This window comes from Chryseobacterium barbadense (assembly GCF_042849955.1).
Taxonomy (GTDB): Bacteria; Bacteroidota; Bacteroidia; order Flavobacteriales; family Weeksellaceae; genus Chryseobacterium.
Window position 1 is genome coordinate 1 of record NZ_BAAFHL010000005.1, and the last position, 57,671, is coordinate 57,671.

53 protein-coding genes and 1 riboswitch (1 of these 54 running past the window's edge) are annotated in these 57,671 nt (G+C 37.3%); of the genes, 23 read left to right on the forward strand and 30 right to left on the reverse strand.

The window, feature by feature from the left end; all coding sequences use genetic code 11:
- Nucleotides 1-124: 124 nt before the first annotated feature.
- Both ACGHIN_RS04185 and flxY read right to left on the reverse strand, forming a co-directional pair.
- Nucleotides 125-736: a hypothetical protein gene (locus tag ACGHIN_RS04185; RefSeq protein ID WP_390451077.1), complete on the reverse strand. Its 612-nt coding sequence runs from the start codon at nt 734-736 to the stop codon at nt 125-127.
- A 93-nt stretch (nt 737-829) separates the two neighbouring features.
- On the reverse strand, nt 830-2,122 hold the full coding sequence (flxY, locus tag ACGHIN_RS04190; RefSeq protein WP_390451079.1) for a flexirubin biosynthesis putative acyl-CoA ligase FlxY: 1,293 nt from the start codon (nt 2,120-2,122) through the stop codon (nt 830-832).
- A 285-nt stretch (nt 2,123-2,407) separates the two neighbouring features.
- Here flxY and ileS point away from each other — a divergent pair, with 285 nt between their 5' ends.
- The 6 genes from ileS (at nt 2,408) to trpS (ending at nt 8,925) form a co-directional block, all read left to right on the forward strand.
- Complete coding sequence (ileS, locus tag ACGHIN_RS04195; RefSeq protein WP_390451081.1) at nt 2,408-5,797, forward strand: isoleucine--tRNA ligase; 3,390 nt, start codon at nt 2,408-2,410, stop codon at nt 5,795-5,797.
- Between the two features lie 59 nt (nt 5,798-5,856).
- Nucleotides 5,857-6,237, forward strand: coding sequence for a TraR/DksA family transcriptional regulator (locus ACGHIN_RS04200; protein WP_123264311.1), 381 nt, complete (start codon nt 5,857-5,859; stop codon nt 6,235-6,237).
- 79 nt (nt 6,238-6,316) lie between these two features.
- A complete protein-coding gene (locus ACGHIN_RS04205; protein ID WP_390451083.1) occupies nt 6,317-6,562 on the forward strand; it encodes a DUF6576 domain-containing protein in 246 nt (81 codons plus the stop codon).
- A gap of 27 nt (nt 6,563-6,589) precedes the next feature.
- Nucleotides 6,590-7,228 carry a lipoprotein signal peptidase gene (locus tag ACGHIN_RS04210; protein ID WP_390451085.1) on the forward strand — a complete coding sequence of 213 codons (639 nt, stop codon included), beginning with the start codon at nt 6,590-6,592 and terminating at the stop codon, nt 7,226-7,228.
- A 2-nt stretch (nt 7,229-7,230) separates the two neighbouring features.
- Nucleotides 7,231-7,875 (forward strand): SanA/YdcF family protein, encoded by a 645-nt coding sequence (locus ACGHIN_RS04215; RefSeq protein ID WP_390451087.1) that lies wholly within the window; start codon nt 7,231-7,233, stop codon nt 7,873-7,875.
- Between the two features lie 81 nt (nt 7,876-7,956).
- On the forward strand, nt 7,957-8,925 hold the full coding sequence (gene trpS / locus ACGHIN_RS04220) for a tryptophan--tRNA ligase (RefSeq protein WP_390451089.1): 969 nt from the start codon (nt 7,957-7,959) through the stop codon (nt 8,923-8,925).
- Between the two features lie 55 nt (nt 8,926-8,980).
- On the opposite strand, the gene ACGHIN_RS04225 is transcribed toward trpS, so the two are convergent.
- The 6 genes from ACGHIN_RS04225 to ACGHIN_RS04250 form a co-directional block, all read right to left on the reverse strand.
- On the reverse strand, nt 8,981-9,454 hold the full coding sequence (locus ACGHIN_RS04225) for a hypothetical protein (RefSeq protein WP_390451091.1): 474 nt from the start codon (nt 9,452-9,454) through the stop codon (nt 8,981-8,983).
- Nucleotide 9,455: 1 nt separating this feature from the next.
- Nucleotides 9,456-10,151 carry a YjjG family noncanonical pyrimidine nucleotidase gene (locus ACGHIN_RS04230; RefSeq protein ID WP_390451093.1) on the reverse strand — a complete coding sequence of 232 codons (696 nt, stop codon included), beginning with the start codon at nt 10,149-10,151 and terminating at the stop codon, nt 9,456-9,458.
- Nucleotides 10,152-10,351: 200 nt separating this feature from the next.
- Complete coding sequence (locus ACGHIN_RS04235) at nt 10,352-10,942, reverse strand: RNA polymerase sigma factor (RefSeq protein WP_390451094.1); 591 nt, start codon at nt 10,940-10,942, stop codon at nt 10,352-10,354.
- A gap of 196 nt (nt 10,943-11,138) precedes the next feature.
- Nucleotides 11,139-11,630: a hypothetical protein gene (locus ACGHIN_RS04240; protein ID WP_390451243.1), complete on the reverse strand. Its 492-nt coding sequence runs from the start codon at nt 11,628-11,630 to the stop codon at nt 11,139-11,141.
- A gap of 84 nt (nt 11,631-11,714) precedes the next feature.
- Nucleotides 11,715-12,995: a methionine adenosyltransferase gene (gene metK, locus ACGHIN_RS04245; protein ID WP_390451096.1), complete on the reverse strand. Its 1,281-nt coding sequence runs from the start codon at nt 12,993-12,995 to the stop codon at nt 11,715-11,717.
- A gap of 238 nt (nt 12,996-13,233) precedes the next feature.
- Nucleotides 13,234-14,184, reverse strand: coding sequence for a LysR substrate-binding domain-containing protein (locus ACGHIN_RS04250; protein ID WP_390451098.1), 951 nt, complete (start codon nt 14,182-14,184; stop codon nt 13,234-13,236).
- 131 nt (nt 14,185-14,315) lie between these two features.
- On the opposite strand from ACGHIN_RS04250, the gene ACGHIN_RS04255 reads away from it, so the two are divergent.
- From ACGHIN_RS04255 to ACGHIN_RS04275, 5 genes are all read left to right on the forward strand, one after another.
- Nucleotides 14,316-15,803 carry a catalase gene (locus ACGHIN_RS04255; RefSeq protein WP_390451100.1) on the forward strand — a complete coding sequence of 496 codons (1,488 nt, stop codon included), beginning with the start codon at nt 14,316-14,318 and terminating at the stop codon, nt 15,801-15,803.
- A 106-nt stretch (nt 15,804-15,909) separates the two neighbouring features.
- Complete coding sequence (locus ACGHIN_RS04260) at nt 15,910-16,677, forward strand: enoyl-CoA hydratase/isomerase family protein (protein ID WP_390451102.1); 768 nt, start codon at nt 15,910-15,912, stop codon at nt 16,675-16,677.
- Between the two features lie 44 nt (nt 16,678-16,721).
- The gene (locus tag ACGHIN_RS04265; RefSeq protein ID WP_123264300.1) at nt 16,722-17,144 is read left to right on the forward strand and encodes a deoxycytidylate deaminase; all 423 of its coding nucleotides are present in this window, start codon (nt 16,722-16,724) and stop codon (nt 17,142-17,144) included.
- 7 nt (nt 17,145-17,151) lie between these two features.
- Nucleotides 17,152-18,066, forward strand: coding sequence for a site-specific tyrosine recombinase XerD (gene xerD, locus ACGHIN_RS04270; RefSeq protein ID WP_390451103.1), 915 nt, complete (start codon nt 17,152-17,154; stop codon nt 18,064-18,066).
- A gap of 42 nt (nt 18,067-18,108) precedes the next feature.
- Nucleotides 18,109-18,624, forward strand: coding sequence for an NUDIX hydrolase (locus tag ACGHIN_RS04275; protein WP_390451105.1), 516 nt, complete (start codon nt 18,109-18,111; stop codon nt 18,622-18,624).
- Nucleotides 18,625-18,798: 174 nt separating this feature from the next.
- On the opposite strand, the gene ACGHIN_RS04280 is transcribed toward ACGHIN_RS04275, so the two are convergent.
- The 8 genes from ACGHIN_RS04280 to ACGHIN_RS04315 form a co-directional block, all read right to left on the reverse strand.
- Nucleotides 18,799-19,257, reverse strand: coding sequence for a heme-binding domain-containing protein (locus tag ACGHIN_RS04280; protein ID WP_390451106.1), 459 nt, complete (start codon nt 19,255-19,257; stop codon nt 18,799-18,801).
- 1 nt (nt 19,258) lies between these two features.
- Nucleotides 19,259-21,043: an Ig-like domain-containing domain gene (locus tag ACGHIN_RS04285; protein ID WP_390451107.1), complete on the reverse strand. Its 1,785-nt coding sequence runs from the start codon at nt 21,041-21,043 to the stop codon at nt 19,259-19,261.
- A 25-nt stretch (nt 21,044-21,068) separates the two neighbouring features.
- Complete coding sequence (locus ACGHIN_RS04290) at nt 21,069-22,328, reverse strand: serine hydrolase domain-containing protein (RefSeq protein WP_390451109.1); 1,260 nt, start codon at nt 22,326-22,328, stop codon at nt 21,069-21,071.
- 196 nt (nt 22,329-22,524) lie between these two features.
- Nucleotides 22,525-23,454: a 2-hydroxyacid dehydrogenase gene (locus ACGHIN_RS04295; RefSeq protein WP_390451111.1), complete on the reverse strand. Its 930-nt coding sequence runs from the start codon at nt 23,452-23,454 to the stop codon at nt 22,525-22,527.
- Nucleotides 23,455-23,571: 117 nt separating this feature from the next.
- Nucleotides 23,572-24,093 carry an acyl-CoA thioesterase gene (locus ACGHIN_RS04300; RefSeq protein ID WP_390451113.1) on the reverse strand — a complete coding sequence of 174 codons (522 nt, stop codon included), beginning with the start codon at nt 24,091-24,093 and terminating at the stop codon, nt 23,572-23,574.
- The gene (locus ACGHIN_RS04305) at nt 24,081-24,830 is read right to left on the reverse strand and encodes an HU domain-containing protein (protein WP_390451115.1); all 750 of its coding nucleotides are present in this window, start codon (nt 24,828-24,830) and stop codon (nt 24,081-24,083) included. Before ACGHIN_RS04305 ends, ACGHIN_RS04300 begins: the two co-directional genes overlap by 13 nt.
- A 138-nt stretch (nt 24,831-24,968) precedes the next feature.
- Nucleotides 24,969-27,086: a TonB-dependent receptor gene (locus ACGHIN_RS04310; protein ID WP_390451117.1), complete on the reverse strand. Its 2,118-nt coding sequence runs from the start codon at nt 27,084-27,086 to the stop codon at nt 24,969-24,971.
- A 250-nt stretch (nt 27,087-27,336) separates the two neighbouring features.
- The gene (locus ACGHIN_RS04315; RefSeq protein ID WP_390451119.1) at nt 27,337-28,101 is read right to left on the reverse strand and encodes a WG repeat-containing protein; all 765 of its coding nucleotides are present in this window, start codon (nt 28,099-28,101) and stop codon (nt 27,337-27,339) included.
- 266 nt (nt 28,102-28,367) lie between these two features.
- Between ACGHIN_RS04315 and ACGHIN_RS04320 the strand changes: the two genes are divergently transcribed.
- From ACGHIN_RS04320 to ACGHIN_RS04330, 3 genes are all read left to right on the forward strand, one after another.
- Nucleotides 28,368-31,148 (forward strand): bifunctional aconitate hydratase 2/2-methylisocitrate dehydratase, encoded by a 2,781-nt coding sequence (locus ACGHIN_RS04320; protein ID WP_390451120.1) that lies wholly within the window; start codon nt 28,368-28,370, stop codon nt 31,146-31,148.
- Nucleotides 31,149-31,197: 49 nt separating this feature from the next.
- Complete coding sequence (locus ACGHIN_RS04325; protein ID WP_390451122.1) at nt 31,198-33,465, forward strand: aconitate hydratase; 2,268 nt, start codon at nt 31,198-31,200, stop codon at nt 33,463-33,465.
- 223 nt (nt 33,466-33,688) lie between these two features.
- The gene (locus tag ACGHIN_RS04330) at nt 33,689-35,890 is read left to right on the forward strand and encodes an outer membrane beta-barrel protein (protein WP_390451124.1); all 2,202 of its coding nucleotides are present in this window, start codon (nt 33,689-33,691) and stop codon (nt 35,888-35,890) included.
- 137 nt (nt 35,891-36,027) lie between these two features.
- On the opposite strand, the gene ACGHIN_RS04335 is transcribed toward ACGHIN_RS04330, so the two are convergent.
- The 13 genes from ACGHIN_RS04335 to ACGHIN_RS04395 form a co-directional block, all read right to left on the reverse strand.
- Nucleotides 36,028-36,738, reverse strand: coding sequence for a HesA/MoeB/ThiF family protein (locus tag ACGHIN_RS04335; RefSeq protein WP_390451126.1), 711 nt, complete (start codon nt 36,736-36,738; stop codon nt 36,028-36,030).
- 21 nt (nt 36,739-36,759) lie between these two features.
- Nucleotides 36,760-37,878 (reverse strand): 2-iminoacetate synthase ThiH, encoded by a 1,119-nt coding sequence (thiH, locus tag ACGHIN_RS04340; protein WP_390451128.1) that lies wholly within the window; start codon nt 37,876-37,878, stop codon nt 36,760-36,762.
- 9 nt (nt 37,879-37,887) lie between these two features.
- Nucleotides 37,888-38,664, reverse strand: coding sequence for a thiazole synthase (locus ACGHIN_RS04345; RefSeq protein ID WP_390451130.1), 777 nt, complete (start codon nt 38,662-38,664; stop codon nt 37,888-37,890).
- Nucleotides 38,661-39,275: a thiamine phosphate synthase gene (thiE, locus tag ACGHIN_RS04350; RefSeq protein WP_390451132.1), complete on the reverse strand. Its 615-nt coding sequence runs from the start codon at nt 39,273-39,275 to the stop codon at nt 38,661-38,663. The genes ACGHIN_RS04345 and thiE overlap by 4 nt, the downstream gene beginning before the upstream one ends.
- Nucleotides 39,276-39,277: 2 nt before the next feature.
- A complete protein-coding gene (locus ACGHIN_RS04355; RefSeq protein WP_390451133.1) occupies nt 39,278-40,018 on the reverse strand; it encodes a hydroxymethylpyrimidine/phosphomethylpyrimidine kinase in 741 nt (246 codons plus the stop codon).
- Nucleotides 39,991-40,578: a thiamine phosphate synthase gene (locus ACGHIN_RS04360; RefSeq protein ID WP_390451135.1), complete on the reverse strand. Its 588-nt coding sequence runs from the start codon at nt 40,576-40,578 to the stop codon at nt 39,991-39,993. The genes ACGHIN_RS04355 and ACGHIN_RS04360 overlap by 28 nt, the downstream gene beginning before the upstream one ends.
- Nucleotides 40,575-42,386, reverse strand: a complete 1,812-nt coding sequence (gene thiC / locus ACGHIN_RS04365; RefSeq protein WP_390451136.1) for a phosphomethylpyrimidine synthase ThiC — start codon at nt 42,384-42,386, stop codon at nt 40,575-40,577. Before thiC ends, ACGHIN_RS04360 begins: the two co-directional genes overlap by 4 nt.
- A 24-nt stretch (nt 42,387-42,410) precedes the next feature.
- Nucleotides 42,411-42,617 carry a sulfur carrier protein ThiS gene (thiS, locus tag ACGHIN_RS04370; RefSeq protein WP_390451138.1) on the reverse strand — a complete coding sequence of 69 codons (207 nt, stop codon included), beginning with the start codon at nt 42,615-42,617 and terminating at the stop codon, nt 42,411-42,413.
- 59 nt (nt 42,618-42,676) lie between these two features.
- Nucleotides 42,677-42,774: riboswitch (TPP riboswitch) on the reverse strand.
- A 103-nt stretch (nt 42,775-42,877) separates the two neighbouring features.
- Nucleotides 42,878-44,923 carry an Ig-like domain-containing protein gene (locus ACGHIN_RS04375; RefSeq protein WP_390451140.1) on the reverse strand — a complete coding sequence of 682 codons (2,046 nt, stop codon included), beginning with the start codon at nt 44,921-44,923 and terminating at the stop codon, nt 42,878-42,880.
- 275 nt (nt 44,924-45,198) lie between these two features.
- A complete protein-coding gene (locus tag ACGHIN_RS04380) occupies nt 45,199-45,876 on the reverse strand; it encodes an RluA family pseudouridine synthase (RefSeq protein WP_390451141.1) in 678 nt (225 codons plus the stop codon).
- On the reverse strand, nt 45,877-46,200 hold the full coding sequence (locus ACGHIN_RS04385) for a hypothetical protein (RefSeq protein ID WP_390451143.1): 324 nt from the start codon (nt 46,198-46,200) through the stop codon (nt 45,877-45,879).
- Nucleotides 46,201-46,204: 4 nt separating this feature from the next.
- Nucleotides 46,205-47,020 carry a 3-methyl-2-oxobutanoate hydroxymethyltransferase gene (panB, locus tag ACGHIN_RS04390; protein ID WP_390451145.1) on the reverse strand — a complete coding sequence of 272 codons (816 nt, stop codon included), beginning with the start codon at nt 47,018-47,020 and terminating at the stop codon, nt 46,205-46,207.
- Between the two features lie 60 nt (nt 47,021-47,080).
- Nucleotides 47,081-47,794 carry a Crp/Fnr family transcriptional regulator gene (locus ACGHIN_RS04395; protein ID WP_390451147.1) on the reverse strand — a complete coding sequence of 238 codons (714 nt, stop codon included), beginning with the start codon at nt 47,792-47,794 and terminating at the stop codon, nt 47,081-47,083.
- Nucleotides 47,795-47,883: 89 nt separating this feature from the next.
- On the opposite strand from ACGHIN_RS04395, the gene ACGHIN_RS04400 reads away from it, so the two are divergent.
- The 9 genes from ACGHIN_RS04400 to ACGHIN_RS04440 all read left to right on the forward strand — a co-directional run bounded on the left by ACGHIN_RS04400 (nt 47,884) and on the right by ACGHIN_RS04440 (nt 57,533).
- The gene (locus ACGHIN_RS04400) at nt 47,884-50,262 is read left to right on the forward strand and encodes a heavy metal translocating P-type ATPase (protein WP_390451149.1); all 2,379 of its coding nucleotides are present in this window, start codon (nt 47,884-47,886) and stop codon (nt 50,260-50,262) included.
- Between the two features lie 110 nt (nt 50,263-50,372).
- Nucleotides 50,373-50,606: a cbb3-type cytochrome oxidase assembly protein CcoS gene (gene ccoS / locus ACGHIN_RS04405; protein ID WP_123264270.1), complete on the forward strand. Its 234-nt coding sequence runs from the start codon at nt 50,373-50,375 to the stop codon at nt 50,604-50,606.
- A 5-nt stretch (nt 50,607-50,611) separates the two neighbouring features.
- Complete coding sequence (ccoN, locus tag ACGHIN_RS04410; protein WP_390451151.1) at nt 50,612-52,873, forward strand: cytochrome-c oxidase, cbb3-type subunit I; 2,262 nt, start codon at nt 50,612-50,614, stop codon at nt 52,871-52,873.
- A 20-nt stretch (nt 52,874-52,893) separates the two neighbouring features.
- On the forward strand, nt 52,894-53,091 hold the full coding sequence (locus ACGHIN_RS04415) for a cbb3-type cytochrome oxidase subunit 3 (protein ID WP_123264268.1): 198 nt from the start codon (nt 52,894-52,896) through the stop codon (nt 53,089-53,091).
- Nucleotides 53,092-53,099: 8 nt separating this feature from the next.
- Nucleotides 53,100-53,981, forward strand: a complete 882-nt coding sequence (locus tag ACGHIN_RS04420; RefSeq protein WP_390451153.1) for a cbb3-type cytochrome c oxidase N-terminal domain-containing protein — start codon at nt 53,100-53,102, stop codon at nt 53,979-53,981.
- A 97-nt stretch (nt 53,982-54,078) separates the two neighbouring features.
- Nucleotides 54,079-55,533, forward strand: a complete 1,455-nt coding sequence (gene ccoG / locus ACGHIN_RS04425) for a cytochrome c oxidase accessory protein CcoG (protein ID WP_390451155.1) — start codon at nt 54,079-54,081, stop codon at nt 55,531-55,533.
- Nucleotides 55,534-55,542: 9 nt separating this feature from the next.
- A complete protein-coding gene (locus ACGHIN_RS04430) occupies nt 55,543-55,995 on the forward strand; it encodes a FixH family protein (protein WP_390451157.1) in 453 nt (150 codons plus the stop codon).
- Nucleotides 55,986-56,750: a sulfite exporter TauE/SafE family protein gene (locus ACGHIN_RS04435; RefSeq protein ID WP_390451159.1), complete on the forward strand. Its 765-nt coding sequence runs from the start codon at nt 55,986-55,988 to the stop codon at nt 56,748-56,750. The genes ACGHIN_RS04430 and ACGHIN_RS04435 overlap by 10 nt, the downstream gene beginning before the upstream one ends.
- Nucleotides 56,751-56,768: 18 nt before the next feature.
- Nucleotides 56,769-57,533, forward strand: coding sequence for a hypothetical protein (locus ACGHIN_RS04440; protein ID WP_390451160.1), 765 nt, complete (start codon nt 56,769-56,771; stop codon nt 57,531-57,533).
- 56 nt (nt 57,534-57,589) lie between these two features.
- On the opposite strand, the gene serS is transcribed toward ACGHIN_RS04440, so the two are convergent.
- Nucleotides 57,590-57,671, reverse strand: partial view of a serine--tRNA ligase gene (serS, locus tag ACGHIN_RS04445; RefSeq protein WP_390451162.1) — the final stretch only. It continues 1,187 nt past the right edge of the window; only the last 82 of its 1,269 coding nucleotides appear in the window; the start codon falls outside the window, past its right edge — the gene reads right to left on this strand; its stop codon occupies nt 57,590-57,592.

A 57,671-nucleotide genomic window follows, 5' to 3' on the forward strand; every position in this document is an offset into this window, starting at 1 on the left:
ATATATATAATAAGTTTTTTAATAAATAAATTTAACAATTAATTATAAATTTGTATATATATTTTTAAATGAAGAAATACAAAGTTCATTTATGGGGGGGCGGCGGGCCGCCCCCCGAAACTGTTTATTTTCTCAAAGCTCTTTTATACTCTTTTCCCATCAATCTGCTACCTGTAGCTTCAAATGCTCCGGCAATTCTGCCGTATTCCATTACAAAATCTTTGTTTTGCGGCTTTCCTAAAATCTGATCAGCCCGTATTTCCAGGACTACATTTGAAGGATTGTCTGTTTCTACAAATTTCATATTTGAGGTCAGCTTGGCTTCCTGCCCTACAAATCCGCCATGCCATCCCGCATAAATCCATTGGGCATCAATGATTAAAGTATATTTTGCCTTTGTATCGTTTCCGTAGGCAATTTTCGACTTTTTATTGGCTCCTTTTATAAAATATTTTAAATACTCAGTATCTTTAAACCTCATCCATTCATTGCTCCATTTCTTCCATGCTTCTTCACCTCTCTTCGGATTGGCTAAAACATCTTTTTTCCTTTCTTCAAGATACTGTTCTTCGGTAAAATTTTCTACCTGATAACGGGTATTGTCAAATTTCAGCTGCACATTCACTTCGGTCTGGTCTTTTAAAAAGTCAAAACTTCCTTTCACAATACTAAGTTGATTTTGTGCAAAAAGTGTAGTTGTAATTGCTATAAATAGCAGCAAAAATGTTTTTTTCATAGTTTATATTTAAAATAAGTTCACAAATATATTGTAAAAAGCAGTCCTTCTGAACTGCTGTAATTATATTTTGGTTAATTTTTGAATTTAGTTTTATCTCAAATCAATAAAAGTAATTGGTTTTCTGCTATTCGGATGATGAACCACTTTAGATAAAACATCAAACTCCATGATTTCAATTTTCGGACTTACCCTTAATTTTGCCCGGAAATGATCCCTCACTTCATTCACAAAATTTTCGTCCTCCCTTTCTGTACTTACCTTAATGATAATCTCATCTAATCCTATTTCATTGGACTGAATCACGATCTGATAACAGGAAATAGAAGTAAAATCATTAAGAATATCATTCATTGCAGGCGGATATAAAGTAGTCCCTTTGTATTTGATCATTTGCTGTTTTCTCCCGATCACAGGTCCTAAACGCATTGTATTTCTTCCGCATTTGCAGGGTTCGTAATGAGCCTTTACAATATCTCCTGTTTTAAATCTCAATAAAGGAATTGCTTCCACGCCTAAAGTAGTAATCGTTAATTCACCACTTTCGTTCTCTTTCACAGGATTTCCATCGTCATCAAGAATTTCTGTAATGATCAGTTCAGGATGATGATGTCCACCGATCTGGAATTCACATTCCGTAAAAGCCGTACTCATTTCTGTAGAAGCATAGGTGGAAAAAAGCTTAATATCCCATTTTTCTTTGATCTTCTGCGAGAGAATATTATCCGTAAAATCTTGATTTTTGATGCTTTCTCCAATACAAACAGCTCCATACACACTGGAATTTTTATAATCCAATTCGTTTTTCTCCGCATAATCAATCATCTTTAACAGAAAAGAAGGAACCGTGATCAGATATTTCGGTTTATATCTGAAAATGGAGTCCCATTGTAATTCCGGAATTCCGGGCCCCATTCTAACGACACTTGCCCCCATTTTTCTCAATCCTAAAAAATAGGCAAGGCCGGCCATGAATCTCTTATCAATGGTCGTGATCATCTGTACAACATCTCCTTTTTGAATTCCTGCACAGGCAAAAGAAATAGCCTCATTGTAAGCTAATCTTTCAAGATCATTGTCTGACAACCCAAAAGTCACAGGATCTCCCAATGTTCCGGAAGTGGTACTGTAATCTACAATTTTATCGTAGGAGATGCAGAAAAAATCGTGATTGTACTGTTGAAGATCATTTTTTGTAGTGGTTGGAATTTTCTGTAGGTGTTCCAACGATTGAATATCACTAATACTGATATTGTTTTCTTTAAATAGTCGTTGATAGAAAGGGGAATTTCTTTCAAGATAGATCAGCAGTTCTTGAAGCTTTTCTTCCTGAAAATTTTTAATTTCCTGAACATTCGATTTTTCAATAGCCGGATAGAATTCCAATGGTTGTAATTTTAAAGTAACAAATGTATTAAAACTTAAATATATTTCTTTTATTCTTTTCCTCCCACAGATTTCACAAATTTCCAAACATGATCTATTAAAATCTGCGCCATCAGCTCAATCTGCGAGATAGCAAAAAGATCTCATCATTAATCTCAGCCTTTATATTTACCATTCTGGAAGTGAAGTTTTTAATAGACAGACCTAAATAAAACATATATTATAAACCGACAAAATTCACTAAATTTGCAAACTTAATTAATCATCGAATTGAGATAATTTACAATGAGCCAATTTAAAGAATATAAAAACCTCAACCTTATCGACATAGCCGAGAATGTATCGGAATTCTGGAAACACAATAAAACATTCAGCAAAAGTGTTGAAATTCGTGAAGGCAATCCTGAGTTTGTATTTTATGAAGGTCCACCTTCTGCAAACGGTATGCCCGGAATCCACCACGTTATGGCGAGAGCGTTAAAGGATATTTTCTGTCGTTTCCAGACGCAGAACGGGAAGCAGGTTTTCCGTAAGGCGGGTTGGGATACACATGGACTTCCTGTGGAACTTGGTGTAGAAAAAGAATTAGGAATAACGAAGGAAGATATTGGCAAAAAAATCTCTATTGAAGACTATAACAAAGCCTGCCGTGAAGCGGTAATGCGTTATACCGATGTTTGGAATGATCTTACAGAGAAAATCGGATACTGGGTAGATCTTGATGATCCGTATATCACCTACAAGTCAAAATATATGGAGACCGTTTGGTGGCTGCTGAAACAATTGTATGATAAAAACTTATTGTATAAAGGCTACACGATCCAGCCGTATTCTCCAAAAGCAGGAACAGGGCTTTCTTCTCACGAATTGAATCAGCCTGGAACATATCGTGATGTTTCAGATACTACGATCGTGGCTCAATTTAAAGTAAAGAAAGAATCTTCCGAACTATTCAATGATGTGGATGGTGATGTAAACATCCTGGCTTGGACAACAACTCCATGGACGTTGCCTTCTAATACTGCTCTTGCAGTAGGAAGAGACATTGAATATTATTTAGTTAAGACTTTCAACCAATATACATTTGAGCCTGTAACAGTAGTATTATCCAGAATGCTTTTACCTAAAGTATTCGGTAAAAAATATGTGGAAGGAACTGATGAGGATTTCGCAAATTATACCGCAGAAAGCAAAACAATTCCTTATAGAGTTTTAAAAGAATTTACAGGAGAACGTCTCGCAGGAACTCAGTATGAGCAATTAATCCCTTGGTTCACTCCGGATGAAACTCCTGAAAAAGCATTCAGAGTAATTTTAGGAGATTTTGTAACGACGGAAGATGGTACCGGTATCGTTCACATCGCGCCTACTTTTGGTGCCGATGATGCAAGAGTAGCGAAAGAAGCCGGTGTTCCACCAATGTTGGTGAAAGATGAAAATGATAATCTTGTTCCATTGGTAGATTTACAAGGTAGATTCCTTTCCGGAGAACATGTTCCGGAAGTTTTCTCCGGAAAATATATCAAGAACGAATACTATGATGATGGAACGGCTCCTGAAAAATCCTGGGATGTAGAATTGGCGATCTTACTGAAGACTGAAAACAAAGCCTTCAAAGTAGAAAAATATGTCCACAGTTATCCACATTGCTGGAGAACTGACAAACCGGTATTGTATTATCCTTTGGATTCATGGTTTGTGAAAATGACTGCTGTAAAAGACAGATTGGTTGACCTGAATAAAGAGATCAACTGGAAGCCAAAAGCTACCGGAGAAGGACGTTTTGCTAACTGGCTGGAAAATGTGAACGACTGGAACTTATCCCGCTCAAGATACTGGGGAATCCCATTACCAATCTGGAGAACAGATGATCTGAAAGAAGAAAAAATCATGGGTTCTGTAGAGGAATTATATAACGAAATCGAAAAATCGGTTGAAAAAGGATTCATGACTGAAAATCCGTTCAAAGGTTTTGAGATCGGAAATATGTCCGAAGAAAACTATTCTTTAGTTGACCTACACAAAAATGTAGTGGATAAAGTAGTTTTAGTTTCGGAATCAGGAAGACCGATGAAACGCGAAAGCGACCTTATCGACGTTTGGTTCGATTCAGGTTCTATGCCGTATGCACAGCTGCACTATCCTTTTGAAAATAAGGAAATGATTGACAGCAATAAAGCATTCCCGGCAGATTTCATCGCAGAAGGTGTTGACCAGACTCGTGGTTGGTTCTATACCCTTCATGCGATTGCTACTGCTGTTTTTGATTCTGTTGCTTATAAAAATGTAATGAGTAACGGGCTTGTTTTGGATAAAAACGGACAGAAAATGTCAAAACGTTTAGGAAACGCAGTAGATCCGTTCGAAACGCTTTCCGTTTACGGACCGGATGCAACACGTTGGTACATGATCTCCAATGCCAATCCTTGGGAAAACTTAAAGTTTGATATCGAAGGAATAGATGAAGTAAGAAGAAAGTTCTTCGGAACGCTGTACAATACCTATTCATTCTTTGCTTTATATGCAAATGTTGACGGATTCAATTATTCGGAAAAAGAAGTGGAAAACCGTCCGGAAATCGACAGATGGATCCTTTCCGAGCTTAATCTTTTAATTAAAGAGGTAAAAGCATTCTATGAAGATTATGAGCCGACAAGAGTAGCAAGAGCAATCAGTACTTTTGTGAATGACAATTTAAGTAACTGGTATGTAAGACTATGCAGAAGGCGTTTCTGGAAGGGAGACTATACGGAAGATAAAATCTCTGCTTACCAGACTTTATATACCTGTCTTGAAGTGGTAGCCAAATTATCGGCACCCATTGCTCCGTTCTTTATGGATCAGCTGTACCAGGATTTAAATAAAGTTACAGGAAAAGAAACGTATGAATCTGTACACTTAACGGATTTCCCTGTTACTGATGAAAGTTTAATCGATCAGGATCTGGTTGAGAAAACGCATTTAGCACAGAATATCACCAGCATGGTATTCTCTTTAAGAAAGAAGGAAAACGTAAAGGTACGCCAACCATTACAAAAAGTATTGGTTCCTGTATTGGATTCTAAAACGGAAGAACAAATCTTAACCGTGGCGGAATTGATCAAGCAGGAGGTGAATGTGAAAGAATTACAATTGATCAATGCTGAAGAAGCATCTCATTTAATTGTAAAACAAATTAAGCCTAATTTCAAAGCTCTTGGTCCTAAATTAGGAAAAGACATGAAAGTGGTTGGGAATGAAATTGCCAATTTCTCTTCAGAACAGATTTCAAGTCTTGAGAAAGATGGGAAAATAGACATCCAGGGCTATGAGATCACCCTTGATGACGTAGAAATCTCAACAAAAGATATTCCGGGGTGGACGGTAACTTCTGATGGAAAAACAACTGTGGCATTAGATTTGACGTTAACAGAGGAATTAAAATCTGAAGGTATTGCAAGAGAATTCATCAACAGAATTCAGAACTTAAGAAAAGACAAAGATTTTGACCTGACCGACAGAATTAAAATCTCTATTGAAGAGAATTCTCCATTTCTTGAAGATATCAGGAAAAATGAAGAATATATTTCGTCCGAAGTCTTGTCAAATAAAATAGAAGTTGTATCTTCACTTCTTAATTTTAACGAAATCGAAATAGATACCGTTAATTTTAAGGTAAATATTGAAAAAAATTAACATATAGTTATTGTATTTCAAATTCCATTTCATAATTTTATTAAAAAAGAGAAAAGAACATGCAAGACGAAAGAGTAAGATATAGCGATGCTGATTTACAGGAATTTAAGAAAATCATCCACGAAAAGATTGCAAAAGCTGAGAAAGATTTGGCACTGATCAACGAAAGTTTCATCAATGACCAGAATAACGGAACGGATGACACATCCCCTACCTTTAAAGCATTTGAAGAGGGTGCAGAGACCCTTAGCAAAGAACAAAATGCAATTTTAGCAGGAAGACAGGAAAAATTCATCCGTGATCTGAAAAATGCGCTGATAAGAATTGAAAACAAAACCTATGGTGTTTGCAGAGTAACAGGCAAGCTGATCCCTAAAGAAAGGCTTTTGGCTGTTCCGCACGCTACGTTAAGTATCGAAGCGAAAAACATGCAGAAATAACCATTGGTTTGCAACAATACATTTGGGTTTATATTGTATTTCACAGATACTTTATAAACCTAATTTTTAATGTATACCCATGAGCGAATATATCATTTTAGGGATTATTCTTATAGTGATTCTTTGGTTTTTCAACAGAGATTGGGTCAAAAACAGATTCTTTCCGGACAAGCAGAAGAATTACACCATAGATGATCAATTTAATTCCAATAGGCGGGAAAGAGAAAAAGAAATCGACCGCCTTTTAGGAAAAATGGGCAAAAACGGTATTAATGACCTTTCCGCAAAAGACAGGAAAAGACTCGATGAATTGTCCAAAAAATAAATTAAAGAAAGATAAAATTTAGAAACCTTGAAAAAGATCTTAGCCGTAACATTCCTTATATTATTAATTGACCAGGCTTCAAAAATCTATATTAAAACCCATTTCAACCTCGACGACAGCGTTTCTGTCTTCCCAGGTTTCAAGCTTACCTTTGTGGAAAATCCGGGAATGGCTTACGGGCTTCATTTCGGAGGAATTATTGGTAAATATTTCCTGGTAATCGTAAGAGTATTACTAATTGGAGGAATGATTTACCTTTTCAGAAAATGGCTGCAAAGAGGAGAATCCAATTATCTTTTGATTCCTATGGCCATGATTTTTGCCGGTGCAATTGGAAATCTTATTGACGGTATGTTCTACGGTTTGATTTTCGACAGCGGAACAGTTTATGATCCAAGCATTGACCGATGGATTGGCTACGGCGGAGTTTCCAAATTTGTACCTTTCGGGGAAGGATATTCTACCTTTATGAAAGGATGTGTGGTAGATATGCTGCATTTCCCATTAGTGGATTGGTATGTTCCTCAAAATTTTCCGATAATCGGAGGAAAACATATTGAGTTTTTCAAATATATTTTCAATGTTGCGGATTCAGCCATTACTATTGGTGCGGTTTTATTATTAATTTTCAGGAAAAAGGCATTTCCCAACGGCCTTGAGTTTTAAAAATGAAAAGATTCATCAAAAATACTTTTAAAATTTTCCTGCTTCTTATGGTTGCAGGAATTATTTTTATTGCTTTTGCCAACTACAGCATTAAAAAACAAAGCGACCCTTTTGTGTCATATACGATTTCCGATGTTCCGACAACAAAAACTGCTTTACTTCTTGGAACCAGCAAAACATTGAGTAACGGAATGCCCAATGCTTATTTCTACAACAGGATTCAGGCAACAGTAGATCTTTATAAAAGCGGGAAAATTCAATACGTGATAGTAAGTGGGGACAACAGCAGGAAAGATTATAATGAACCTGAAGATATGCAGTTGACATTAATGAAGTATGGAATTCCACAAGATAAGATTTTTATGGACTTCGCAGGTTTCAGAACTCTGGATTCCGTGGTGAGGGCAAAAGAGATCTTCGGGCAGAAAAAACTGGTGATTATTTCCCAAAAGTTCCATAATGAGAGAGCTGTCTTTTTAGCCCGGAAAAATGGAATGGAAGCCTATGGATATAACGCACCGGACGTTAACAAGTATGCAGGATTAAAAACCAATATCCGTGAATATATAGCCAAGGCAAAAACATATTGGGATTTGCTTTTCGGAGTTGAGCCTAAATTCGGTGGAGATAAAATCGTAATTCCTTAGTAAAAATTTCCTGCAGATTAAGAAGATCACAAAGAAACCTATTAAATTTGCAATTCATTAATTTTTATAAATAAAAAACAAATGTCAAGAATTCTTACCGGCATTCAAGCCACCGGAACACCGCACCTTGGAAATTTACTAGGTGCTATTATTCCTGCCATCGAACTATCGAAGCAGGAAGGAAATGAGTCATTTTTATTCATAGCGAATCTCCATTCGCTAACACAGATTAAAAATGCGGAAGAGCTAAAACAAAATACCTACGAGATCGCTGCGGCTTGGCTTGCTTGTGGGCTGGATACGGAAAAAACCTATTTTTACAGACAGAGTGATATCCCTGAAACCTGTGAACTATCTTGGCATTTATCATGTTTTTTTCCTTACCAGAGATTAACGCTTGCTCATTCTTTCAAAGATAAAGCAGACCGATTACAGGATGTGAATGCAGGTTTATTTACCTATCCTATTTTGATGGCTGCCGATATTCTATTGTATGACGCAGAAATTGTCCCGGTTGGGAAAGATCAGCTACAACATTTGGAAATTGCCCGTGATGTAGCTTCCAGATTTAATAACCAGATGGGAGATGTTTTAGTGCTTCCTCAGGCTGAGCTTCAGGAAAATACGAAATATGTTCCCGGAATCGACGGACAGAAAATGTCTAAATCCAGAGGAAACATCATCAATATTTTCTTACCTGAAAAAGAATTGAAAAAGCAGGTAATGAGTATTGAAACAGATTCTAAAAGCCTTGAAGAGCCAAAAGATCCTGAAACAGACAAAGTGTTTGCTATCTATCAGCTGATAGCAACTCCTGGGCAGACAGAAGAATTAAGAGCGAAATATCTGGCCGGAAATTTCGGTTACGGTCATGCCAAAACTGAGCTTTTAAATCTGATCCTAACCCGTTTTGCCAAGGAAAGGGAATTGTTTGCGTATTATATGAATAACCTGGAAGAACTGGAAGCTAAGCTTCAGGAAGGTGCGGACAAAACAAGAGTTATTGCTTTGGAAACCATTAAAAGAGTAAGAACAAGTTTGGGAATTTAAAATTTCTGACTTCAGTACATAAAAAGCCTTTCAGATCGAAAGGCTTTATTTCTATTTATTCAATTTCTCTTCTTTGCTCAGAAGTGAGGTCCATATCATCTGCAAGCTTACTTTTTGATGGCTTCAGTGTTATGAAGTAAAGAATCATCATTGCGGAAAGCATGAGAAACGCAAGGTTAGATTCTTTTAAATACAATATAATTCCTAATAAAGCAGGTCCTTCAATTAAAGCAAACCGTATGAGTAATGCCTGTTGAATTTTTGAAATTTTACTATTTAAAGAATCATTTTTTTCAATCTTACTTTTTAGGGAATTATATAGAAATCCACTTACAAAAACCCCGGTAATCATCATTATGAGTGTTAGAATTAAAAGAGGATTTTTAAAATCGAAGCTAAAATTTTCCGTAGGGTTCGTTATATAAATCATACTTCCCATCGCAACCATCCCTAAAAGCAAACCGAAAAAGATTATATTGATTCCTTTTAAAGAGGAAGCGGGTGTTGCATTTTCATTTTGAATTTTCATATTATAAATAGTTTTTTATCTGTAAAAGTTGTTTGATGGTCTTTAACCCCTCCTCTTCCCTGTTTTCATTCAGAGCATCAAAGAAAATGACATCCATTCCGAAACTTTGTGCTCCTACCACATCTGCAACCCAGTCATCACCAATTAAAATACTTTCTTCTCTTTTAGCATTGGAAAGCCCTAAAGAATATTCAAAAATAGCAGGATTGGGTTTTCTTACGCCTACAGAATCCGCACTGGTAATCGTATTAAAATATTTTGCAATCCCGGATAAAAGGCACTTTCTCTCCGTTACTTCCTGGAAACCATTGGAGATCACATGCAAAGTATATCCTTTTGATTTCAGATATTCCAAAATAGCTTTTGTTCCTTCCACCAATTCGTTATGATTAAGAATTTTATCAAGAAAATGCTCTTCAAAATATAGAGAAAGCTCCTCATTATCAACGCCAAAATGCTTAAAAGTATCATAAAAACGATGCTTTCTTAAATACTCTTTGCCAATAATCCCGTCTCTGATCTTTTCCCACAATGCTTCATTAATTTCATGATAAACACTATGAAATTCTTCAAAATCAATATGGTACTGTAACGTAATTTCCTGTTTTTCGAAAAGGTCTTTGATGGTACGATAAGCGTTCTTGCGATGATCCCAAAGGGTGTTGTCGAGGTCAAAAAAAATGTGCTGAATTTTCATACAGCACAAAATTAATAATTTTAATTTTTGGAAATCGGATAATTCTTATTCTTGGTCTTAACAACTTCCAAGTTCTTTGAAAAGTTAAGCAAAAAATCAATTGTTTGTTTTTTTGGTTTCAAAGTTTTCTCTTTTAGGGAATCATTTTTTCTCATAGGCGAGTGAATGTTTTTCCTTAAAACGAGAAATATTAATAATTATTATCTTGTTAGTATAATATTATTCTCATCCATGATTTTTCTCAGGTTTATTAATGCATATCGCACTCTTCCCAAGGTTGTATTGATGCTCATGTTGGTATGATCTGCAATTTCCTTAAAACTTAGTCCGTCAAAAAATCTCAGCTTAATCACTTCCTGTTGATTTTCCGGCAGGAATTGCAGCATTCTTAGTAAGTCTTCCTGAATCTGGTTGGTCACCAGCTGGTCTTCGATATTTTCAGAAGGCTCCCGGATCAGATCAAAAATAGAATACTCATCCGTTTCAAAAGTAGTCTCCGAAACTTTAATGTTTTTCGCTTTTAATCTGAAGTGGTCGATGATAAGATTATGGGCGATTCTTTTGGCCCAAAGAATGAATTTACCTTCTTCGTTGTAACGTCCTTCTTTCAGCATGATGATGATTTTCATAAAAGTGTCCTGAAAAACATCATTAGCAAGGTCTTCATCATTAATTTTGTAAAAAATGAATGTAAACAGCTCTCTCTGATGACGATGAATAAGCGTTGATAATGCTTCTTCGTCTCCTTTCTGGTAAAGGGAAATTAGTAGGCTATCCGATTTTGATTTCATAACTTTCTTCTCAATAAAAAATTTGTAGACAATGTATCTTCCAGATATTTTATCTGGCTTCAATTGTAAATACAAAACAATTCTTTAGAGTAAAGTCTAATCAATAGGCGGTACGATTTTTATGGATGTAAATATAATAAAATTTTAATAACTGTTAACCTATTATTAATATTTTCCAAAAAATAATTAAAAAAAATCATTTAAACATATCGTGAATGAATACAGTAGGGATATTTAGTGTGAAATTAACATTCAATCCTTTCAATTGTTTACCGTTCAATTCCGCATCTCCGATAGGAAAAGCATAGCCACCGGTGAGGTCCAGGATGCCAAAAAGGGTAACACCAACTTTGGGAGCCACATATTTATTCGTTCCTTCGGCTCCGATTAAAAAGTAATAGGAATGATAAAAATCTACATTCTTTTCAAAATTAAGCAATACATCTGCCTGTAATTTCGGCATAATAGCAAATTGGGAGTTAGCTGATCCCATAAGTGCGGAACCTCCCAATCTATATATTACATCATCGTTCTTCAAAAAAAGCAATTTACCCCCTACTTCCCCAAAACTCTGGTTTTGATATACATATCCCACATTAATCATCTTATGCATTGTATATTGGGCCTTTGAGAAGTTCCCTAAGAAAAACACAAGCAAAACGGCCATTGCCAAACGGAAGTTCACCATCATATCATTTTATTTAAATGTAAAAATAAAAAAAACTGCCTTATCTGTAGGATAAAGCAGTCGTTTATTATTAAAAGCTGAAAATTAAATTCCGAAAGCAGCTTTAATTTCGTTTACTTTGTCCAGCTTCTCCCAGGTAAAGAATTCAAGTCCTTCCAGAGTAATCTCATTCTTTTGGCCTTTGTTGAAGGTTTTATCAGCTACATAATGCTCTTTTCCCATATGTCCATAAGAAGCGGTTTCCTGATAAATCGGATTTCTTAATTTAAGGTTCTGCTCAATAGCGTATGGTCTCAAATCAAAAATAGTTGAAACCTTCTTAGCAATCTCTCCATCATGAAGATCTACTTTTGATGTTCCGTATGTATTGATATATAAACCACAAGGTTCAGCAACACCGATCGCGTAAGAAACCTGTACTAAAACTTCATCAGCAACCCCCGCAGCTACTAAGTTCTTAGCAATATGTCTTGTGGCATATGCAGCACTTCGGTCTACTTTGGAAGGATCTTTTCCTGAAAACGCACCTCCTCCGTGAGCTCCTTTTCCACCATAAGTATCAACGATGATCTTTCTTCCTGTAAGACCCGTATCTCCGTGAGGTCCTCCGATTACGAATTTCCCTGTAGGGTTGATGTGATATTTAATCTGATCATTGAATAGAGCTTTGATTTCTTCCGTCTGCTGAGCCACCACTCTAGGAATCAGAATATTTTTAATGTCTTCACGGATCTTGTTCAACATTTCTTCTTCAGTCCCGAAATCATCATGCTGAGTGGAAACTACAATAGAATCAATTCTAACAGGCTTATGATCATCAGAGTACTCAATTGTTACCTGGCTTTTTGCATCCGGACGAAGGTAAGTGATCTCTTTATTTTCTCTTCTGATTGCAGAAAGCTCTTTAAGGATCGTATGTGCCAAATCCAGAGCTAACGGCATATAGTTAGCTGTTTCATTCGTGGCATAACCAAACATCATCCCCTGGTCACCTGCACCCTGGGCATTGGCTTTACCTTCGAAGGACTCATCCACTACCGCTCTATCAACACCCTGGTTAATATCCGGAGACTGTTCATGAATAGCAGAAATCACTCCGCAAGAATCTCCATTAAACATATACTCTCCTTTTGTATAACCGATTCCATTGATAACATCCCTTGCAATAGTTTGTACATCAAGGTAAGCATCAGACTTCACCTCTCCTGCTAAAACCACCTGTCCTGTTGTTACAAGAGTTTCACAAGCTACTTTTGAATTTTTATCGTATGCTAGAAAATGATCAATTAATGCATCGGAAATTTGATCGGCAATTTTATCCGGATGTCCTTCTGAAACAGATTCAGATGTAAATAAATAAGACATATTATTCTTTTGTTTTTAATTAAAAAATGAGTGAAGAAAAATATGAAATAATTGCCTAGAAAGCTCAAAAAAGAATACTGTTTTAGCATTTTTTTATAGAGGTTGCAATCAGGTCAAATTTTTCCTCGTTTAATAAACGTTGGCAAATTTAAGCACTATTTTTCTAATACTCAAATTTTTAACCGCTATTTATAATTTTCTTTAAATTAATGATTTATATCACTTTATGAGATAGAAACTATTGTGGCTTTATGCTTACATATTCTTTTGGACTTTGATTATAATTCAACTTTTCCTTTAAAGAAGCTTTGATAGAATTCGCTAATTCATCAATAATCTTCTGTTTGAAAGTCGGTTTATAATAAATAATACTGATTTCTCTGTAAGGGAAAGGCTTTTTAAACCTGAAAACATTTTCCTTCTGCTTTTCAGAAAGCTGACTTAATGCCAATTCAGGCAAAATACTGATCCCGCCCACTTTATCTACCATGTGCACCAGGGTCTGAATATTAGACGCAAGGAAATCCAAATTTTTCGGCTTCAACGTATTTTCTTTCAGATGGCAGATATTTTCAAATTGATTTCTTAGACAGTTCCCTTCTTCAAGAAGCCATACTTTTTCCACATTCAGTTCTTCCGGGATAATGTATGAATTCTTTTTATTAGCCTCTGTATCGGAGCTATAGATCATCAGCTCTTCATTGAACAGGAAATCCTGGTAGAATTCATCAGCGCTGTCATAAGGCGTGGAAATAATTCCCGCGTCCAGCTCCCCGGCCTTTAAAGATTTGATAATATTATCAGTGGTCATCTCTTTTACGTTCATCTGGATTTTCGGATTTTCCTCCAAAAATTTGAAGATCTCCGTAGGTAAAATGAAAGACGAAACAGTCGGGATAATTCCTATATTAATAGTACCTCCTAAAATATTGTTCAAAAGGTTGGCTTTGTTCTTTAGTTCATTGACAGATTCTATAATTACCTTCGCCTGATCAATGATTTGTAAGCCCACATCCGTTGTACGGATGGGATGCGTTGTCCTGTCGAAAACCTTTACATCCAGTTCATCTTCGAATTTTTGTATCATTGCACTTAAAGTAGGCTGTGTAATAAAGCACGCCTGCGCGGCTTTCCCAAAATGTTTATACTTATCTACAGCGATAAGATACTCCAATTGCTGAATGTTCATCTGATTAATATTATCTATTACAAAGATATAACGTTTTTGCTATTAGCAATTAAAAATTCAAGTAAATTTGATATTTATTATGTTTAACTACTACCTTTGAAAAGGCAGAATTATTATTCAAATCATACTATATGGATTCTAAAAAATTAACATCAAGCAACGGAGCTCCTTATTATGAACATCAGGATTCCCAGACGGTAGGACCAAGAGGACCAGTGCTTTTACAAGATTTTATCCTTCAGGAGAATCTGGCCCATTTTGTAAGAGAGAGAATCCCCGAAAGAATTGTACATGCAAAAGGTAGTGGAGCTTATGGAAAGTTTACTGTAACGCATGATATCACAAAATACACGAAAGCCCAATTATTTTCCAATATCGGAAATTCATGCAGGATGTTTGCTCGCTTTTCAACCGTAGGCGGAGAAAAAGGCAGTGCTGATACGGCAAGAGATCCCAGAGGTTTTGCCCTAAAGTTCTATACTGAAGACGGAAACTGGGATTTAGTAGGAAATAACACTCCGGTTTTCTTTATTAAGGATGCTAAGAAATTCCCGGATTTTATTCATACCCAAAAACGAGTTCCGAAAACCAATTTAAAAAGCGCTACTATGATGTGGGATTTCTGGAGCTTGAATCCGGAGTCACTTCATCAGGTTTTAATTCTGATGTCCGACAGGGGAACACCCTATGGATACCGGCATATGCATGGCTTTGGGTCTCACACCTACTCTATGATTAATGCGGATAACGAAAGGTTTTGGGTTAAATTCCATTTAAAAACCAAGCAGGGCATCAAAAACTTCACCAATGAAGAAGCCGTAAAAATGGCCGGTGAAAATCCGGATTTTGCCCAAGAAGACCTTTGCAATGCTATAGAAAATGGAGATTTTCCGAAATGGACAATGTATATCCAGGTCATGACGGAAGAGCAGGCCAAAGAATTCAGATGGAATCCTTTCGACATTACTAAAGTTTGGTTTCAAAGTGATTTCCCTTTGATTGAAGTAGGTGAAATGGAATTGAATGAAATTCCTATCAACTACTTCGCTCATGTGGAGCAATCTACATTTTCTCCAAGCAATTTAATCAATGGCATCAGTTTCTCTCCCGATAAAATGCTGCAGGGAAGATTGTTCTCTTATCCCGATGCGCATCGATACAGGGTAGGCGTAAATGCCCATCAGCTGGAAGTCAACCGCTGCCCGTTTGCGGTTAACAATTATCAAAGAGACGGGTTTATGGCAGATTCCAGAGATTACGGAGATCAGCCGAATTATCATCCGAATAGCTTTGACGACATCAAGCCTGATGCTTCCTATAAAAACTTCGAATATGAGCTGGACAGTTATCATGTAGCTCATTATAACAGGAATGATAATGATGATGATCATTATACGCAGCCTGGCCTGTTATATACTAAAGCAATGAACACCGAAGACAGGGAACATCTTGTTCATAATATCGTTGAAAGTATGAAAGCAATCGACGGTCCAAAGAAAAATGAAATCATCAACCGACAGTTATGCCATTTTTTCAGAGCCAATATTGAGCTTGGCATGAAAGTAGCTTTGCAACTAAATATTAATATTGATGCGAATATGATGAATCATTCTAAGTAATCATATAAAATAAATAATCACATAATAAGGAAAAAAAATCAATATTTTTTCCTTTTTTTTACAAAAAATTTATAATTTGCAAGCCGATTGTATTTGAAAGTTGAAAATGGGTTACCAAAATATATTATTAGAAAAGGAAGATAAAATATCTATTATTACCATAAACAGACCTGAAAGTTTAAATGCATTGAATGCAAAGACCATTCAGGAAATAAGTTCGGCACTGGATGTATTGAATTCTGACGTATCATGTAGAGTAATCATTCTTACAGGAAGCGGAGAAAAATCTTTTGTTGCCGGAGCAGATATTAAGGAATTTAGTGATTTTGGACAGGAAAAAGCTGAAGAATTAGCAAGAAATGGACAAAATACACTCTTCAATAAAATTGAAAATATGACAAAGCCCGTTATTGCAGCCGTTAATGGTTTTGCATTGGGCGGAGGTCTTGAGCTTGCTATGGCTTGCCACATCAGATATGCATCGGAAAATGCTAAGTTGGGTCTCCCTGAAGTTACCTTAGGATTAATCCCGGGATACGGAGGAACGCAAAGATTACCAAAACTTATCGGAAAAGGACTTGCCAATGAAATGATCTTCTCAGCCAAAATGATCCCTGCTCAGCGAGCTAAAGAGATCGGATTGGTTAACGAAGTATACCCTGTTACAGAATTATTAACCAAAACAAAAGAGTTAGCAAATCATATTGCCCAGAATTCACCAATGGCAATAACTAAGGCAATACATGCCGTTAATTTATCAGATACGGATAAAGGCTTTGAAACAGAAATTCAGTATTTCGGTGAGCTTTTTGAATTAGATGATAAAAAAGAAGGAGTGGCTGCTTTTATGGAAAAAAGAAAGCCTAACTTCTAAGCCCTTAATACAAAATTATTTCGAAAAAAAACAATGCTGAGGTTATGAATAAGTTTGATAAAGCTTATCTAAAAATGGCCCAGGAATGGGCAAAGCTCTCCTACTGTAAACGAAAGCAGGTAGGGGCTCTTATCGTAAAAGATAGGATGATTATTTCAGATGGTTACAATGGTACTCCTTCAGGATTTGAAAACTGCTGTGAGGATGAAGAGGGAAAAACGCACTGGTATGTACTGCATGCTGAAGCCAATGCTATTTTAAAATTAGCAGCTTCCACCCAGTCAGCAAAAGGAGCAACGTTATATTTAACGCTTTCTCCGTGCAAAGAATGCAGCAAACTGATTTTACAGGCAGGAATTACCCGGTTAGTTTACATTAATGAATATTCAGACGATGACGGAATATCATTTTTAAGAAACCATCATATTGAAATAGAGCAAATTTCGGACAATGAATTAAAAAAATAAGCACACAATGACTTGGGATGAAAAAATTAAGGATTTTGAAATTTTTCTCAGATTTGAAAGAAATTTTTCAGAAAACACTCTCGATGCGTATGTACGAGACATTAAAAAATTAAAAGAATACGCAGAAGAAGATCTGGCAAACGTCGGTCCAGATAAAATTGGATACGAAAATTTACAGGAGTATATTTTCAACCTCTCCAAACAAAAGTTCAGTGAAAGATCACAGGCAAGATGGATTTCATCCATTAAAGCTTTCTTTAAATTCTTACTCGAAGATGAATTCCGTGAAGACAATCCGGCCGCATTACTTGAAGGCCCTAAATTAGGTTTATATCTTCCGGATACTTTAAGCCTGCCTGATATCAATAAAATTATCGGTGCCATAGAAGTTAATTCGGATCTGGGAAAAAGAAACCAATGCATCATTGAGGTTCTTTACGGATGTGGACTTCGTGTTTCGGAACTTATTGAATTAAAAATTTCAAACATCAATTTCCAGGAAAATTATATCAAAGTGAACGGCAAGGGTAATAAAACCCGATTTGTTCCGCTTGCTGATTATACCGCCGAATTATTGAAGAGCTATATTGATGAGGTACGTTCTAAGAATAAAATCAATAAGAAGTACGAAGATATCTTGTTTCTGAACAGCAGGGGGACATCCATGTCCAGGGTTATCGTTTTTCTTATCATCAAGGAACTTACTGATAAAGCCGGGGTAAGTAAAAAGATCTCACCTCATACATTCAGGCATTCATTTGCAACCCATTTACTGCAAAATGGCGCAGATTTGCGATACATCCAGGAAATGCTGGGGCATTCGAGTATAACGACTACGGAAATCTATACTCATTTGAAAACAGAAGAACTTCGGGATGTAATTTTGAGTTATCATCCGAGAAATATTAATATTGCTCAATGAAACAAAGTTCCATCTGACGTTTGAAAAAATAATTATATCCAGATGAAATTATTGAAATATTGCCCCAGTTGTGGCAAAGAATCTTTACATTGGGACGGCGAAAAGAAATGGAGCTGTCCCAATTGTAATTTTACCCTTTATAATAATGTTGCCGGCGCCGTTGCTGTTGTGATACGATGCGGCGATGAAGTATACCTTACAAGAAGAAACAGGGATCCTAAAAAAGGCAAACTGGACCTGGCAGGAGGATTTGTTGATCCGAAAGAAACTGCAGAAGAAACCTGCAAAAGGGAACTTTTTGAAGAACTCCAACTGGATATTGATATTTCAAATTTAAAATATTTAACAAGCTTACCCAACATTTACCAATATAAAGAGATCGATTATAATACGATTGATCTTTTTTATGAATATAAGGTGGACGAAAAGTTTGAAGTGAATCTTGACCTTTCTGAGATCTCACAGGCTATTTGGATACCTTTAAAGGAGCTGAATCCGGATGATATTGCATTTGATTCCCAGAAGAGGTTTTTTGAGGAGTATTTGAAGAGCATATAATTTATTCCCACGGATTTCACAGATGGACCCAGATGTTTATGAATATGAATACTGTGATAACTTGTGAAATTGGTGGGATTTTTATTTTTTTCGCTGATTTTGCAGATGACGCAGATGTTACTTCATATGATATTTGTGTAAATTCGTGAAGTCTGCGGGCACTATATTTTAAGATTAGTAGTCCTTAGATTTTAGGATTTCCTGAAAATAATTGATCAGCAATGTTCTTTCCGCTTCAGTAAGATTAGCTTCTTGATGATACACTACATAACCAGGCATTGGCATTGTCTTATTCTGAATGGTCTGAATGGATTTCGTAAGCATATTGGTTTTTAAATCTTTGTTGTAAGTCTCCCAGACAGAGAAATTAAGGTGTTCCCGACCTTCATTGATATGGCTTTTCACAGACCACGAAACAGGTGCGATATATGCATATTTCGGGTAAATGGTTTCATCTGAATGACAATCGTAACATGCTCCTTTAATTAACCGCTTAATCTTCTCCGGTGTCTTTTTCGAATCCGTGAAATTAATTTTATGATTCAAAGGCTTATTTACCCTATCTACAGGGATAAACTGTATGATTGCAAAGCCAGCCAGACTCCAGAATACAATTTGTTTAAGATTTTTCATCCTATTTCACAGGCGTCAAGAGGGGCTTCTCTGACCTTACATTATTATTCAAATTGGGTGATTGCAAAGGTTTATCCAGAGTTCTGCCAGGCTGGGACTGGATATTAGACTTAGGAGTATTATTATTAGGAGTCGCACCTTTAGGGCTTTCCAACGTTCTTGTATCCTTCAAATCCCAACTCTCAACAGAATCCCATAATGGTCTTACAATAGCAATTTTATAGAAGACATAAGAATCTTCCGCAAAGGTTTCGTTTGCAAAATCAGCTTCATCCCAATACTTATTATCATTATTATCTACCAGGATCCTAACAATATATTCTGCAGGCTTAACAATATCAAACTTGACATTCTCTCCTTTTGTATATTTCTGATACTGAACTTTTTCCGATGAATCCAACAACTGAATCCAATAGTTCGAGGATGGTGCATTCTGAAGCGTAAAAGCTAAGCTTCCATAATTTTCTACTTTGTCAAATTCAAAATCAAAACGCTTGGAAACGGAATTTTTAGCATAGAATGAAGAGATCGTTTCTTTAGGCACGGTAAGCTGATATTTTTTTCCTGCAACAAAGTCAGACTGTATCAGAATCTGGTACGGATTGGTTTCTGAGATTTTGGCCGTAAACTGCTGGGTTGTTAAGCTATCACTTTTAAGCACCCATTTTTCTGTATTTATTTTATCAATAATATAGGTGGAAGTGATCTTGAAATCAGATTTCGGAGGTAATACGCCTGCTTCCCTGTTTTCAATATCCATTGCATTTTTAGCATTGTACTTATAAAACAACGATGCATTATAAAGCGTATCTTTCTTTTGGCCTGCGTTATATCCGAACTTTAAATTCTCTGTGGTTGTCTGCCCCACATCACTTTTTACGGCATCAAACCAAATATTCACAGTATCCGATTTCGGGCGGTGGGTTACTTTAATATCTTTAAGTTTGTCATTCAGGGAAACCACTTTTACGTTCTCAGGTTTTCCTTCAAAAATCATGGTTATGCCACCCGGAGATTCTTTCATTTCTAAATATTTCACAGGCTTCTTGGATGGATAAACCTTTAAATTCAACCCTGAAATAGATTTCTCTAAATCTACGGTCTCTTTCTGAAAGCCAATCTTTTCTTTTCCCGGATCATACATGGAATTCCCGTTTTCATCTTCAAAAGCTAGGATCTTATATTTTCCCTTTGACAAATAATTGAGCTCATAATATCCATCATCATCAACTTTTGTAATATAATAAGGCTTCTCTCTATAATTGATAGTATCTTTAACCTGATACAAGCCTACTACAAGTTTGTTATCTGTATTTGTCGTCTGCTTTTTAATCGCAAGCGCATCTTTGATTTCCCCACTGATGTATAGATCATCTAATTTTTCTCCCGTTGAAAAAGCAAAGTTGAAATAACGCAGAATATTAGCTTCATTATTGTCTGCAATTGCATTTCCAAAATTGAAGTTATAGGTGGTATTAGCCTGCAATGTATCTTCCCATTGGATCAGAATATATTTATTGGCAATATTGGAAGGAAGGATACGCTTCATCTTCTTGATGGGCGGAGAAATATTCAGGTTTTTATTGATGTCTTTCAGGGTAATATATTCATCAAAATCAAGGCGCAATTCTTTGATATCTCTCGGAACATTTACTCTTGTTGTATCAATATTAGAGCTTAAGAACTTAGGCGCCAAAGAATCTTTAGGACCTCCTACGGGGGATCCTACCCTTGCACAAGACTGTACAAGAAAAACGATAATGAATAATAGAAAAAGTTTTTTCATGAAGATGTTTGAGCAAAAGTAAACATTATTCTCCAAAAACTTCATGTTCACTTTTCAGAGAATCCTGACGATCATTCATGATGCTATGTAGTTTATCTTTCTGTACAGGAAAATTTTCAAAAAGTCCTGATAGCGCAAGTGCGGTGTAGACTCTATTGGAGTATTTATTCCCAATCGCCACAATTGTTACCTTTGATTTCAGCAAATGAGCAAAAACGGCATTGGTCCCGTGCCACCAACCGTTATGATAGGTCAGCTTTTCTCCATTATCGAAGATTTTCATCCTGAACCCCAGTCCATAATTATTCACCCCCGCTTTTTCATTGCTATAAGGCGTAAATACCATTTCCATAAGATCCGGGTTCAGAAAGTCTTTTGAAAACATGGCCTTGGAAAAATTATATAAATCTCTTGGAGTAGTGTATACATTTTTATCACCATAAATAAGGTCCAACCTGTCTAAAGGGTACAAACGGTTCCCTCCGTAATAAAAAGATTGTGCCGCAGTAGAGATATCTTTTTCCTGAAAAACATAGCTGTCATTCATTTTAAGCGGCGTAAAAACCATTTCTTTCATTGCCTCGGGAAAAGGCATTTTGGTTACTTTTTCTATCAATAAGGCCAATAGGGCAAAATTGGTATTACAATACATAAAACCTGTGTCTGTATCCCTGGCTAATTCAGGTTTGTATTGGATGATCATATTCAGAATATCCTGATTCGTCAGATACGGCTTTGAAAGTTCCGCAGGGGCAGGCTGAATCTTGGTAATAAAATATTCGTACTTAGGAAGCCCGCTTCTTTGATCCAACAAAGTCTGAACCGTAACATTCGGATATGGGAAACCCGGAAAATATTTTGAAAGGTTATCCGTTAATTTGATCTTTCCTGCCTCCACCAGCTTCATCATGGCCATTGCCGTTAACGTTTTGGAAACCGAAGCTACGTGTAGCGGTGTAGTTTTGCCGATTGGCATCTGGTTTCCTTCCCTTCCGAAGCCTCTGTAATTTTCATACAGGATCTCATCCCCTTTTGCCACTAATATTCCACCGCTCAGATCACTCCCTTCCCAGATGGTTTTATAATATTTGTCGATAAAACGAACAATGGAATCTTTATTCGAAAGATTGTTATCTGATTTTGTAAATACTTTATCCAGCTCCACATTTCCGAAATTGGGAAGCTGAGTGGCTGCAGCTACGGATTCATTCGATTCGGATTTATTTTTACAGGAAAAAAGGAATATAATTGCGGTTACAACCAGCGCAAGATTAAGCTTCTTCATGAGTTCAAAAAAATGAGCAGCAATTTAATAAAACTCAAAATAAATAGTAAATAGTTCGTATGACATTATGAATTATTTAACATAAAAAGGATTACGCTTCAAAATGTGACAAGCTGAAAAGAGCTAAGAAAGCTAAGAAATACCTAAGTAAAACTAACGAATGAAACTTATCTTTCTCTGCTTCTAGCTTTCTTTACTAACCATATGACGCTATAATTTTATCTACGATCACCTGAGCCAGCTTTTCTTTGCTCTGATGGGTCCATCCGGCAATATGAGGTGTTACAATGACCTTCTCAGAATCCAAAAGAAATTTCAGATCATCATTTTCCGTTTCCAGGTGTTCAAATGAAGATTTTTCATATTCCAAAACATCAAGACAGGCTCCTTTTACTTTCCCGGCCTTCAACCCCTCAACTAAATATTTAGTTTCTACATTTTTTCCTCTTGCCGTATTGATGAAATAGAAGTTATTTTTCATTTCTGCAATGAATTTTTCATCGATTAGATAGTGAGTTTCGGCGGTCAAAGGTATGTGCAGACTTATAATATCGGCCCTGCTTTTTAATTCTTCCAATGTAACCTGAGTGGCAAATTCATCCGAAAGATCGGGAAGAATATCATGGAAAATCACATTGCAACCAAATCCGGAAAATCTCTTGGCCGTAGCTTTTCCCATATTTCCGTACCCGATAAGTCCCACCGTTTTTCCCAATAGTTCATCTCCTCTGTTCTCTTCACGTTTCCAGATGCCATTTTTTACTTCCTGCGAAGCGATAAAAAGGCGGTTCATCAGGATCAATAACATTCCCACTACATGTTCTGCTACAGAATCCCTGTTTCCTTCCGGCGAATTGATCAATTGGATACCCAATTCTTGAGCTGCTTTCACATCAATATTTTCCATACCGGCTCCCACTCTCGCAATAAATTTCAGATTTTTGCCCTTTTCTAAAAAGTTTCTATCTAAAGGAATACGGCTTCTGATGATAATTCCGTCATAATTTTCAATGCTATCACAGACCTCATCATAGGAAGAAGTAAAATCCTCTTCCAGCATAAAGCTTTTGGCTAAAAGCTGTTCTGTAATAAGAGGATGGTTTTTATCTAAAAGAAGAATTTTCATTTTTACTTTAAACGCAAAGTCTACAAAGATTCATGATAAGCTGCTTTTTTTAAAGTTCGCAAGAGCTTTAGCACTTAGCAAAGACTATTCATGAAGTTGTCTAAACTTGTATTTGGATTAGCTAGGCTCCTGGAAAAGTTTTTTAAGCTCTACAGATTCCAAAGGCTTCATTCTTCCGGAAAGGATCAACGAGAGCTCTTTCCTACGGAAAGCAGCATCAAATCTGGATTTTTCCTCCTCCGTTTCAGGAACCATTTCCGGGATCGGAATAGGACGGTTGAATTCATCTACTGCAACAAAAGTATAGATTCCTTCATTGGTATGGATTTTCTTCTGATTGATTGGGTCATCCAACCAAACATCCACATAAACCTCCATGGAAGTTGAAAATGCTCTTGACACTTTTGACTCCAAAACCACAACTCCGCCTTCCGGAATCGGATGATTAAAGGAAACGTGGTTCACAGAAGCAGTTACCACTCTTCTCTCGCAATGTCTTGCAGCGGAAATGGAAGCACATCTGTCCATTTTCGCTAAAAGCTCACCTCCGAAAAGGTTTCTTAAAGAGTTTGTCTCGTTAGGAAGTACAATATTGGTCATAATAGTCAGAGATTCTGACGCTGTTTTTACTTTTGCCATTTATTAATCTTAGTGTTTTTGGATATCTGGTTTCCGGCACCTTTTTTTGCGACAGGTACTACTGCTGAATCTTTTTTCAAAGAATCAGACATTTTCATCTGTGCGGAATCTTTTTTAATTTTTACTGTATCTTTTACGATCCTGTGCGTTTTGGTCTGTACGGAAATAGTATCGAAAGATTTTTTTCCGAATAGGAGCTCCTGCTGTGTGTAGGCTAAACAAACAAGCCCTAAGGCAGGGATAATGAAAAGAAAGGCCCACAGAATTGACTTATTGAACCGGTAATCTTCTTCTACATTCTTTTTCCCGGGAATTCCGGTTGTATTAATATCTGAAATCCTGATTTCTTCCAATCCGTAATAATCCGGATGATCCATCTGTAAGCGGTTTCCCTTGAAATGAGTATCACCATCTTCAATGTAAATGGTCCCCAGATTCTGGATTTCCAACAACAGATCTGCCTGAAGTCTTTTCTTCCAGAAATCAGTCTGAATTAACAGTTCGTTTTTCACAGACTCTGTTGAAGTTTGTTTCTGATCGCTTATAAATGACACCAGTTCATCAGATTGCACTTCATAATCGGAAGTAAAAGCGATCTGACTGGAAGGAGGAAGTATACTCCCGTTTTCCGTATTGATGATCGCTTTGGAATTTTCCAGATGAAACACACCAAAACCCGGAACTGTAACAGTACCAAATTGTTTCAGATATTCGAGAATGTAAGCCGAAATATTCATTTGGCAGCAAATTTAAAACTTTTTCATGACTTTTTATGACATTCTTGCCATGAAAAAAAGACTGTCGAAACAGTCTTTGATAAAAATTTAATCTAACTTCTATTTTACTATTTGAAATATAAAATATCTGTTGTATTGTTATTGGATTTTCCAGCTGATCCCGAACATGAAATTTGTTCCGGCCTGTGAAAAATAGTAAGGCGCTCCATCCCAAACCGCTCCATTATTGACATATTTTTTATTGAACAGGTTATTGACCAATAATTTTAATGCTACATCGTTATTGGCAATTTTGAACTGATACTGAGCATTAAAATCCGTAAGGAAATAATCTTTCAACTGAAGTTCCTTATTCTCCGTATTATCCAAATATTGTTTTCCAACATACTGATTCATCAAGGCAAACTGGAAATTTTTAGTCGGATTAAACTTTAATCCCAGATTTGCGATCACATCCGGAGAAAAGGACGTCTGTGTATTTCCCAGATCTTTAACTCCTGTTTCATCTTCGATTTTAAAATCCAGGTTCCTGTTCTGGCTCAAAGTCAAATTTCCTGAAACTTCCCATTGTTTGGAAAGCTTGGCCAATGCACCCACCTCAATTCCTCTTCTGTAGCTTTTCCCGGAATTGGCCCTGATAAACGCCCCTACGTTATTAAGCTCTCCTGTTAAAACCAACTGGTTCACATAATACATATAATACAGATTGGCTGTTAAAGATACTATTCCGAACTGCTTTTCAATTCCGGCTTCAAAGTCGTGAAGTTTTTCAGCTTCCGTATCATTATTGGCAAACAAATCATCTCTATTCGGTTCACGATGAGCATGTGCATAGGAAATAAATACCTTTCCTTTTCCTATATTATAATTGATTCCGGCTTTTGGATTGAAAAATAACCAGTTTTTATCTAAATCCGCTCCTTCGTCATCTCCTTGTGTGATGATCTTCGTATCGTAATCAATATGTCTAAGCTGTAAATCTCCGAAGAATTCAAATTTATTTATCCTGATCAAAGCCTTTGCAAATCCGGCAGCTTCATTTTTCACAGAACGGTTTCTGTAATATTCATGTTCGTCTATTTCCGGATAAAAAACACCCGTCACATTTCCGAAATGCCTTCCGTAATATTGATTGGCAACGACTCCGAAATTAAGATCCAGATGATCAAACTTTCCGTAAAGCGTGGAAACCAATCCGTAGAAATCATTATCCAGCCATTTTTTTCTGATAAAATCTGAATATTCTATTGTTTGTCCACCCTCAATAATATCTGGTAAATTATATCTTGAAAAAGGATCTCCCTGTTTGTAGTTTTCATAATATCCTTTCCCTTTGGTATAATGCAACGTGGTTTCTAAATTCCAGTTTCCACTGATCCCTTGCTCCCAAAACAGCTGATAATGGTTTTGCCTGTAATTATCCGTTTCATTATCATAAAATCCAACGATATTTTCCCAATTGGCATCATAAATAGCCCCGGAAATATTGAATTTCGGATCAGTCTCCCATCTTTCCCTATCAATTCCGTTCCAAGCCTGATAGGTTTTCTCTTTCCCTCCAAAAGCCATCAAACGAAGTTTTGTTTTTCCTTCTTCGAACAATGCGGTAAAATTATAAGAATGCAGATCAGAAGAAGCCCTGTCTATATATCCGTCAGAATGAATATGGGTATATCTTCCCATTACGGAAAGTCTGTCTTTCCAGAATTTTCCCGAACCTGCTTCTGCGGAATATTTGTAGGTATTGAATGATCCGTAACTGTCATCCGTTTTAAAATAAAACTTCTCTTCCGGTTCCTTAGAAATCACATTAATACTTGCTCCGAATGCAGAAACTCCATTATTGGAAGTTCCTACCCCTCTTTGAATAAGAATTTGAGAAGCAGAACTTGTTAAATCCGGTACATTCACAAAAAAAGTACCCTGACTTTCGGAATCGTTGTATGGAACACCGTTCATCATAACATTAATTCCGCTTCCACCTACACCACGGATTCTAAAACCTGTATATCCAATTCCGTTTCCTGCATCGGATGTGGAAATAATAGAAGTTTGATTTTTCAGAAGTATGGGTAAGTCCTGTCCAAGATTTCTGCTGTCTACATCTCTTTGAACATTGATAATCTCTTTAGCTACAGGAAGTCTTTTGGTAAAATTAATCGCTTCAATTTCCCTGATCTTCAGAGAATCCGTACCCTGAGTCTGGGCAAAAATCATAGAGCTGGCGGTAAGCCCTAAAAAAACAAATCCTTTCATTCTATAAATTTTAAAATTTAATGAATAAAAGGGGCGATTATGATATAATTGATCAGTAATGAATGATAATTGATGCTTATCAGACCATCTATCAATTATTTTAAATGTATCCCTAAACAGCATTACCCGTTCAGGTTCATCGGGTATAATCTCAGCCTGTTACAGCACCCCTTTATTTCAGCCGCAAAATTACGAAAAATATTTGATTTCGGGAAACCAATAGTTTTGCCTTTATGACCTAAGATCAGGTTTAGTATGCTTTATTCTTGGCATCAATATAATAATAGTTCTGTCCGTCTTTGGTTACTTCAAACATTTTGCCCAATTTCCAGCTGAAGTTTCTTTTAATGTTGGAATATTCAAAAGGAATGATCACTTTATTATTCACATCAATCACTCCGAACTTATCATTATGAGACGCTACGATCATCGGGTTGGAAATATCATCCCCTTCCATAATATGCAAATACTGATATTGAGGATAAATCTGATAATCCCTGTAATCTGCGGCATTGACGAATTTTGCAGGCTCAATGATTCCGTAAAATCCATTTAAAATATAAGCCTGATATTGCTGTTTCTTATATTCACTTTTACATTTTCCCAGGTCGGAAGTTTTGTATTGATAAACCTTTTTTCCTGCCTGATTGATCCTGTAAGAGATCATATCTTTTTCTACCGTCGCATACTGCTTTGTTCCAAACTTTCTTATTTTTTCGTTCGGGGAATTCAAAAGATTACAGTCTTCCGCAAAGAAAACAGCAATATGATATTCTGGCTGAATAATAAATTTCCCTTTCTGATTGATGTACCCGAACTGGTCATCTTTTTTTTGAGGAATCAAAACAGGAACCTCTTCATTGATGCGAATCAGATCCGGATTTGGTTTGGGTGCCGGGCTTTTTTTAACAGTCGTTTTAGCAATCGTTTTTACCGGTAATTTCTTCACAGATTTGGTCTGCGAAAAAATTAAAATCGAAATTAAAGTCAATAAAAATCCAAACGTCTTTTTCATATTCATCATTTGCCTGCAAAAATACGACCAAAATAGAAAATATAAAAATCATATTTATAAAGAATCTAAATAATTTCATCTTTATAAAATAGTAAAATTTCGTAATTTTGGGATCATTTTTGATTGGTTGATGATTTCGAAAAGCCCATTTATAATCACTTGGAACAGAATATTATCCCACAATTAAAAAGTGTAGATTATACTGACTTTAATACTTACTAACCACGGTCTTATATTCTACTTAAATTGAAAAGATTTCTATTATTATGAACATTTATAAGGATTACATCAAAGAAATTGAAGAAAGAAAAACCCAGGGGCTTCATCCAAAGCCGATTGATGGTGCTGAATTATTAAGCGAAATTATTGCGCAAATTAAAGATTCAGGTAATGAACACAGGGCCGATTCTCTTAAATTTTTTATTTACAATACTTTGCCCGGGACTACAAGTGCTGCCGGTGTAAAAGCTCAATTTTTAAAAGAAATTATTCTTGGTGAATCCATAGTAGAAGAAATATCGCCGGTTTTTGCTTTCGAATTGTTATCTCATATGAAAGGAGGTAAATCCATCGAAGTATTATTAGATCTGGCTTTAGGTAATGATGCGGGAATTGCTAAACAGGCAGCTGAAGTTCTTAAAACACAGGTTTTCCTTTATGAAGCGGACACCAACCGTTTGAAGGAGGCATTCAATAGCGGTAACGAAATCGCAAAAGAAATCCTTGAAAGCTATGCCAAAGCTGAATTCTTTACCAAACTTCCGGAAGTTGCTGAAGAAATTAAAGTGGTTACTTTCATCGCTGGTGAAGGAGATATTTCTACAGATTTGCTTTCTCCGGGTAACCAGGCGCATTCAAGATCAGACCGTGAATTGCATGGGAAATGTATGATTACGCCTCAGGCACAGGAAGAGATCAAAGCTCTACAGGCACAACATCCTGATGCGAGCGTAATGCTTATCGCTGAAAAAGGAACAATGGGGGTAGGTTCATCCAGAATGTCCGGAGTAAACAACGTGGCTCTTTGGACGGGTAAACAAGCAAGCCCTTACGTACCATTCGTAAATATCGCTCCAATTGTTGGAGGAACCAACGGCATTTCTCCGATTTTCCTTACAACAGTGGATGTTACCGGAGGTATCGGTATCGACCTTAAAAACTGGGTAAAGAAAGTGGACGAAAACGGAAACCCTGTTCTTAATGAAAATGGCGAAGTTGTTCTTGAGGAGGCTTATTCGGTAGCTACAGGAACAGTTCTTACGATCAATACAAAAAAGAAAAAGTTATATAACGGAGATAAAGAATTGATTGACCTTGCGAAGTCCTTTACTCCGCAAAAGATGGAATTCATCAGAGCAGGCGGTTCTTACGCCATCGTCTTTGGTAAAAAATTACAAACATTCGCAGCTAAAGTTTTAGGAATTCAAGCTCCGGTTGTTTTTGCTCCATCAAAAGAAATTTCCCACGAAGGACAAGGTTTGACTGCTGTTGAAAAAATCTTCAACAGAAATGCCGTTGGAACAACTCCGGGAAAAGTATTACATGCCGGTTCTGATGTTCGTGTACAGGTAAATATCGTCGGTTCTCAGGACACAACAGGTCTGATGACCGCACAGGAACTGGAATCAATGGCGGCAACGGTAATTTCTCCTGTCGTGGATGGTGCTTATCAATCAGGATGCCACACCGCTTCAGTATGGGATAAAAAAGCACAGGCCAATATTCCTAAATTAATGAAATTCATGAACGATTTCGGTTTGATCACGGCTCGTGACCCGAAAGGTGAATACCACTCAATGACTGACGTTATTCACAAAGTTCTTAACGATATTACGGTAGACGAATGGGCGATTATCATTGGTGGTGACTCTCATACGAGAATGTCTAAAGGAGTTGCTTTCGGAGCCGATTCCGGGACCGTTGCTCTTGCATTAGCTACAGGAGAAGCATCTATGCCAATCCCTGAATCTGTAAAAGTAACGTTCAAAGGAAACATGAAAGAACACATGGATTTCCGTGACGTGGTTCATGCTACTCAGGCTCAGATGTTGAAGCAGTTTGGCGGAGAGAATGTATTCCAGGGCAGAATCATTGAGGTTCATATCGGAACACTTCCAGCTGATCAGGCGTTTACCTTTACAGACTGGACTGCAGAAATGAAAGCTAAAGCTTCCATTTGTATTTCTCAGGATGAAACCTTAATCGAATCTTTAGAAATTGCTAAAGAAAGAATCCAGATTATGATCGATAAGGGCATGGATAATAAAAACCAGGTTCTTCAAGGATTGATCAATAAAGCAGATAAGAGAATTGCAGAAATCAGATCCGGAGAAAAACCAGCTTTAACTCCTGATGCCAATGCTAAATATTATGCTGAAGTAGTGGTTGATCTTGATGAGATCGTAGAACCGATGATTGCAGACCCGGATGTAAATAACGAAGATGTTTCCAAACGATATACTCACGATACCATCAGAGATCTTTCTTATTATAAAGGAGAGAAAAAAGTAGATCTTGGATTTGTGGGATCTTGTATGGTCCACAAAGGAGATTTGAAAATTGTTTCTCAAATGCTCAGAAACCTTGAAAAACAGCAAGGCAAAGTGGAATTCAATGCTCCGCTTGTTGTTGCAGCACCAACTTATAACATCATCGATGAATTAAAAGCAGAAGGAGACTGGGATCTGTTACAAAAGTATTCTGGCTTCGAATTTGATGATAATGCTCCTAAAGGAGAAGCCCGTGTTGAATACAAAAATATGATGTATCTTGAACGTCCAGGCTGTAACCTTTGTATGGGGAACCAGGAAAAAGCAGCCAAAGGAGACACCGTATTGGCAACCTCAACCCGTCTTTTCCAGGGAAGAGTAGTTGAAGATTCTGAGCGTAAGAAAGGAGAATCTTTATTAGCATCTACTCCTGTTGTGGTTCTGTCTGCCATCATTGGAAGAATCCCTAGTATAGATGAATACAAGACTGCTGTTGAAGGCATTGACCTGACTAAGTTTGCTCCGCCTATCAAGGAGCTCGTTCAGGTGGGTCACTAATGCTTCGGCTTGTCAATAATATAAAAGTAAACACATTAATTTAAGAGATATGACTTTTGATATTGATATGATCAAAAAAGTGTACGAGCGCTACCCTGAAAGAATTGCTGCGGCAAGACAAATCGTGGGAAAACCTCTTACCCTTTCAGAAAAAATCCTTTATACCCACCTTTGGGAAGGAAATGCTACACATGCATATGAAAGAGGAAACTCTTATGTAGATTTTGCACCAGACCGAGTAGCCATGCAGGATGCCACTGCGCAGATGGCTCTTTTACAATTCATGCAGGCCGGGAAAGCTAAAGTAGCGGTTCCTTCAACGGCTCATGCGGATCACCTGATCCAGGCAAAAGTAGGTGCTGATAAAGATTTACAAGAAGGTATCAACAAGAACTCCGAGGTTTTCAATTTCCTGAGTTCTGTTTGTGATAAATATGGAATCGGCTTCTGGAAGCCGGGAGCTGGAATCATTCATCAAGTGGTATTAGAGAACTATGCTTTCCCAGGAGGTATGATGATCGGTACCGACTCTCACACGGTAAATGCAGGTGGTTTAGGAATGGTAGCTATTGGTGTAGGAGGTGCTGATGCGGTTGATGTAATGGCCGGAATGGCATGGGAACTTAAAATGCCTAAGCTTATCGGGGTGAAATTGACCGGTAAGATGAATGGATGGACGTCTGCAAAAGATGTTATCCTGAAAGTAGCAGGAATCCTTACTGTAAAAGGCGGAACAGGGTGTATCATCGAATATTTTGGTGAAGGTGCTCAATCCCTTTCGGCAACAGGTAAAGGAACGATCTGTAACATGGGTGCTGAAGTAGGTGCTACTACCTCTACTTTCGGATATGATGATTCCATGAGAAGATATTTAGCGGCTACAGGAAGACAGGATGTAGTGGATGCTGCTGATGCAATTGCTGAACATTTAACGGGTGATGCTGAAGTATATGCTAACCCTGAACAATATTTTGACCAGGTTATTGAAATCAACCTTTCCGAACTGGCTCCTCACTTAAACGGTCCTTTCACTCCGGATTTGGCGACCCCTGTTTCTGAATTCAGAGCAAAAGCGGAAGCTAACGGATGGCCTTTAGAAGTTGAGTGGGCTTTGATCGGATCTTGTACCAACTCTTCTTATGAAGATTTATCAAGAGCCGCTTCTATTGTTGAAGATGCAGTAGCAAAAGGGGTTAAGCCAAAAGCAATCTTAGGAATCAACCCGGGTTCTGAACAGGTGAAATTTACGGCAGAAAGAGATGGTTTCTTAAATTCTTTCAGAAAATTCGAGAATGCAAGAATTTTTACCAATGCTTGTGGACCTTGTATCGGACAATGGGACAGAGAAGGTGCTGAAAAAGGAGAGAAAAACTCTATTATTCACTCTTTCAACAGAAACTTTGCGAAAAGAGCAGACGGAAACCCTAATACCCACGCATTTGTAGCCTCTCCCGAAATGGTAGCCGCTGTTGCGATCTCTGGAAGATTGGACTTTAACCCCATTACTGATACTTTAACTGCTGAGAACGGCGAGCAGGTAAAACTTGACGAACCTAAGGGTTCAGAATTACCGGCCAGAGGCTTTGCAGTAGAAGATAACGGATATCAGGCTCCATCTGAAGACGGTTCTTCAGTAGTGGTTAATGTAAGCCCAACTTCAGACAGACTTCAGCTATTAGAAGAATTCCCTGCCTGGGATGGTAAAAACATTGAAGGTGCTAAAGTACTGATCAAGGCTTTCGGAAAATGTACTACCGATCATATTTCCATGGCCGGACCATGGCTGAAATACAGAGGACATCTTGATAATATTTCCAATAATATGCTGATTGGTGCTGTAAATGCTTTCAATATGGAAACCAACCATGTTAAAAACCTATTAACAAATGAGTATGGTGAAGTTCCGGCTGTACAAAGAGCTTACAAAGCGGCAGGAGTGCCATCTATTGTAGTAGGTGACCAGAACTATGGAGAAGGCTCTTCAAGAGAGCACGCCGCCATGGAACCAAGACACCTTGGAGTGAAAGCAGTATTGGTAAAATCATTTGCAAGAATTCATGAAACCAACCTTAAGAAACAAGGTATGCTTGCATTAACTTTCGCCTATGAATCTGACTATGATAAAATTTTAGAAGACGATACAGTGAACTTCTTAGATTTAGATCAGTTTGCTCCAGGGAAACCGATGGCATTAGAGTTTGTACATGCTGATGGAACTAAAGATATCATCATCGCCAACCACACCTACAATGCTCAACAAATTGATTGGTTTAAAGCAGGTTCTGCATTGAACTTAATTAAATTACAAGAAAATTAATTGTTAGATTGATTAATCATAAAGAAGCAGCTTCGGTTTGAAGCTGCTTTTTCTTTATTGTAGTATATTCATTATATCACCCTTATATTCTGAATACGTAATGCATAGAAAACATTATTTTTAGAAATAGGAATTTATCAGAAGAATGTAACCGACAGGTATTTAAACCATGCTGTAACAAAACAGTTTTTTCTGCGTCTAACAGGGTGTAGTAAAAAACATTATGAAAAAAACAATTATTGCTTTATCTTTTTTAGGTTCTGTATCGATTTATGCTCAGGAAAAACCAGTAAAAGAAAAACAAATTGAAGGGGTAACCATCACTAAAACTAAAAAAGCCGTTGAACAAAAAGCAGACCGTACTATTTTCGACTTTTCCGAACAGCCACAGCTTAATAACGGAAATGTTCTGGAAGGTATTAAAAAATTACCCGGACTTATTTCTACGGATATTGCAGGAATGATGTACCAGGGGAAGGTTTTGGATGTATTTTTGAACGGAAGACCATTAAATATCACCTCCAATGAATTAAATTCTTTCCTGGAAGGAATGCCTGCCAATTCCGTAGACCGAATTGAAGTAATCACGCAGCCGGGAGCGGAATTTCCTGCGACTTCAGGCGGAGCAATCATGAATATCATTACAAATAAAAATGCGAATAAGTATTTAACGGCGACCTATTCCGGGAATTATTCGTTTACGAATTATGATGAATTCAGAAACAGAACTTCCAACTCCCTTAATCTGAATGCCAGAAACAAAATCTTCGGATGGCAGTTGAATATCGGACAAAATTATCGTGAAAGTAATCTGCGAACATTACAGGATATATTGCTAAGCAGCAATACAGACAGGATCGGAAGAGGATATTTTGCCAAATCGGGATTAACGTTTGATCTCGGGCAGGATCGTTTATTATTAAATTACGATATCTATCACAATAACAATGACAATTATACTGCGAGTAATGGTCTTGCGGATATTCCCATAGCGCCGGACACTTTCAGGGAGACTTTATTTGAAGCTTCCGATGCCGCCCATACTCATAGTTTGAGACAGGAAGCGGTAGTAACTTATCAGAAACGTTTTACAGATAAATCTCAAAAACTGGATTTCCAGTTTGGATATACAAAGTCTGACAGTAAATTTACCCAGGATAATTTCTTTCAACGAGGAATTTTCACGGATAATAATCAGGAATATTCCCTTCCGGGAACGAAGGGTCTTCTGGATAATAAAACAGATATGAGTATTGCCAATTTCAAAGTGGATTATTCTCAACCCATTAATATCCTTGATGGCGGAAAAGTAAGCTTAGGAGGGTTATATGAAAGACAGGATCTGGATACGGAGAGTAAAGGGTTAACAAATTTAGAATACCAAAGACAAACGGCTTCCACCTATTTGGAATTCCAGGCGAAATTGAAAAAGTTTGATTTCATTTTAGGTTCCCGTGCGGAAAATTATGATATTTCAGGGGTGACAAGAATTATGAAATCCGGAGCTGTTGTAGAAGGAAATTTAAGACCTTTCAACCGATTTAAATTGTTCCCGAATGCAAGTGTTCAGTATAACCTGATGAATCAGGTATATATAGCAGCAAACTATAACAAAAAGATCAACCTGCCAAGTATTTCTGCCTTAAACCCAAATAATGTGATTTTTGCGGGACCAAACACCCAGGTAACGGGTAATCCCAATCTACAGCCTACTATTTTTGATAATTATGAGTTGAAAATCTCTGCATTCGATTATGCATTTATCGGCTATAATGTAAGCGCTGCAAAAAATCAGGTGGCACAGATTATCAGAAAAAATGGTAAAAATCTGTCTAATGAACAGATTAATATTTCTAATATGAGAATCCATAATTTCAATGTGGGTCTTCCTGTTCCTTTTATGTTGTTCAGCAAACCATTGAGTGAGGTGATGAAGTTTAATTTCAATCCTGACAAGATCAACTTTATGTATATCTATGCAGGATATCAGAAACATGATATTGATAACCTGGATAACAAAGGGTTCTGGATTTTCAATATTATGACACAATTGATCTTACCTAAGGATATTAAGTTAACTGCAAATTATAGCTATCTGACTCCAAAAGCAGGGTATTTCTATTTTACTGCGGAAAAACCATTTAATAATTCTTTCGACCTTACATTGACAAAGAAGTTTATGGATAACCGTCTAACACTTTCTGTTTTTGCGAATGATATTTTCAACGGGCAGAAAATGCAGGTACGATCCAACCCGCCAACAGGTGAAAGTGTATTCATGAGCAATAAGTATGATACAAGAAACTTTGGTTTATCTATTAATTATAAGATCCCCACTAAAAATAAACTGGCTAAGGAAGATCCGAATATCTTAAACAGTACTAAAAAAGAGGAAAACGGAGGAGTTATGCAGCAAGGACAATAGTTTTTTTGATAATATTATCATCTTAGAACGGGCTAAAGTCCGTTCTTTTTTATTAACCACCCTGTCAAAAAATTCAGAATTCTTTGACACCCTCTAGAAGAGGGGAATTTTTGTTCGTGAAAGATTTTGGGACAGTATTAGAAATCGACAGTCTGGAACCTCCAGTTTAAGGTATCAATTAACGTAATTTGATTACCCTGCAAAGGAAGTTCAATGATTATTTTCAGAGTTAAATTAGCCATCATGCTCCCTACAATTCCCGGTAAAGATCCCAAAACACCTAGGCTGTCACAATCGGGAATATCTTCATCAAAAGGAGGTTCAGGAAAAAGATCTCTTAAATTTTTGCTTCCCTTATAATTAAATATCGCTACTTGTCCCGAAAATCCTAGAATACTTCCATACACTAACGGTTTATGCAACCTAACGCAGATATCATTGATTAAATACCTGGTTTTAAAATTGTCTGATCCATCTACAATCATATCAAATCGGGAAAGGATTTGCTCTGCATTGGAGGAATCAATTTTTTCTTCAATTCCTATGAAATTAATGTGATGATTAAGATTTTTCACAAACTTTTCTGCACTTCTTACCTTAGATGTTCCCACAGTTGTTTCATTATGAATGATCTGCCTGTTCAGGTTATGCAGCTCCACATCATCAAAATCCGCTACACCCAAAGTTCCCACTCCTGCGGCAGCCAGATATTGAATGACCGGGCTTCCCAATCCGCCGGCTCCTACTACCAGTACTTTTGCATTCATTATTTTTCTTTGTCCTTCCAAGCCAATTTCATCAATAAATATCTGCCGGCTGTATCGGGCAAAAATATCTTTGCTATCCATCGATTAATGGTTCATTTTAATTTAAAATCCACTGTATACCGAATCCCAGTCTTTCATTACCGGATCATAGCCGGATTTTTTAATAACATTTCTTATTTCTTCCATGCTTCTTTCATCGCTGGTCTCAAATTGCTCCAGAGATTCTGGGTCTACTGCATAACCACCCGGATTTGTTTTGGATGCTGCACTCATTGCTGTAGCTCCCAATGTGATAATGTTATTCCTAAACTTTTCGTTTTCTCTTGTTGAAATGGAAATTTCCAGGTCTTCATTCCAAATTCTGTAAGCGCAGATTAACTGAAGTAAATCTCTATCTTCCATGATAAAATTAGGCTCAATAATTCCTTCCGCAGGTCTGAGTCTTGGAAATGAAACAGAGAACCTGCTTTTCCAATACTGCCTTTGAAGATAATCAATGTGTAAGGCATTAAAAAAACTGTCTACACGCCAATCTTCCAATCCCAGTAAAACGCCTAATCCTATTTTATGAATTCCGGCTTTTCCAATTCTGTCCGGGGTTTCCAACCGGAAATGGAAATTCGATTTTTTTCCTTTAGGATGATATTCTTTATAAACTTCCTGATGATAGGTTTCCTGATATACCAAAACGGAATGTACTCCTTCTTTGTGAAGTTGGGAATATTCGTCTTCAGACAGAGGTTGAACTTCAATAGAAATATTCGCAAAATGGGGCTTCAATAAACGGACTGCATTCAGGAAATAGGAAATTCCCACCGTTTTATGAGCTTCTCCACTTACCAGTAAAACATGGTTGATTTCCATTGATTTTAGCACACTCGCTTCAATCATCAATTCCACATCAGAAAGAGTCTTCCGTTTTATTTTATTATCCAGGCTGAAGCCGCAATAGGTACAGATATTCTGGCATTCATTACTCAGATACAACGGTGCATACAGCTGAACGGTCTTTCCAAACCGCTTTTGTGTTATTGAACGTGTCAGATTCGCCATTAATTCTAACTTCTGAGCGGCAACAGGGGAAAGCAGGTTCAAAAAATCGTCTACTGTTTTATTCTTTTTTGACAGACTATATTCCACCTCAGATAAAGTTACTCTTTCAAGCTTGTGTTTTACCTCATCCCAATGATAGCGTTCAAAAATATCTTTAAAGCTTTTCATAGCATAAGATTAATCAAATAAGAAAGAGGTTAAAGGGCTTGATGCTTCCGCATGATCTGCGATAGCTCCCAATCCAGATTCAAAGGCTCTTCTCCCTGCAATTACCCCTTCTTTAAAAGCCAAAGCCATGCTTACCGGATTTTTTGCTATTGCAATTGCCGTGTTCACCAAGACTGCATCCGCTCCCATTTCCATTGCTTTTGCCGCATCTGAAGGAGCCCCGATTCCTGCATCCACTACTACCGGAACATTGGACTGGCTTATGATAATCTCCAGAAAATCTGATGTTCGCAGCCCTTTATTAGTCCCAATTGGAGCCCCTAATGGCATTACAACCGCTGTTCCCGCATCTTCCAGACGTTTGCATAAAACCGGATCGGCATGAATGTAAGGCATTACTACGAAACCTAGTTTAGCAAGCTCCTCCGTTGCATACAGGGTTTCTATAGGATCAGGCAATAAATATTTGGGATCCGGATGTATTTCCAGTTTTACCCAATTGGTTTCCAAAGCTTCTCTGGCTAGTTGCGCCGCCAATACGGCTTCTTTTGCGGTCCTTGCTCCTGAAGTGTTTGGCAGAAGATGAGTTTTTGTGGGTTTTAATGCGGAAAGTAAATCATCTTCAGAATCCTGTGAATCTATTCTTTTCAAAGCCATGGTTACCATATTGGTTCCTGAAGCGATGATAGATTCCGTCATTTCAGAAAGGTTTCCGAATTTCCCTGTTCCTAAAAACAATCTTGAATCGAAAGTTCTGTCGGCTATTATTAATTGTTGGTTTTTCATTTCAATACTTTTTTAAATTCATTAATAATGGAAGGCCGGGAGGTTAATTGCCCTGAAACGGCTACTCCGTAGATCCCGATCTGCTGTAATACCTCAATATCATTTATGGTAACGCCTCCTATTGCAAATATTTTAGGAATTTCCTGTGATCTATCTTTCAAGCACTCAATGATTTTCCGGTATCCATCAAATCCTAATATCGGGCTTAACTTTTCTTTGGTGGAAGTAAACCTCAGTGGACCCAAACCAATATAATCACACGACTCATTTATTCTTTGAAACACATCAGAAAGAGTATTGGCCGTTCCGCCGATGATTTTATTTTTCCCTAAAATTTGTCTTGCAATTTCAATGGACTGGTCTTTTAAACCCAAATGAACTCCATCCGCATCAATATCCTTTGCCAACTGAACATGATCATTTATGATACAAACGGCATTATATTCTGAACAAACCCATTTTGAAGTTTCGCAAAGCTCAACCAATTGATTTTCGGGAGCATTTTTCCAACGAACCTGTACCCATTTCACACCGTGATCCAAGGTTTTCCGGATATTGATTTCCTGTTCCTGCTTTGTATTCCCCTGTGATATATATTGTAATGTTTCCATAGTTAAGTTGAATGAAATCCTAATAAAGAAGGATTGCTTTTTAAAAATTGTTCGATATAGAGTTTGGCTTTTCTGCAGGAAACTTCTAAGCTTTCTCCTTGAGCCAGCCAGCTTGCAATAGCTGAAGAAAGCACACAACCGGAGCCATGCTTTGAAAAATATTCTGAAATTTCTTCATTGGGCTGTAGAGAGACTTCTCTTCCTTTATCTATTAAAACATCTACTCCTAATTGATCATCTCTGTGTCCTCCTTTGATGAGAATTGCACATTCATACTGATCCAAAAGATGGTTTTCTTCTAAAATCTTATATTCATTATAGTTGGGAGTGATTAAATCAATTTGATCCAAAACATTTTTCAAAAGAGAAAGCGTATTCACATCAAAGAAGGTAAACTCTGACGTGCTTTTCAATACAGGATCCCAAACAATTTTAACATTTGAGCTGTTTGCTCTAATTTTTTTTACAATTTCAGTAAGCATCATCGCATCTTTCACAACGCCTATTTTTACTACCCGGACGTGATATTTCTTGATTAAAACATCGATGGATTTCAAAATTCTGTCCAATAAGTGCCATTCCAGGCTTAAGCACTGAGATTCCGTTTGTAAGGTCATTGCTGTGCAAACCCCGAAACCCATCACCTGTAATTGTTCCATTGTTTTGATATCTGCCAATAAACCCGCCCCACCACTGGGGTCATATCCCGCAATGCTCATGACGAAAGGACGAACTGTTTGCATTTTCTGAATACATTTAGAGGTTGTTCATTTTCCCATATTGCGCCTAATAAAGCCACTCCGTCTGCTTTGCTTTCTAAGACTTTTTGAATATTATTTTCGTGTATTCCACCAAGGGCGATCAATTTCACATCAGGGTTATTCCGATGTTTAATATCCTCCAAAACCGTTGCATCTTCTCCATATCCTTTTTTGGAAATGCTGGGAAAAACCGGACTTACGAATGAATATTCCCATTCCTTTTCTAATTTGTTGTATGCCGTCATATTATGAACTGATGTTGAAAGAATTTGGCCATTGAATTGACTAATGCATCTTTCCAACCTGTCTTTTTCCCTGATATGAAATCTGGAAATATGATATTCTTTTCCCAAATCGTAATGATTATGTAATACCAACTGAGCATGGTATGACGAATCTATCCCATCCAGAAAATTTTTCATTTTTTCATTATTAATAAAAGGTTTTCTGATATGAAGCAAATCCAAGCCTTCCTGAAAAAGTTGATCTATGGTTTCAATTTCATTCGGAATAATTTGTTCAGGAGTGATAACAATGATCATATATAAATTTCTTTACCTTTTTCTATAAATTCCTGTGATTTATCTTGCATTCCTTTTTCCGCAGATTCACGGATTTCCTGAGTAATCTTCATGGAGCAGAATTTCGGGCCGCACATAGAACAGAAATGAGCGATCTTTGCTCCTTCGGCAGGAAGTGTTTCATCATGATAAGCTCTTGCCGTATCCGGATCCAATGACAGATTGAACTGATCTTCCCATCTGAATTCAAATCTGGCTTTGCTTAAAGCGTTATCCCTGTATTGCGCACCGGGATGTCCTTTTGCTAAGTCTGCAGCATGTGCCGCTAACTTATAAGTGATTACCCCGTCTTTCACATCTTTTTTATTGGGAAGTCCTAAATGCTCTTTTGGAGTTACATAGCAAAGCATCGCACATCCGAACCATCCGATCATGGCCGCCCCTATTCCTGAGGTAATGTGATCATAACCCGGAGCAATATCCGTGGTTAGAGGCCCTAAAGTATAGAATGGTGCTTCATGACATTCTTTCAATTGCTTATCCATGTTTTCTTTGATCATATGCATCGGAACGTGACCTGGTCCTTCGATCATCACCTGTACATTATGTTTCCACGCTATTTTTGTCAGTTCTCCCAGTGTTTCCAATTCTGCAAACTGGGCTGCATCATTCGCATCTGCGATGGAACCGGGACGAAGCCCATCCCCCAGAGAAAAAGCAACATCATATCTTTTCATGATCTCACATATTTCTTCGAAATGGGTGTATAAAAAGTTTTCTTTATGGTGGTATAAACACCATTTTGCCATAATGGAACCTCCTCTGGAAACAATACCCGTTACCCGATTAGCCGTTAAATGAATATACCGTAGTAAAACCCCTGCATGAATGGTAAAGTAGGAAACTCCCTGCTCTGCCTGTTCAATCAAAGTATCTTTAAAAATTTCCCAGGTAAGATTTTCCGGAACTCCTTTTACTTTTTCCAACGCCTGATAAATAGGAACTGTCCCGATAGGAACCGGGCTGTTCCTGATGATCCATTCCCTTGTTTCATGGATGTTTTTCCCTGTCGACAAATCCATAATGGTGTCTGCTCCCCAACGACAGGCCCATACTGCTTTTTCCACTTCTTCATCAATGCTTGAAGATACAGCACTGTTTCCTATATTCGCATTGATCTTCACCAGAAAATTCCTGCCAATAATCATCGGCTCACTTTCAGGATGGTTGATATTATTTGGGATGATGGCTCTTCCTGCTGCGATTTCATCTCTTACAAATTCAGGAGTTATTTTATTTTTCGGGGTATGGGCTCCGAAACTGTTTCCTGCATGTTGAAATGCCATCTCTTTGGAAACAGAACCCAGCTGTTCTATACGCTGGTTTTCCCTGATCGCCACATATTCCATTTCGGGAGTAATGATTCCCTGTTTCGCATAGTAAAGTTGGGTAATTTCTTTTCCTTCAGCAGCAATTTTAGGTTTATGGTCATATGCAAAGCGCAGTTCATCAAGTTTTGGATCTGCTAATCTGGCTCTTCCATATTCTGATGAGATCCCATCTAAAATATTTACATCTTGTCTGTCCAGAATCCATTGTTCCCTAATCCTTGGAAGCCCTTTTAAAATATCGATTTTTGCATTTTCATCGGTATAGGGTCCTGAAGTATCGTAAACCGTAACGGGCGGATTTTCTTCCAGTGTCCCATTGGTAAGTCTCGTTGGACTAAGCTGTATTTCACGCATTGCAACATTGATAGGATATATATTTCCTTCAACGTAAATTTTCTTTGAGTTCGGAAATGGCGAACATGTGATTGAATGAGCCATAAATATTGGTTTATATATGAGAATTTATCCACCCTGGGTGGCAGTAATAATTAAAATTGAATCATGATCTTTGAGAAGTGTCACCGCCCATTCTGACTGGGGAACAATACGGTTGTTGAGCGCTACTGCGATTCCTTTTTTCCTTCCGGAAGCTTCAATAGCCATTAACGCTTCCAGGTTTTCCGGAAATTCATGAAATGTTTTTCGGGTGTGGTTGATTATAAGTTCCATTCCTAAATTTTTATTGATACACTTTAGGAATGGCTCATATTGTACAATAGAATGTACAGCAAAAGTCATTTACTTTTCCCTACGCTGGTATAATCCAGATCAGGTTCAAAGGGTAAAGTCTCAGTCTGTTGGTCAACAGACACCCCTAAAGTATGGGACGAAGTTAGGTATTTTTTCAGAATGCACAAAATTCATATTTCCGAAAAACAAAAAGTCCGGAGATCGTAGACCTCCGGACGCATTATTTTCTGATTTAAAATTTATTGCTTGATTGCTTTTACATTACTGATGTTTCCATCTTTCAGCATCAGGTTAAGAATATACAGCCCTGATTTCAAATCACCCAGATTGATTTCTTTAGAAGTTACATTTTCAATGGTTTTAACCCTTCTTCCTGAAGCGTCAAGTACCTGAATAGATTTTATTTTTTCAATATCTGTAATGGTTACTACATCCCTGAACGGATTTGGATATATCTTCATCTGATCTTTGGCATTCGTTTCGGAAGTTGCCAAACAACCTGTGGCATCCACTGTTGCTGTTACTTGCTGACGAGAAGATTCTCCACAACCGCTAGTAAAACTCAAATTATAAAAATAGAAGTAATACGCAGGGTAGTTGGTAAAAGTAGTTCCGGTAATCACCAATTCTGGTGTAGAATATGGAAAAGTTGCACCCGCTGAGTTTCTGTATAAATTTGCTCCTCCGGACCTTCTCATCGAATAATTGCCTGCAGGTAAATATATATTCAATGTTATTGTCTGTGGGGTTGCATTTCCTGCACCTGTTGTTACAAAAGGTATTATACCCACTGGTGCTCCGGATGCATCAAGTATTTCAATGGTCCCGGTTTGATTAGCTGTGCCTGAAAATATGTCAACTGTTTTTAATGTTAAAGGTGTATTTACTGTAAATAATAGATCCCAGGCGGTGTTTGTATTATTACTTGCTCCTAAACTGGCAGGTGTAGCAGGTCCGACATTTTTGGTAGTCCCAATATTTGAAGCAGCCACCCAATAGTGGGTTGTAGTAGTAAGAGCTGGTGTAGTGTAGGTGTTTCCGGTGCCTATAAGATTACCTCCCGTGGCAGCATCATACCATTTTACATCTGCATTTACTTCTGCCGTTGCCGATAAGGTTGCAGTACTATTCGGGCATACTGTAGCACCGGCTGTTGTTAATATCGCAGGTGGCTGACAAAGCGTTTGAATAGACAAAGCCACCGGAGTCCAGCCACTTGTATTTCCGGCTCCGCAATTAGATCTCACCCAGACATGGTACAATGTTGCGGGAGCTAATAAATTAATTGTTACAGATGTCCCAGAAATATTAGGATTTGTTGGGGTTGTGGTATTTATCGGCGGAGTATTGGAAGTACTGTAATATACATCATAAGTGCTTGGTAAAGGTGTAGGACCTGCCCAGTTAACCGTAATTGAGTTTGTCGTGGATGAAGACGTTGTTATAGTAGGTGCGAAACAGGTAGGCGGAGTCCATGTATAGGTAAGCCCAGCCGGAGGCATACCAGAAACAGCCGTTGCAGAAGTGCTGTAAGCCTGAGTACTTGTATTGGCAGTTCCGGGATTAGAACTGGCAAAAGCTAATGAACTTGCATTCAAACGGTTATTATAATCATTGTTTGTTGCTCCGCGGAGGCCTATTTGTGCACTCCCTGAAACCGTTGAGGTTCCTGCTAGATATGATCCCGAATTATATGTTGTGATAATTTCATTGGACGTTTCTTTTAAACGGATTTGAAAAGAAAAAGCATACACTGTTGTTGTACTTGTACTATAGCTGGGTCTAAAATTAGTCCATTGGATTACCATTTCTCTGTTGGGAGCTATTCCTAAAGTTTCCCATCTTATATCTCCCGTAGTATTATTAATGTTAAACATCGTATTCAGAGCTCTTCCCCAAGCTGAAACTGCACCACCCCAGTTTTCAGTTCCGCTTATTGGTGTATTGTCTATTGGATCATCTGTTCCACCAAAAGAAATATAACCATTAGAGGCTACTTTCAGATCATTATAAATCTTGCCATTAAAATTAAAAGGAAATGGCATGGTAACAGGATATGAGACATTATACAAGCTGGCTGCACCTGAGTTTGCTGTAGCTGTTCCTAAGACAGTTCCTCCTGTAATAGCTGTAAAAGTACCTGTAGATTGAGCAAACGAGTAGGATTTTACCTGAGCATTCATTAATGAAAATGATCCTGATAACAGCAGAAAACAAAATACTATTGCTATTAAATAGCTCTTATTGGAATTTTTGAAAATTCTTGAATTATAAAATTGCTTCATAGGGGATAATTTGAAATACAATATATGAAAATTTTCAAAATAGCATAATTTAGACAATATATATGAATAATTCATTTTATTTTGAATTATTTAACAAAAACAACCCCTTTTAAGCCGCCTCATAATGCATATTACGCAAAAACAACCTTTTAGTAAAAAAGAAAAAAAAATTAAAAAAATATTTTTACAAAATTTTTTATTCAAAGAAAAAAAGAGTAGCTATTGCCACTCTTTGCAGTAATTTAATTTTCAGAAAACCAATTTTTAAGAAAATTCTATTCACAAGCCCTCCAAACTGAATCATTTTGCGGGACCGATGCTATAATCTTTATTTCTTCTTTGGTTACAGGATGAATAAATTCAAGCTTTCTTGCATGAAGGTTAATTCCACCATCCGGGTTGGAACGCGGTGATCCGTATTTTAAGTCGCCTTTTATCGGAACTCCTATTTTAGATAGCTGTGCCCTGATCTGATGATGCCTTCCCGTTTCTAGGTCAATTTCAAGAAGCAGATAATTATCAAGGTTTTTAATAACAGTGTATGTTAAAATGGCTTCTTTTGCCCCATCAGTAGCTTTAGGAAAAACAATTGCCTTATTATTTTTTTCGTTTTTCTTCAAATAATGAACAAGCCGTTGTGTTTGAGGAATCATCTCTTTAGCAACCACCGCCCAGTATGTTTTTTTTATTTCCCTGTTTTTCACCATCTGCGTAAGTCGGGAAAGTGCTTTGGAAGTTTTAGCATAAATAACAAGACCAGACGTAGGGCGATCAATACGATGAACTAATCCAAGAAATACATTCCCCGGTTTGTTATCCCTTACTTTTATAAAATTCTTGATTGATTCCAGTAAAGATTCATCTCCAGTCTTATCTCCCTGTACAAGTTGCCCCACTTTTTTGTTGATCACCAAAAGATGGTTGTCTTCATATACAATCTGTTCCTCCATCACTTACTGTCGATAGCTTGGTCTGTTTGAGAATGATAGAATAATACCGCCCAGAACTCCTAAAGTTTTTATTCCTGAAATTTTCCATTCGGGTGGGAAAAGCGCACCGATAATACAAAGTGCTGCAGCACCATACATCGCATACATAAAATTTTTGTTGGAAAGCATAGGCGCCTGTAAGAAAAAGCTAATCCCAATTAAGATATAGAACACTTTCCTGGAAAGCAGGTTGTTAATTTCAGGAGAAAATAGATTAAACCATCCTGCCGCAAGGCAAATTAAGGCAATAATAGAAATAACCCCTTGTGTTGTCTGTTGATTCTTCATAAAATTAATAGCTTTCTTTTTCGTTTGGGAAATTAACGCTTTTCACATCTTTCACATATTGGGCAACTGCCCCGGTAATTTCAGTATAAAGATCAAGATATCTCCTTAAAAACTTTGGGGTGAAATCTTTATTCATTCCTACCATATCATGATACACCAAAACCTGTCCGTCGCAATGAGGGCCTGCTCCGATTCCGATGGTTGGAATAGAAATGCTCTCAGAAACCTGCTTTGCCAGATCGGCAGGAATTTTTTCCAACACCACAGAAAAGCACCCTAATTCTTCCAGAAGCTTCGCATCATTGATTAATTTTTCTGCTTCCGCTTCTTCTTTTGCCCTTACCTTATAGGTTCCGAATTTATAGATGGATTGTGGCGTTAATCCTAGATGCCCCATTACCGGAATTCCGGCATTGATGATTTTCTTGATTGATTTTGAAATTTCTTTACCTCCTTCGATCTTCACCGCATGAGCTCCTCCCTCTTTCATCATTCTCACCGCAGATTCCAATGCTTTTTCCGGATTACTCTGATAGGTTCCGAAAGGTAAATCTGCTACTACCAAAGCTCTGTCGATCCCTCTAACCACACTCTGCGCATGGTAGATCATCTGGTCTAAAGTAATTGGCAACGTAGTTTCGAATCCCGCCATTACATTTGCGGCAGAATCTCCTATCAGTACGGCATCAATCCCTCCTGCATCTACCATTTTAGCGGTAGTAAAATCATAAGCTGTGAGCATGGTTATCTTTTCCTTATCGAATTTCATTTTTCGTAAGGTTTCGGTAGTAACTTTTTTAATTTCAGAATGAACAGACATAATTATTGTATGTTTAAAAGTTAAAAAGTCGGCTTTCGCCGACTTGTATTTTTGTATGGATTATAAAACTACGTGTCCTAGTTTCATTAGTTTGTCGTGATTCAAGATTTTGATGTTTCTGCCATCCACTTCGATGAGATGATCCTGCTTGAATTCGGAAATCAATCGGATGGCACTTTCCGTAGCTGTTCCTATGATATTGGCGATTTCTTCTCGTGTTAAAGAAATTTTGATGAACCCTTCCGGATCCACTCCCAGTTTCTGCTCCAGAAGTAATAAAATTTCCGCCAATCTTTCTCTTACTGTTTTTTGGGCAAGGAAAGTAATGGTATTGGATGATTCTCCCAATTCATATGCAATTTTCTGAAGCATTACAAATGATAATTGAGGATCAACTTCCAAAAGATGCATGAAAATCTCAGAAGGCAGGAAGACACATTCAATGTCTGTCATAGCTTCAGCTTTCGCCTGGAAATTTTCCCCGCAAAGCAGAGATCGATATCCTATAATATCGCCTTCTTTAATAAATCTTAAAATCTGATCTTTCCCGAAAGCCCCTGACTTCGATAATTTTGCCGCTCCTTTTTCCAAAACAAACACTCCTTTCGGAGTCTCGCCGTCCTCGAAAATAGTATCGTGTTTCTGAAAACTCAATCTTTTTTTGGCATTAATATATTTTTCGAAATCTGCGCTGGAAAGTCTTTCTTTAAATGATTTATCATTAAAAACTCTGGCAAATCTTTCTTCAATCGCTAACTGTTTTTCCTGAGGCATTTTACATGACATTTATCACAAAAATAGAACATTTTAACTCGATAAACAAAAAAAATTGTTATAATTTTGTAAGTCAATATTTTATGAAGGTGAGCGAGAACTGTTATCATTGCGGACAAGGTATAGAAAAGGAAAGAATTCTTTTTGATGAAAAGACTTTTTGCTGCAACGGCTGTAAATCTGTCTACGAAATTCTGAACATCAATAATTTAAGTAATTTTTACGAATTAAATAAAAAGGCAGGAATTCGCCCGAGCGATGAAAACTCATCCCATTTCGATTACCTGGATACTCCTGAGATTTTTGAAAAGGTAACTGATTTCTCTGAAGGAGCAACCAGCCTGGTCACGTTCAAGATCCCCGTAATCCATTGCTCTTCATGCATTTGGCTATTGGAAAGCCTCCATACCCTGAATAGGGATATTAAATATTCGCAAGTTAATTTCACCAGAAAGACCCTACAGATCTCTTTCAATCATAATAACCTAAAGTTAAGTGAATTAGCTAAATTCCTAACGAACCTGGGGTATAAACCGGTCATTAGTTTAGAAACTGCGGAAAAAAATGTTGATCACCTCGATAAGTCTCTTTTGGTAAAGTTTGCTATTGCAGGCTTCGCTTTTGGCAATGGAATGTTCCTTGCTTTCCCCGAATATATTGGCGGTGAAGATTATTGGATGGACCATTACAAAGGGCTTTTCAGAATACTGATGTTTTTATTGGCAACGCCTGTTGTATTCTATTCCGCATCAGATTATTACAAATCTGCATGGTACGGCCTAAAAAACAAAATAGTCAACATTGATGTTCCGATTGTTTTAGGAATTCTCGTACTCTACGGAAGAAGTATTTATGAGATTGCAACAGATTACGGCCCCGGATATTTTGACACATTGTGCGGCCTTTTATTCTTCATGCTTTTAGGTAAAATCTTTCAGAAAAGAACTTATAATGCGCTTTCCTACGACCGGGATTATAAATCTTTTTATCCAATTGCGGTTACCAAAGTTGATTTTGAAGGAAAACAGGAAAATATTTTACTTTCTGAGATCAAAATTGGCGACAGAATACTGGTAAGAAATCAGGAAATCATTCCTGTGGATGCCGTTTTGATCAATGGTGAAGGGAATATCGACAACAGTTTCATTACCGGAGAAAGCGTAAGCATCAGTAAGCAACCGGGAGATAAGATTTTTGCAGGAGGAAAACAAATAGGTTCATCATTGGAGCTTGAAGTAATCAAGAATGTTGATCAAAGTTACTTAACCCAGCTTTGGAATAAAGAGGCTTTCAAAAAACATGAAACCGGACTTGACACTCTCACCAATAACATCAGTAAATACTTCACTTTCATCATTTTAGGCATCGCATTGATCTCAGGGATTTATTGGTCTTTTATTGACCTTGAGAAAATGTTCCAGGTGATTTCCGCCATTCTAATCATTGCATGTCCTTGTGCCTTAGCTCTTTCAGCGCCCTTTACATTCGGGCATATTATGAGGATTTTGGGCAGAAATAAATTCTATGTAAAGGACACTTTGACGATTGAAAAGATTGCGAAACTTGATACTATTGTTTTTGACAAAACAGGGACCATCACTCATAGAAAAAAATCAAATATTGCTTACGAAGGTTCTGAAATTCAGGAATTTGACTTAGCCAACATCAAAACTTTGCTGAAGAACTCCAACCACCCTCTTTCCAAATCTTTGTACGAGTTTTTGGACATCCATGATAATTATTTCCCGGTGGAGAATTTTGAAGAAATTTCAGGAAAAGGATATCTTGCCCATGTAAGGGGAAATGTGTACAAAATAGGTTCTGCCCGCTATAACAACCAGGAATCCAAAAACCTTGAAACAGCAGTTTACATCAGCAAAAATGATGAGTTTTTAGGAAAATTCATCTTTAAAAATGAGTACCGGGGAAACCTTAAAAACCTGTTTCAGCGACTCATCAATTACAAGATTTTCATCCTGAGTGGAGATAATTCTTCTGAAGAAAATCAGCTTAAAGAACTGATTCCTAACTACGAGGAAATGGCCTTTAACCAAAGCCCGGAGGACAAGTTGAATTACATTAAAAATCTTCAGGACAAGAATTTAAAAGTAGCCATGCTTGGAGATGGCTTAAACGATGCCGGAGCATTGAAACAAAGCAACGTTGGAATTGCTATTTCTGACGACACCAATACTTTCACCCCATCTTCCGATGTGATAATGAATGGGGATAAAGTAGTCACCCTGGACAATTACCTGAATGTTTGCAAAGGCTCTATAACGATTGTGAAAATGACATTCATAATCAGCTTTTTGTACAATATTGTTGGTTTAAGTTACGCAGTCACAGGACACATGCATCCTCTTTTTGCTGCGATCATCATGCCGATAAGTTCTATTACGGTGGTTACATTCACCACACTTTCAACTTGGATCTTGGGTAGAAAATATTTCAGGAAACAAGCCTGAAACACGCTTATTTAGACTGATTTTAAATTAGCTGAAATCCGTATTTCGTGATGAATGTCATTATTTTTCACTAAATTTGAACCCCGAAAATTGGTTAATTTTGTTGTCCAATGGATATTCTATATTTAATGATCTTATGCAGCGTTTCTTTGGCTGCAATTTTCCTGGTCGTTTTTATAGTCAACGCCAGAAAAGGACAGTTTGAGGACGACGAATCTCCAGCTGTAAGAATCCTTTTTGACTCTGATGAAATCAAGGAAAAAGAGGAGGAAAAGGTTGGCAACAAAGAAACAGACCTGCAAGAAAAAGGAGACAATAAAAAAATTGAAGAAAAAAGTGAATAGTTGATATGGAAACACAAAAGTTTAGTTATGACAACAATATTGTCCGGGCATTCCTTTATGCTACCGTTGCTTTCGGGATCATAGGGTTTTTGTTTGGGCTTACAGCAGCCTTAATGCTTTTCTATCCTGAGCTTCCCGAGTTTTTCTTTGGAACGGATGATACAACCATTAAAAGCTTAGCCTCCGGCAATATACAAGGCTTGATCGATACACAGGGAGCGTTTGGATTCGGAAGAATAAGAATGCTGCATACAACAACTGTAATTTTTGCATTTGTATGTAACAGTGTATTTGTGGGAGTCTATTACTCATTACAGAGACTATTGAAGACAAGAATGTACAGTGATACTTTATCATGGATACATTTCTGGACATGGCAGATCATGATTATCGCTGCCTATATTACCTTCTTTATGGGGATCAATACTTCTAAAGAATACGCAGAACACGAATGGCCGATTGACATTTTAATCGCATTCTCATGGATCGTATTCGGAGCGAATATGTTCTTAACGATTGCGAAAAGAAGAGTAAGACATCTTTATGTAGCGATCTGGTTCTTTATCGGTACCTGGATTGCAGTAGCAATGCTTCATATCTTTAACAACTTAGAGGTTCCGTTATCATTCACAGGCTGGAAATCTTATTCAGCATATGCAGGGGTAAAAGATGCTATCGTACAGTGGTGGTATGGTCACAATGCAGTTGCATTTATCCTAACGACTCCGGTTCTTGGTTTGATGTATTATTTCTTACCTAAAGCAGCGGACAGACCGGTATTCTCTTATAAGTTATCTATTATTCACTTCTGGTCATTAATTTTCGTATATATCTGGGCTGGTCCTCACCACCTTCAGTATACAGCACTTCCGGCTTGGGCACAGGCTGTGGGAACAGGTTTCTCTATCATGCTTATTGCACCATCTTGGGGAGGAATGCTAAATGGTCTTCTTACGTTAAGAGGAGCTTGGGATAAAGTGAGAGAAAATCCTATCCTTAAATTCTTCGTAGTTGCAGTTACCTGCTATGGTATGGCAACATTTGAAGGTCCCCTTTTAGCAACTAAAAACATCAACAAAATTGGTCACTTTACAGACTGGGTTATTGGTCACGTACACTTAGGTGCTCTTGGATGGAATGGTTTCATGGCATTTGGGGTGATCTATTATTTGATCCCAATCTTGTGGAGAACTAAACTTTGGTCTGTAAAATTAGCTAACTGGCATTTCTGGTTAGGTACATTAGGAATTATTTTCTATGCAGTACCTATGTATATTTCTGGGTTCACTCAAGGGTTAATGTGGAAGCAGTTCAACCCGGACGGAACTTTAGTATGGAAAAACTGGCTGGATACCGTTACCGCTATTATTCCTTACTTCAAAATGAGATTCTTAGGTGGAGCATTCTACCTTTCAGGAGCTATCTTAATGGTGGTTAACCTTTATAAAACAGTAAGAGCAGGGTCATTCCAGAAAGAAGTTCCTGCGGAAGCACCTGCTTTAGCTAACATCAGCAAAAACAGAAAAGAAGGAGAAGGAACTCACCTTTGGTTAGAAAGAACACCAGTTTTATTAGGGATCTTATCTTTCTTAACGATTTCAATCGGTAGTTCAGTGGAAATCATCCCGACTCTATCTCTTAAGAAGAGTGTACCTACCATTTCAGCAGTAAAGCCATATTCTCCACTAGAACTAGAAGGTAGAGATATTTATATCCGTGAAGGTTGTAACGCTTGTCATTCCCAGATGGTAAGACCGTTCAGAGATGAGATCGTAAGATTCAATGGTAAAAACGGGCAATATTCAAAAGCTGGAGAATTTGTATATGACAGACCATTCTTATGGGGTTCTAAGAGAACAGGACCGGATTTGCATAGAGAAGGAGGTAAAAACCCAAGTTCTTGGCATTACAAGCACATGTATAACCCAAGATCTACTTCCGCAGGTTCCATTATGCCTCGTTACCCTTGGTTAATTGCTAATAACTTAGACAGATCTAAAATGGTTGACAAAATGGTATTAATGAAAAATGCATTTGAAGTACCATACACTAAAGCTGAAATAGATTCTGCCAACAAATGGGCAGATAACCAAGCGGCAAGAATCGTAAGAGATATCTTCTCTGAAGCTACCGACCTGAAAGATGCATATGCTAAGAGACCTAAAGGTGAATTGGAGAAAAAAGAAATTGTAGCTCTTATCTCTTATTTACAAAGATTGGGAACTGATATCAAAACAACTGAGATAAAAACAGCAAGTAATAACTAAAACATTAAAAGGTTCAATTCATGATTCCTCAGAATTTTAAAGATATATTATCCAATACTGAAAATGCTGGCTTTTACCAGACATTGGCTCTGATATTCTTTATGCTGTTCTTCGTAGCCTTGGTAATTTATGTTTTTAGCAGGCCTAAAAAATATTACAAGGAAGAAGAAGAGGCGCCTCTTGAGGATGACGCTGATGAATCTGATTTTAAAAATTAAACTTTATTATGAAACAAAGAACACCGGTTTTTGTAAACATTTTAATAATAACTGGACTTTTAATAGTTTTTTATTATTTGTTTGTTCAAAGCTATTCGTTTTTATCTTCACCTTATTTCTGGGGAACTATTGTAATAGGAAGTATTTTAGCTTATATCCACAGTGCAATTGGAGATTTAATTGAGAATAATAAATTCAAAAAACTAAGTCCTGAAGAAAAGGCAGCTTATTTAGCTGAAAAGAAAGTTCCTTACTTCAAGAGATTATATAATGCAGCCTTCAAAAAACAATCTGCGGCTGAAGAAAAAGATATCCTTATCGACCACGGTTTCGATGGGATCATGGAGCTGGATAATCAATTACCAAAATGGTGGGTAGGTTTATTCTGGTTTGGGACTGCTTTTTGTATTGTATATGTTGCGGCATTTACTTTCACAGACTTCGCACACCCGATCAGTGAATATGAAGTAGAATATAAAGAGCAGATTGCAAGCATTGAAGAGTTTCAAAAATCTCAGCCTCCTGTAACCATTGAAACTGCTAAATATTCAGCAGACAATATTGCGGAAGGAAAAGAATTATTTAAAACAAACTGTGCGTCTTGTCACAAAGAAGATGGTAGTGGAGGTATCGGTCCGAACTTAACGGATAACTACTGGATCAACCAGCCTGAGAAAACGCTATTCAAAACTGTTTTCCATATGGACTGGAATGGTTCACCTACGAACCCTTCGATGAGGCCTTTCGGTAAAAACGGTGAGGTTTCCGGTGCAGAGATTGAAAAGATTGCAGCCTATGTATATCATATCAATCAGGAACAACCTCCGGTAACGCCGGCTCAGGGTGGTGCTGCTCCTCAGGGAACAGAAGCACATTGGGAAAAAGAATAATTTTAAAAAGAAATTAGAAAACATATGAAAAACATAATTTGTTATTAGAAAAAAAATAGTAACGAATTATGTTTTTCTTTTTTTAAACCTATACAACATGTCAGACATAGAAGAAATAGAAGTACGCGGCGGACAGGGACAGGTTCTGGACCCTGAAACTTACAGAGATTCTATAGGGACTATGGAGCAATCCGGAAAAAGAAAATGGGTTTTCCCAAGAAAACCTAAAGGCAGATATACCAACTATAGAAATGTTGTAAGCTATATTTTATTACTTATTTATTTTGCGGTTCCGTTTATTAAAATCAATGGCAACCCATTACTCTTATTTAATGTTATCGATAGAGAGTTCTTCATTTTCGGACAACCTTTCTATCCACAAGATTTTTTCATCCTTACATTAGGAGCTATTGCTTCTTTGATATTCATTATTGTATTTACGATTGCTTTCGGTAGAATTTTCTGCGGATGGATATGTCCTCAGACAATTTTCCTGGAAATGATTTTCCGTAAAATAGAATATGCGATTGAAGGAGACAGAAATAAGCAGATGAAGCTGGACAGACAGGAATGGAACAGTGAGAAGATCTGGAAAAGAGGACTGAAGTGGAGCATTTACATTATTATCTCTTTAATCATAACCCATTTTATGTTCATGTATATTGTGGGCTATGAAGAGGTATTAAGAATTATTTCGGAAGGGCCTTTTGCCCATCCTACTAATTTTATCGTAATGATCCTTCTTACGGCAGCCTTCTACTTTGTATTTGCCTGGTTCAGAGAACAGGTATGTACACTGGTTTGTCCTTACGGAAGATTACAGGGAGTGTTGATCGATAAAGATACCATCAATGTATTTTATGACTTTAAACGTGGGGAGAACAGGGCTAAATGGAGAAAAGGAGAAGACAGAAAAGCAGCAGGTAAAGGGGATTGTATTGATTGCCACCAGTGTGTGGTGGTATGTCCTACCGGAATTGACATCAGAGACGGGCAGCAATTAGAATGTGTAAACTGTACGGCTTGTATTGATGCATGTGACGAAGTAATGGAAAAAGTGGGTCTTCCAAAAGGCCTGATCCGATACGCCTCTGAAAACGAAATAGAAAAACAAACCGGATTCAAGTTCACAGGAAGAATGAAAGGCTTCACGGTATTCCTTGTCTTGTTGGTTGGATTCTTAGGCTATCTTCTTTATAACCGTGGAGAAATGGAGGCTAAATTCATTAAACCGGCAGGAAGCACCTTCTTTGTAAGGGACGGTAAAATTACCAATACCTATAACTATACTTTCTTAAATAAGACGAACGAGAAGAAGATTGTCACCATAAAAGTACTTGAGCCGGCACATGGTGAAGTTATTTACAGCGCTTCAAGCAAAATTCCGGTAGAAAGAGATAAAATTTCAAAAGGGACCATCAATATCAGTTTCCCTGAAAACGAAATGAAACTTTCCAAACAGAATATCACGATCGGAGTTTATGATACAAAAGGTAAGCTCATCGATTCTTACCAGACTTATTTTGAAGGACCATTTAAATTACAATTTTAATTTTTAAAGATGAAAAACTTGAGTTGGGGACACGGTGTTGTTATTGCATTATTTGCATTCATAATATTTATTTTATCCATGTTGTTCCTTTTCCCGAATGGGCAGAAGAATTCTGAAATGGTAACGGATAATTACTATGAAGAAGAATTACAATACCAAGATGTAATTGATGCTAAGAAAAGAGCAGACAACCTGCAGGAAAAGCCTGCTTACAGCCAGTCTGCAGAAGGAATTAAAATAACATTTCCTAAAGACTACAATAATTCCAATACCACGGTAAAATTTGTTTTAAACAGGACCGACGATCAAAATTTAGACGTAAAAAAATCTGTACAGCTTGATGCCACACAATCTTTTCTGATTCCTGCTCAGGTATTAAAAGCAGGGAATTACACCTTAAGACTGATGTGGACAAAAGATAAAACAGACTACAGAATGGATTATGATGTGATATGGAAATAACACTTCTCATATCGGCTATCGGCTTGGGCTTTGCTTCCGGATTTCATTGTATCGGGATGTGCGGCCCTATTGCTTTGTCGATGGGATTAACGAAGAAGCAGGCTGCGAATTATTACCTTCAGAACCTTACTTATCAGTTCGGAAGAATTTTTACGTATGCTTTACTGGGTGGTCTATTGGGTATCATCGGAGAAGGATTTGAAATGGCCGGTTTCCAGAAGTATTTAACCATTGCGGTAGGTATTTTGCTGATTATAATGGCCCTATTCTCATTCGGGGGAAAAGATTTTGCTTCTAAAATACCTTTCTTTTCCAAATTTCTGTTTTCTGTAAAATCCAATTTAGGAAGACTACTTCAAAAGGCGGATTACCGCTCAAGATTTACTACGGGTATCCTCAATGGATTTCTTCCCTGCGGAATGGTTTATATGGCTTTAACGGCCAGCTTAGCCGGTGGAGGAATATGGCAGGGAGCTTTATATATGGCTTTATTCGGATTGGGAACTCTCCCATTTATGTTTGCGGTAGTTTTAGTCGGAAATCTCATGAATCAGGCTTTCAGAATAAAAGTATTGAAAGTCATTCCGGTAGTTATGATTATTTTAGGCGGATTATTTATCATAAGAGGATTGGAACTTGGAATTCCCTATATTTCTCCAAGAGCTGAAGCGATGACTATTTCCAAAGACAACCAGGGCTCATGTCATTTAGAAGGAGATCATAGTAAACATAATCATTCAACCAATTGTCATTAATATTTAAAAACTAATATTATGAAAAAAAATGTATTATTCCTTTTCGCAATCTGCCTTTTCGTATTACAATCCTGTTCAGTGAACTCCGAAATTACTTATCATAAAGACTCTGCCTCTACAACGGTAATGGATCTTGATATGAGGGATGCCATGGAAATGATGAAATCTATGGTTCCGGACTCTGCTAAAAATGATCAAAAAGAATTAGCCGAACTGGAAAAGCTTCCAAGAACATGGACCAGTCTTTATGAGATGGAGAAAAAAGAAGGTAAATTAAAAACCCAGGATCCGGATTCTATTAAGATCATGAAGAAAATATTTATGAAGTCTAATGCCGAGGGTAAAGAAATAACCGGTCTTTCTCTAAAAATGGATCACTTTACAAAAGCTGACTATGACGGTCTTACAAATTTTTCCAAAGAGGAAAAATTACCTATCGATCAGATGGCATTGAATTCCTGGGATGGAAAAACATTAGTGATCAATACAGACCAGTTCAGCTTGGATGGCTTAAAAGAGATCATGTCCGGAAAAGATATGGGAGATGGTGAAATTTCAGCAGAACAGGCAGGAAGCATGATGAAAATGATGTACAAAAGTGTGGGAACCACATTGAAATTTGAGAATAAAATTAAATCCATTACCGGAAAGCATGACTGGGTTTCCAAAATAGATAATTACTCCGTAAGGATCAATTATGATTTAGATGCCTTGTTTGGTGACGCTAAGGATAAAAAAGCCCTCAAAAATTCAGATAAGAAAATAGTTATTGTCACAGAATAAAATAAAAGCCACCGGAATCCGGTGGTTTTTTATTTATAGAATTAAGATTTGTCATCTTAATTAATCAAATCAAATCTTGCATACTCTGCAACTTTCTTAGGAAGCTTGATCCCTTCTGCAGTCTGGTTGTTTTCGAGA

Bases quoted from the DNA above. Each gene is read 5' to 3' on its own strand.
- ACGHIN_RS04185 (WP_390451077.1), bottom strand. From the start codon at position 736: ATGAAAAAAACATTTTTGCTGCTATTTATAGCAATTACAACTACACTT.
- ileS (WP_390451081.1), top strand. From the start codon at position 2,408: ATGAGCCAATTTAAAGAATATAAAAACCTCAACCTTATCGACATAGCC.
- ACGHIN_RS04200 (WP_123264311.1), top strand. From the start codon at position 5,857: ATGCAAGACGAAAGAGTAAGATATAGCGATGCTGATTTACAGGAATTT.
- ACGHIN_RS04205 (WP_390451083.1), top strand. From the start codon at position 6,317: ATGAGCGAATATATCATTTTAGGGATTATTCTTATAGTGATTCTTTGG.
- ACGHIN_RS04215 (WP_390451087.1), top strand. From the start codon at position 7,231: ATGAAAAGATTCATCAAAAATACTTTTAAAATTTTCCTGCTTCTTATG.
- trpS (WP_390451089.1), top strand. From the start codon at position 7,957: ATGTCAAGAATTCTTACCGGCATTCAAGCCACCGGAACACCGCACCTT.
- ACGHIN_RS04225 (WP_390451091.1), bottom strand. From the start codon at position 9,454: ATGAAAATTCAAAATGAAAATGCAACACCCGCTTCCTCTTTAAAAGGA.
- ACGHIN_RS04230 (WP_390451093.1), bottom strand. From the start codon at position 10,151: ATGAAAATTCAGCACATTTTTTTTGACCTCGACAACACCCTTTGGGAT.
- ACGHIN_RS04235 (WP_390451094.1), bottom strand. From the start codon at position 10,942: ATGAAATCAAAATCGGATAGCCTACTAATTTCCCTTTACCAGAAAGGA.
- ACGHIN_RS04240 (WP_390451243.1), bottom strand. From the start codon at position 11,630: ATGGTGAACTTCCGTTTGGCAATGGCCGTTTTGCTTGTGTTTTTCTTA.
- metK (WP_390451096.1), bottom strand. From the start codon at position 12,995: ATGTCTTATTTATTTACATCTGAATCTGTTTCAGAAGGACATCCGGAT.
- ACGHIN_RS04250 (WP_390451098.1), bottom strand. From the start codon at position 14,184: ATGAACATTCAGCAATTGGAGTATCTTATCGCTGTAGATAAGTATAAA.
- ACGHIN_RS04255 (WP_390451100.1), top strand. From the start codon at position 14,316: ATGGATTCTAAAAAATTAACATCAAGCAACGGAGCTCCTTATTATGAA.
- ACGHIN_RS04260 (WP_390451102.1), top strand. From the start codon at position 15,910: ATGGGTTACCAAAATATATTATTAGAAAAGGAAGATAAAATATCTATT.
- ACGHIN_RS04265 (WP_123264300.1), top strand. From the start codon at position 16,722: ATGAATAAGTTTGATAAAGCTTATCTAAAAATGGCCCAGGAATGGGCA.
- xerD (WP_390451103.1), top strand. From the start codon at position 17,152: ATGACTTGGGATGAAAAAATTAAGGATTTTGAAATTTTTCTCAGATTT.
- ACGHIN_RS04275 (WP_390451105.1), top strand. From the start codon at position 18,109: ATGAAATTATTGAAATATTGCCCCAGTTGTGGCAAAGAATCTTTACAT.
- ACGHIN_RS04280 (WP_390451106.1), bottom strand. From the start codon at position 19,257: ATGAAAAATCTTAAACAAATTGTATTCTGGAGTCTGGCTGGCTTTGCA.
- ACGHIN_RS04285 (WP_390451107.1), bottom strand. From the start codon at position 21,043: ATGAAAAAACTTTTTCTATTATTCATTATCGTTTTTCTTGTACAGTCT.
- ACGHIN_RS04290 (WP_390451109.1), bottom strand. From the start codon at position 22,328: ATGAAGAAGCTTAATCTTGCGCTGGTTGTAACCGCAATTATATTCCTT.
- ACGHIN_RS04295 (WP_390451111.1), bottom strand. From the start codon at position 23,454: ATGAAAATTCTTCTTTTAGATAAAAACCATCCTCTTATTACAGAACAG.
- ACGHIN_RS04300 (WP_390451113.1), bottom strand. From the start codon at position 24,093: ATGGCAAAAGTAAAAACAGCGTCAGAATCTCTGACTATTATGACCAAT.
- ACGHIN_RS04305 (WP_390451115.1), bottom strand. From the start codon at position 24,830: ATGAATATTTCGGCTTACATTCTCGAATATCTGAAACAATTTGGTACT.
- ACGHIN_RS04310 (WP_390451117.1), bottom strand. From the start codon at position 27,086: ATGAAAGGATTTGTTTTTTTAGGGCTTACCGCCAGCTCTATGATTTTT.
- ACGHIN_RS04315 (WP_390451119.1), bottom strand. From the start codon at position 28,101: ATGAAAAAGACGTTTGGATTTTTATTGACTTTAATTTCGATTTTAATT.
- ACGHIN_RS04320 (WP_390451120.1), top strand. From the start codon at position 28,368: ATGAACATTTATAAGGATTACATCAAAGAAATTGAAGAAAGAAAAACC.
- ACGHIN_RS04325 (WP_390451122.1), top strand. From the start codon at position 31,198: ATGACTTTTGATATTGATATGATCAAAAAAGTGTACGAGCGCTACCCT.
- ACGHIN_RS04330 (WP_390451124.1), top strand. From the start codon at position 33,689: ATGAAAAAAACAATTATTGCTTTATCTTTTTTAGGTTCTGTATCGATT.
- ACGHIN_RS04335 (WP_390451126.1), bottom strand. From the start codon at position 36,738: ATGGATAGCAAAGATATTTTTGCCCGATACAGCCGGCAGATATTTATT.
- thiH (WP_390451128.1), bottom strand. From the start codon at position 37,878: ATGAAAAGCTTTAAAGATATTTTTGAACGCTATCATTGGGATGAGGTA.
- ACGHIN_RS04345 (WP_390451130.1), bottom strand. From the start codon at position 38,664: ATGAAAAACCAACAATTAATAATAGCCGACAGAACTTTCGATTCAAGA.
- thiE (WP_390451132.1), bottom strand. From the start codon at position 39,275: ATGGAAACATTACAATATATATCACAGGGGAATACAAAGCAGGAACAG.
- ACGHIN_RS04355 (WP_390451133.1), bottom strand. From the start codon at position 40,018: ATGCAAACAGTTCGTCCTTTCGTCATGAGCATTGCGGGATATGACCCC.
- ACGHIN_RS04360 (WP_390451135.1), bottom strand. From the start codon at position 40,578: ATGATCATTGTTATCACTCCTGAACAAATTATTCCGAATGAAATTGAA.
- thiC (WP_390451136.1), bottom strand. From the start codon at position 42,386: ATGGCTCATTCAATCACATGTTCGCCATTTCCGAACTCAAAGAAAATT.
- thiS (WP_390451138.1), bottom strand. From the start codon at position 42,617: ATGGAACTTATAATCAACCACACCCGAAAAACATTTCATGAATTTCCG.
- ACGHIN_RS04375 (WP_390451140.1), bottom strand. From the start codon at position 44,923: ATGAAGCAATTTTATAATTCAAGAATTTTCAAAAATTCCAATAAGAGC.
- ACGHIN_RS04385 (WP_390451143.1), bottom strand. From the start codon at position 46,200: ATGAAGAATCAACAGACAACACAAGGGGTTATTTCTATTATTGCCTTA.
- panB (WP_390451145.1), bottom strand. From the start codon at position 47,020: ATGTCTGTTCATTCTGAAATTAAAAAAGTTACTACCGAAACCTTACGA.
- ACGHIN_RS04395 (WP_390451147.1), bottom strand. From the start codon at position 47,794: ATGCCTCAGGAAAAACAGTTAGCGATTGAAGAAAGATTTGCCAGAGTT.
- ccoS (WP_123264270.1), top strand. From the start codon at position 50,373: ATGGATATTCTATATTTAATGATCTTATGCAGCGTTTCTTTGGCTGCA.
- ccoN (WP_390451151.1), top strand. From the start codon at position 50,612: ATGGAAACACAAAAGTTTAGTTATGACAACAATATTGTCCGGGCATTC.
- ACGHIN_RS04415 (WP_123264268.1), top strand. From the start codon at position 52,894: ATGATTCCTCAGAATTTTAAAGATATATTATCCAATACTGAAAATGCT.
- ACGHIN_RS04420 (WP_390451153.1), top strand. From the start codon at position 53,100: ATGAAACAAAGAACACCGGTTTTTGTAAACATTTTAATAATAACTGGA.
- ccoG (WP_390451155.1), top strand. From the start codon at position 54,079: ATGTCAGACATAGAAGAAATAGAAGTACGCGGCGGACAGGGACAGGTT.
- ACGHIN_RS04430 (WP_390451157.1), top strand. From the start codon at position 55,543: ATGAAAAACTTGAGTTGGGGACACGGTGTTGTTATTGCATTATTTGCA.
- ACGHIN_RS04435 (WP_390451159.1), top strand. From the start codon at position 55,986: ATGGAAATAACACTTCTCATATCGGCTATCGGCTTGGGCTTTGCTTCC.
- ACGHIN_RS04440 (WP_390451160.1), top strand. From the start codon at position 56,769: ATGAAAAAAAATGTATTATTCCTTTTCGCAATCTGCCTTTTCGTATTA.